At 67.6% G+C, this 57,070-nt stretch carries 55 protein-coding genes (2 of these 55 only partly in view); 22 read left to right on the top strand and 33 right to left on the bottom strand.

What is annotated here, in order from left to right; genetic code table 11:
• A protein-coding gene (locus tag ACEN8D_RS01065; RefSeq protein WP_413398173.1) for a phage/plasmid primase, P4 family crosses the window boundary here: on the top strand, positions 1–1,176 show its 3' portion. Its footprint begins 627 nt before the window's first position; 1,176 of the gene's 1,803 nt are visible here — the last part of the coding sequence; the start codon falls outside the window, past its left edge; it ends in the stop codon at positions 1,174–1,176.
• Positions 1,177–1,731: 555 nt separating this feature from the next.
• Here ACEN8D_RS01065 and ACEN8D_RS01060 read toward each other — a convergent pair.
• On the bottom strand, positions 1,732–1,917 hold the full coding sequence (locus tag ACEN8D_RS01060; RefSeq protein WP_413398175.1) for a hypothetical protein: 186 nt from the start codon (positions 1,915–1,917) through the stop codon (positions 1,732–1,734).
• A 2,148-nt stretch (positions 1,918–4,065) separates the two neighbouring features.
• Here ACEN8D_RS01060 and ACEN8D_RS01055 point away from each other — a divergent pair.
• Both ACEN8D_RS01055 and ACEN8D_RS01050 read left to right on the top strand, forming a co-directional pair.
• Positions 4,066–4,584, top strand: a complete 519-nt coding sequence (locus ACEN8D_RS01055) for a hypothetical protein (protein WP_413398176.1) — start codon at positions 4,066–4,068, stop codon at positions 4,582–4,584.
• Positions 4,585–4,871: 287 nt separating this feature from the next.
• On the top strand, positions 4,872–5,729 hold the full coding sequence (locus tag ACEN8D_RS01050; protein ID WP_413398177.1) for a YPYG domain-containing protein: 858 nt from the start codon (positions 4,872–4,874) through the stop codon (positions 5,727–5,729).
• An 89-nt stretch (positions 5,730–5,818) separates the two neighbouring features.
• Here ACEN8D_RS01050 and ACEN8D_RS01045 read toward each other — a convergent pair whose 3' ends face one another.
• The 3 genes from ACEN8D_RS01045 to ACEN8D_RS01035 all read right to left on the bottom strand — a co-directional run bounded on the left by ACEN8D_RS01045 (position 5,819) and on the right by ACEN8D_RS01035 (position 10,256).
• The gene (locus tag ACEN8D_RS01045) at positions 5,819–7,216 is read right to left on the bottom strand and encodes a hypothetical protein (protein ID WP_413398178.1); all 1,398 of its coding nucleotides are present in this window, start codon (positions 7,214–7,216) and stop codon (positions 5,819–5,821) included.
• A 31-nt stretch (positions 7,217–7,247) separates the two neighbouring features.
• The gene (locus ACEN8D_RS01040) at positions 7,248–8,567 is read right to left on the bottom strand and encodes a competence protein CoiA family protein (RefSeq protein WP_413398179.1); all 1,320 of its coding nucleotides are present in this window, start codon (positions 8,565–8,567) and stop codon (positions 7,248–7,250) included.
• A gap of 1,407 nt (positions 8,568–9,974) precedes the next feature.
• The gene (locus ACEN8D_RS01035; RefSeq protein ID WP_413398182.1) at positions 9,975–10,256 is read right to left on the bottom strand and encodes a hypothetical protein; all 282 of its coding nucleotides are present in this window, start codon (positions 10,254–10,256) and stop codon (positions 9,975–9,977) included.
• A gap of 81 nt (positions 10,257–10,337) precedes the next feature.
• Between ACEN8D_RS01035 and ACEN8D_RS01030 the strand changes: the two genes are divergently transcribed.
• On the top strand, positions 10,338–10,982 hold the full coding sequence (locus tag ACEN8D_RS01030; protein WP_413398183.1) for a uracil-DNA glycosylase: 645 nt from the start codon (positions 10,338–10,340) through the stop codon (positions 10,980–10,982).
• A 249-nt stretch (positions 10,983–11,231) separates the two neighbouring features.
• Positions 11,232–11,573, top strand: coding sequence for a hypothetical protein (locus ACEN8D_RS01025; RefSeq protein ID WP_413398184.1), 342 nt, complete (start codon positions 11,232–11,234; stop codon positions 11,571–11,573).
• A 3-nt stretch (positions 11,574–11,576) separates the two neighbouring features.
• Here ACEN8D_RS01025 and ACEN8D_RS01020 read toward each other — a convergent pair whose 3' ends face one another.
• Together ACEN8D_RS01020 and ACEN8D_RS01015 are read right to left on the bottom strand one after the other, a co-directional pair.
• A complete protein-coding gene (locus ACEN8D_RS01020) occupies positions 11,577–12,224 on the bottom strand; it encodes an HNH endonuclease (protein WP_495601118.1) in 648 nt (215 codons plus the stop codon).
• A gap of 111 nt (positions 12,225–12,335) precedes the next feature.
• Entirely contained in the window at positions 12,336–12,863 is a 528-nt protein-coding gene (locus tag ACEN8D_RS01015; RefSeq protein ID WP_413398186.1) for a hypothetical protein, read from the bottom strand.
• Positions 12,864–13,453: 590 nt separating this feature from the next.
• Here ACEN8D_RS01015 and ACEN8D_RS01010 point away from each other — a divergent pair.
• Positions 13,454–13,903, top strand: a complete 450-nt coding sequence (locus ACEN8D_RS01010; protein ID WP_413398187.1) for a DUF4279 domain-containing protein — start codon at positions 13,454–13,456, stop codon at positions 13,901–13,903.
• A 64-nt stretch (positions 13,904–13,967) separates the two neighbouring features.
• Here ACEN8D_RS01010 and ACEN8D_RS01005 read toward each other — a convergent pair whose 3' ends face one another.
• Complete coding sequence (locus ACEN8D_RS01005) at positions 13,968–15,398, bottom strand: MFS transporter (RefSeq protein ID WP_413398188.1); 1,431 nt, start codon at positions 15,396–15,398, stop codon at positions 13,968–13,970.
• Positions 15,399–15,543: 145 nt separating this feature from the next.
• Between ACEN8D_RS01005 and ACEN8D_RS01000 the strand changes: the two genes are divergently transcribed.
• Positions 15,544–16,428: an aldo/keto reductase gene (locus ACEN8D_RS01000; protein ID WP_413398189.1), complete on the top strand. Its 885-nt coding sequence runs from the start codon at positions 15,544–15,546 to the stop codon at positions 16,426–16,428.
• A 64-nt stretch (positions 16,429–16,492) separates the two neighbouring features.
• Here the strand turns inward: ACEN8D_RS01000 and ACEN8D_RS00995 are convergent, their stop codons facing one another.
• Entirely contained in the window at positions 16,493–16,882 is a 390-nt protein-coding gene (locus ACEN8D_RS00995; protein ID WP_413400406.1) for a flavodoxin, read from the bottom strand.
• Between the two features lie 344 nt (positions 16,883–17,226).
• Entirely contained in the window at positions 17,227–18,261 is a 1,035-nt protein-coding gene (locus ACEN8D_RS00990; RefSeq protein WP_413399317.1) for a zinc-binding dehydrogenase, read from the bottom strand.
• Positions 18,262–18,363: 102 nt separating this feature from the next.
• Between ACEN8D_RS00990 and ACEN8D_RS00985 the strand changes: the two genes are divergently transcribed.
• Positions 18,364–19,230, top strand: coding sequence for a helix-turn-helix domain-containing protein (locus ACEN8D_RS00985; RefSeq protein ID WP_413399318.1), 867 nt, complete (start codon positions 18,364–18,366; stop codon positions 19,228–19,230).
• Entirely contained in the window at positions 19,227–19,406 is a 180-nt protein-coding gene (locus tag ACEN8D_RS00980; RefSeq protein ID WP_413399319.1) for a hypothetical protein, read from the top strand. The genes ACEN8D_RS00985 and ACEN8D_RS00980 overlap by 4 nt, the downstream gene beginning before the upstream one ends.
• Before the next feature lie 89 nt (positions 19,407–19,495).
• Here the strand turns inward: ACEN8D_RS00980 and ACEN8D_RS00975 are convergent, their stop codons facing one another.
• The 3 genes from ACEN8D_RS00975 to ACEN8D_RS00965 are packed head-to-tail and all read right to left on the bottom strand — an operon-like array spanning position 19,496 to position 21,626.
• Positions 19,496–19,861, bottom strand: coding sequence for a nuclear transport factor 2 family protein (locus ACEN8D_RS00975; protein ID WP_413399320.1), 366 nt, complete (start codon positions 19,859–19,861; stop codon positions 19,496–19,498).
• Positions 19,858–20,613: an SDR family oxidoreductase gene (locus ACEN8D_RS00970; protein WP_413399321.1), complete on the bottom strand. Its 756-nt coding sequence runs from the start codon at positions 20,611–20,613 to the stop codon at positions 19,858–19,860. The genes ACEN8D_RS00975 and ACEN8D_RS00970 overlap by 4 nt, the downstream gene beginning before the upstream one ends.
• Positions 20,610–21,626 (bottom strand): aldo/keto reductase, encoded by a 1,017-nt coding sequence (locus ACEN8D_RS00965; RefSeq protein WP_413399322.1) that lies wholly within the window; start codon positions 21,624–21,626, stop codon positions 20,610–20,612. The genes ACEN8D_RS00970 and ACEN8D_RS00965 overlap by 4 nt, the downstream gene beginning before the upstream one ends.
• 125 nt (positions 21,627–21,751) lie before the next feature.
• Between ACEN8D_RS00965 and ACEN8D_RS00960 the strand changes: the two genes are divergently transcribed.
• The 3 genes from ACEN8D_RS00960 (at position 21,752) to ACEN8D_RS00950 (ending at position 23,236) form a co-directional block, all read left to right on the top strand.
• Complete coding sequence (locus ACEN8D_RS00960; protein WP_413399323.1) at positions 21,752–22,513, top strand: carboxymuconolactone decarboxylase family protein; 762 nt, start codon at positions 21,752–21,754, stop codon at positions 22,511–22,513.
• Positions 22,514–22,560: 47 nt separating this feature from the next.
• Complete coding sequence (locus tag ACEN8D_RS00955; protein ID WP_413399325.1) at positions 22,561–22,992, top strand: cupin domain-containing protein; 432 nt, start codon at positions 22,561–22,563, stop codon at positions 22,990–22,992.
• Positions 22,993–23,113: 121 nt separating this feature from the next.
• Entirely contained in the window at positions 23,114–23,236 is a 123-nt protein-coding gene (locus ACEN8D_RS00950) for a hypothetical protein (protein WP_413399326.1), read from the top strand.
• A 214-nt stretch (positions 23,237–23,450) separates the two neighbouring features.
• Here the strand turns inward: ACEN8D_RS00950 and ACEN8D_RS00945 are convergent, their stop codons facing one another.
• A complete protein-coding gene (locus ACEN8D_RS00945; RefSeq protein WP_413398375.1) occupies positions 23,451–24,608 on the bottom strand; it encodes a TDT family transporter in 1,158 nt (385 codons plus the stop codon).
• A 70-nt stretch (positions 24,609–24,678) separates the two neighbouring features.
• Here ACEN8D_RS00945 and ACEN8D_RS00940 point away from each other — a divergent pair, with 70 nt between their 5' ends.
• From ACEN8D_RS00940 to ACEN8D_RS00925, 4 genes are all read left to right on the top strand, one after another.
• Positions 24,679–25,584: a LysR family transcriptional regulator gene (locus ACEN8D_RS00940; RefSeq protein WP_144805427.1), complete on the top strand. Its 906-nt coding sequence runs from the start codon at positions 24,679–24,681 to the stop codon at positions 25,582–25,584.
• 371 nt (positions 25,585–25,955) lie between these two features.
• Positions 25,956–26,213 carry a hypothetical protein gene (locus tag ACEN8D_RS00935; protein WP_413398374.1) on the top strand — a complete coding sequence of 86 codons (258 nt, stop codon included), beginning with the start codon at positions 25,956–25,958 and terminating at the stop codon, positions 26,211–26,213.
• A 256-nt stretch (positions 26,214–26,469) separates the two neighbouring features.
• Positions 26,470–27,108: a hypothetical protein gene (locus ACEN8D_RS00930; protein WP_413398373.1), complete on the top strand. Its 639-nt coding sequence runs from the start codon at positions 26,470–26,472 to the stop codon at positions 27,106–27,108.
• Between the two features lie 80 nt (positions 27,109–27,188).
• A complete protein-coding gene (locus ACEN8D_RS00925) occupies positions 27,189–27,686 on the top strand; it encodes a PDDEXK family nuclease (RefSeq protein ID WP_413398372.1) in 498 nt (165 codons plus the stop codon).
• Between the two features lie 177 nt (positions 27,687–27,863).
• On the opposite strand, the gene ACEN8D_RS00920 is transcribed toward ACEN8D_RS00925, so the two are convergent.
• Both ACEN8D_RS00920 and ACEN8D_RS00915 read right to left on the bottom strand, forming a co-directional pair.
• Positions 27,864–28,475, bottom strand: coding sequence for a hypothetical protein (locus tag ACEN8D_RS00920; protein ID WP_413398371.1), 612 nt, complete (start codon positions 28,473–28,475; stop codon positions 27,864–27,866).
• Positions 28,472–28,777: a hypothetical protein gene (locus ACEN8D_RS00915; protein ID WP_413398370.1), complete on the bottom strand. Its 306-nt coding sequence runs from the start codon at positions 28,775–28,777 to the stop codon at positions 28,472–28,474. Before ACEN8D_RS00915 ends, ACEN8D_RS00920 begins: the two co-directional genes overlap by 4 nt.
• 91 nt (positions 28,778–28,868) lie before the next feature.
• Between ACEN8D_RS00915 and ACEN8D_RS00910 the strand changes: the two genes are divergently transcribed.
• Positions 28,869–29,132 (top strand): hypothetical protein, encoded by a 264-nt coding sequence (locus ACEN8D_RS00910; RefSeq protein ID WP_413398369.1) that lies wholly within the window; start codon positions 28,869–28,871, stop codon positions 29,130–29,132.
• A gap of 28 nt (positions 29,133–29,160) precedes the next feature.
• On the opposite strand, the gene ACEN8D_RS00905 is transcribed toward ACEN8D_RS00910, so the two are convergent.
• Both ACEN8D_RS00905 and ACEN8D_RS00900 read right to left on the bottom strand, forming a co-directional pair.
• Positions 29,161–29,772 (bottom strand): hypothetical protein, encoded by a 612-nt coding sequence (locus ACEN8D_RS00905; RefSeq protein WP_413398368.1) that lies wholly within the window; start codon positions 29,770–29,772, stop codon positions 29,161–29,163.
• A gap of 122 nt (positions 29,773–29,894) precedes the next feature.
• Positions 29,895–30,263: a hypothetical protein gene (locus ACEN8D_RS00900; RefSeq protein ID WP_413398367.1), complete on the bottom strand. Its 369-nt coding sequence runs from the start codon at positions 30,261–30,263 to the stop codon at positions 29,895–29,897.
• A 227-nt stretch (positions 30,264–30,490) separates the two neighbouring features.
• On the opposite strand from ACEN8D_RS00900, the gene ACEN8D_RS00895 reads away from it, so the two are divergent.
• The 3 genes from ACEN8D_RS00895 to ACEN8D_RS00885 all read left to right on the top strand — a co-directional run bounded on the left by ACEN8D_RS00895 (position 30,491) and on the right by ACEN8D_RS00885 (position 35,156).
• Complete coding sequence (locus ACEN8D_RS00895) at positions 30,491–31,024, top strand: hypothetical protein (protein ID WP_413398366.1); 534 nt, start codon at positions 30,491–30,493, stop codon at positions 31,022–31,024.
• A gap of 36 nt (positions 31,025–31,060) precedes the next feature.
• Positions 31,061–31,870 (top strand): hypothetical protein, encoded by an 810-nt coding sequence (locus ACEN8D_RS00890; protein ID WP_413398365.1) that lies wholly within the window; start codon positions 31,061–31,063, stop codon positions 31,868–31,870.
• A gap of 577 nt (positions 31,871–32,447) precedes the next feature.
• Positions 32,448–35,156: an N-6 DNA methylase gene (locus ACEN8D_RS00885; protein WP_413398364.1), complete on the top strand. Its 2,709-nt coding sequence runs from the start codon at positions 32,448–32,450 to the stop codon at positions 35,154–35,156.
• Between the two features lie 137 nt (positions 35,157–35,293).
• On the opposite strand, the gene ACEN8D_RS00880 is transcribed toward ACEN8D_RS00885, so the two are convergent.
• From ACEN8D_RS00880 to ACEN8D_RS00825, 12 genes are all read right to left on the bottom strand, one after another.
• Complete coding sequence (locus ACEN8D_RS00880) at positions 35,294–36,079, bottom strand: hypothetical protein (protein ID WP_413398363.1); 786 nt, start codon at positions 36,077–36,079, stop codon at positions 35,294–35,296.
• A 12-nt stretch (positions 36,080–36,091) separates the two neighbouring features.
• Complete coding sequence (locus tag ACEN8D_RS00875; RefSeq protein ID WP_413398362.1) at positions 36,092–36,565, bottom strand: helix-hairpin-helix domain-containing protein; 474 nt, start codon at positions 36,563–36,565, stop codon at positions 36,092–36,094.
• 401 nt (positions 36,566–36,966) lie between these two features.
• Positions 36,967–39,579 (bottom strand): leucine--tRNA ligase, encoded by a 2,613-nt coding sequence (gene leuS, locus ACEN8D_RS00870; RefSeq protein WP_413398361.1) that lies wholly within the window; start codon positions 39,577–39,579, stop codon positions 36,967–36,969.
• 67 nt (positions 39,580–39,646) lie between these two features.
• Positions 39,647–41,395, bottom strand: coding sequence for a thiol reductant ABC exporter subunit CydC (gene cydC, locus ACEN8D_RS00865; RefSeq protein ID WP_413461427.1), 1,749 nt, complete (start codon positions 41,393–41,395; stop codon positions 39,647–39,649).
• Positions 41,392–43,080 (bottom strand): thiol reductant ABC exporter subunit CydD, encoded by a 1,689-nt coding sequence (gene cydD, locus ACEN8D_RS00860; protein ID WP_495601117.1) that lies wholly within the window; start codon positions 43,078–43,080, stop codon positions 41,392–41,394. Before cydD ends, cydC begins: the two co-directional genes overlap by 4 nt.
• Positions 43,081–43,089: 9 nt before the next feature.
• Positions 43,090–44,094 carry a cytochrome d ubiquinol oxidase subunit II gene (gene cydB / locus ACEN8D_RS00855; protein WP_413398259.1) on the bottom strand — a complete coding sequence of 335 codons (1,005 nt, stop codon included), beginning with the start codon at positions 44,092–44,094 and terminating at the stop codon, positions 43,090–43,092.
• A complete protein-coding gene (locus ACEN8D_RS00850) occupies positions 44,094–45,506 on the bottom strand; it encodes a cytochrome ubiquinol oxidase subunit I (RefSeq protein WP_070418675.1) in 1,413 nt (470 codons plus the stop codon). Before ACEN8D_RS00850 ends, cydB begins: the two co-directional genes overlap by 1 nt.
• 268 nt (positions 45,507–45,774) lie before the next feature.
• Positions 45,775–46,710: an ABC transporter substrate-binding protein gene (locus ACEN8D_RS00845; RefSeq protein ID WP_309886833.1), complete on the bottom strand. Its 936-nt coding sequence runs from the start codon at positions 46,708–46,710 to the stop codon at positions 45,775–45,777.
• Positions 46,707–47,447 (bottom strand): ABC transporter permease, encoded by a 741-nt coding sequence (locus ACEN8D_RS00840; RefSeq protein ID WP_071301875.1) that lies wholly within the window; start codon positions 47,445–47,447, stop codon positions 46,707–46,709. The genes ACEN8D_RS00845 and ACEN8D_RS00840 overlap by 4 nt, the downstream gene beginning before the upstream one ends.
• A complete protein-coding gene (locus tag ACEN8D_RS00835) occupies positions 47,444–48,166 on the bottom strand; it encodes an ABC transporter permease (protein ID WP_309779290.1) in 723 nt (240 codons plus the stop codon). Before ACEN8D_RS00835 ends, ACEN8D_RS00840 begins: the two co-directional genes overlap by 4 nt.
• The gene (locus ACEN8D_RS00830) at positions 48,163–49,032 is read right to left on the bottom strand and encodes an ABC transporter ATP-binding protein (protein ID WP_070418671.1); all 870 of its coding nucleotides are present in this window, start codon (positions 49,030–49,032) and stop codon (positions 48,163–48,165) included. The genes ACEN8D_RS00835 and ACEN8D_RS00830 overlap by 4 nt, the downstream gene beginning before the upstream one ends.
• Before the next feature lie 179 nt (positions 49,033–49,211).
• Positions 49,212–49,892, bottom strand: coding sequence for a TetR/AcrR family transcriptional regulator (locus ACEN8D_RS00825; RefSeq protein ID WP_070418670.1), 681 nt, complete (start codon positions 49,890–49,892; stop codon positions 49,212–49,214).
• A gap of 112 nt (positions 49,893–50,004) precedes the next feature.
• On the opposite strand from ACEN8D_RS00825, the gene ACEN8D_RS00820 reads away from it, so the two are divergent.
• Both ACEN8D_RS00820 and ACEN8D_RS00815 read left to right on the top strand, forming a co-directional pair.
• A complete protein-coding gene (locus ACEN8D_RS00820) occupies positions 50,005–51,069 on the top strand; it encodes an App1 family protein phosphatidate phosphatase (protein ID WP_413398258.1) in 1,065 nt (354 codons plus the stop codon).
• A 55-nt stretch (positions 51,070–51,124) separates the two neighbouring features.
• A complete protein-coding gene (locus tag ACEN8D_RS00815) occupies positions 51,125–53,014 on the top strand; it encodes a glycoside hydrolase family 15 protein (protein WP_495601116.1) in 1,890 nt (629 codons plus the stop codon).
• Between the two features lie 102 nt (positions 53,015–53,116).
• Here ACEN8D_RS00815 and ACEN8D_RS00810 read toward each other — a convergent pair whose 3' ends face one another.
• The 4 genes from ACEN8D_RS00810 to ctaC form a co-directional block, all read right to left on the bottom strand.
• Positions 53,117–54,496 carry a glucose-6-phosphate dehydrogenase gene (locus tag ACEN8D_RS00810; protein WP_070418667.1) on the bottom strand — a complete coding sequence of 460 codons (1,380 nt, stop codon included), beginning with the start codon at positions 54,494–54,496 and terminating at the stop codon, positions 53,117–53,119.
• Positions 54,497–54,695: 199 nt separating this feature from the next.
• Positions 54,696–55,112 carry a cytochrome c oxidase subunit 4 gene (locus ACEN8D_RS00805; RefSeq protein ID WP_070418666.1) on the bottom strand — a complete coding sequence of 139 codons (417 nt, stop codon included), beginning with the start codon at positions 55,110–55,112 and terminating at the stop codon, positions 54,696–54,698.
• Positions 55,113–55,116: 4 nt separating this feature from the next.
• Entirely contained in the window at positions 55,117–56,856 is a 1,740-nt protein-coding gene (gene ctaD, locus ACEN8D_RS00800) for an aa3-type cytochrome oxidase subunit I (RefSeq protein WP_309886831.1), read from the bottom strand.
• A gap of 12 nt (positions 56,857–56,868) precedes the next feature.
• On the bottom strand, positions 56,869–57,070 hold the end of the coding sequence (gene ctaC / locus ACEN8D_RS00795) for an aa3-type cytochrome oxidase subunit II (RefSeq protein ID WP_071294807.1). The gene runs 701 nt beyond the window's last position; only the last 202 of its 903 coding nucleotides appear in the window; the start codon falls outside the window, past its right edge — the gene reads right to left on this strand; it ends in the stop codon at positions 56,869–56,871.

Below are 57,070 nucleotides of genomic sequence, written 5' to 3'. Positions count from 1 at the left end.
GACTTCTCGCCGGACTTGGTGACCCTCGCAAAGTTCGCCACCGCCTTGCCTGACCGTCAGCCCCCAGTCCCCCGGATTGCGAACCCGGATGGCACAATCTGGGACGCAAGCGAATGGATCGCTGAAGTCGCCGGCGACCCGGAGACGCTCGACCTGGTGTACCAAGTGATTGGGATGTGCTTCCGCCCGAACGTCGTATGGCGCGTCATGGTGTATCTGAAGGGCATCGGTCTGAACGGCAAGGGGACGCTTCTCGAACTCATCCGCGCCCTTGTTGGCGCCTCGCTGACTGTGAACATTCCCCCAAGCAAATTTGGCGAGCAGTTCGCGCTCGGCCCAGCTATCGGCAAACGCCTCAACCTGGTCGACGAGGACGACGTCGGTAAAAGGGTCGAGGAGGGCTCGAAGCTGAAGCAGGTCATCTCGCACGACCCCGTTCCGATTGAGCGGAAGTATCGCGACCCTGTGACTGCAATCCTCCGGTTGAGCATCTTGGTCAGCGTGAACGAGACCCAATCTCACAAGGACCTGACTCAGGCGATGACGGACCGGCAGGTGCTGATCGAATTTCCCGGTCGGTTCGCCGCCGGGAACCGGAACGAAGCGATCAAGCAGGACTACGTGCTGCGCGCAGACGTGCGGGAGTGGTTCGCGTATCAAGTCCTCGTCGTTCTGCCGAAGTATTACAGGTTGCGGGAGTCCGAGGCCTCGAAGGACGCAAAAAGGCGCGCAATGCTCGATTCGGACAAAGTCCTCGCGTTCCATGACGAGTATCTGCACAAGTTCGAGCGGGACTTTCTTCCCTTCCCGATGCTGTACGAGCTGTTCAAGGCAAGCGAACGGCAGAACAACCCTCGTGGGTCCGTGGAAGCCGCCCGAACGTTCACTCCACGACTGAAGCGGCTTCTCGACTCCGCTGAATGGGTGGTACCCACGGGATCTTCGAAGGATCTCGAGCTCGGGCTAGCCCAATGGGTTGTCGGCCCCGAGCCGGTCCTCGCCGAGTACGCGCACCTCCCAGACGTGAAGAACTGGGACTGGGACGAATACACGAACGGTTTGACGCGGCTGATGCGAAGCAAGCGGAAGGCGCGTGGAGTCGTTCGTCGCTCCGCGTGGGAGCGCTACCTCAGCGCGGCGCTTACTCCGAGCGGCTCCGCGCGAAGCGCCGCTTGAGCGCTGCCATGGCAACGTCCCGGTAATCATTTCGAGAATGATTGCCGGGACGTTTTCGCGCGATTAGACTCAAGGCCACAGCAGAAGACCACGCAGCGGCCAGGTGACCACCGAGTCATCGAGTCTGCTTCCGGCCCCTCACGCGGCCGCACGCATTGAAGGAATACTTCGCCCTGGCGATGCGCGGCGTCCAGAACTTGGTGCTCGTCATGATCGTGATCGGCGTCTTCGCGACGGTCATCGGCGTCGGCGTCATCACTGGCCACTTCCGCGCCACCGTCGCGCAGGACTTTGCCGCCACTGTCGGTGGCCCCGCACCCTGCTCGAATTTCGGCTGGACCGACGTCGCCCGCCTCTCCGCACTCGGGTCCCGCCGTCGACTACGGTCCTGGCGAGCCGGTCTTCGCGCACCACGACGACGCGCAAGTCCCGGTCGACCAGATCACCTCGGTCAAGGACGGTCTGCGGCGGTGGCTGACGGCCTGACGACGGCCCGGGCCACCCGTCTGAGCCCTGGCCGCGCCCGGCGGCACGCCCGCTTCGGATCACGGTCGTCTACCTGCTCGCGCGGGTCGTCACGGGTGCGACGCTCGTGGCGTTCGTGAGCGTCCAGGTCGCGAACTCCTTCACGGTGTAGCGCCCAGGGCTGCTGTCGTTCTCGTCGATCTGGGACGGCGCCTGGTACCGCGTGATCGCGGCGAGCGGGTATCCGTCGACGCTGCCGGTGGACGCGTCGGGCACGTTACGGAGAACGCCTGGGCATTCATGCCCGCGTACCCGTTCCTGGTGCGCGGACTCATGGCGTTGACCGGAGCATTGTTCGAGCAGGTCGCGCTGTTGATCCCGCCCCGGCAGGGGTGGATCCCAGCCGGTGTCCGAGGGGGAGCGAAGCGGAGGATCGACAGCGGCGCAAGGCACCCGAGAACGCCCCCGACGGGGCGTTGGAGGGCAAGGAGCGAAGCGACGCAGTAAGGGCCCCAAGGAGCGCCAGCGACGAGGGGTGAGGGAACCCGGAGACCGAGCGCAGCGAGAGGCTCAGGGGTCCCGAAGGAGTGTCGGCTGTGCCGACCACAAACCAAGATTCCGACGAGCGCAGCGAGGAAGGAAACGCCGGTTTGTGCCACTCCCCCTTATGCCCTTTCTCTTCACCCCACACGTTCCGAGCTTCAGCGAGGAACTGGGCTCGCAACTGCGGTTGTGATCGGGGGAAATGGATGTCGAGACACCATCTGTCGACAGACCGGAATCCGGAGGACGCGAAGCGCGGGCTGTCGACAGGGGCATCCATTTGGCCCGGAAAGTCGGGGTTCGGCTGTCGACACGGTTTGGAACGAAGTGGCACCGTGTCGACAGACGTCGAGCGCAGCGACGTAGGGGGTGTCGGAGCCTGCGTAGACAGCCCCTTTCCACCCCGACGCCGACGCGGGCACGCGGCGGCTGTTGCTCTCGCAACAGCGCAGGTCGCAGCTCCACCGCGACCTCTCCTGCGGGTCTGATGCAGCGGCGTAGCCGCATCGAGACGACCGAGGATCGAGCGTCGTCGCAGGCCTTCCGCGACAGCCGCGAAGCGGCGCTGGGAAGCTCTTCTTTCACCCAGTGAGGGCACGACTGTGGAGTGCCCGGTGCCCCTACGAAACCGGTAGCCGATGGGGCTACCTCACCCGTCGCGATCGTGCCTCGAGCTCGGTCGCAAGCGCTGCTGCAGAGCCAGCTGCGAGCACGGCGCGCGCAGCGCCTCAGGACCCGTTGCGCCGAGCACCATCGAGCATCCTCACCCGTCCCAGGATCCGCCCCGCCGGCGCCGTCACTTCGCACCCCGACGACCCCAACGTCATCGGTCTCGGTCCCTTCACCGCATCAGGCGTTGAGAGCCCGAAGAGCTTCGTTGGTTCGCGCAGCGTTCTGGGCGCGAGCTCTCGACGTCTGGGGCAGCCCGCCTTCACCCACTCGGCATCATCAGAGGATCCAGGAGGGGCGCCAGCCCCGAGTGGGCGTGCCTCCATGCCGACAGGGCGTAGCCCCGGGAAGGCCCTGACACCATCACGCTCCGCGGCCGCCGGCGAGCAGCCGGCCCTTCCTCGGCACTCTCCTTCGGACACCCGGTCGAGATCTCGATCGTCGCAGTGCAGTCGCATCGAAGGGGGCGGGGAGCGGCCTGTCAGCCCTGGCGATCCTGACCCAGTTGAGACACCGACTGCCCTCATGCCCTTGGCCGCAGAACGGACAGGGTGCTCTTCCAGAACGAGGCGGAGCGCTAGCGACAACGAAGTGCTGGGGAGGGCTCCGTGTCCGTTCTGCGTGGGGTCTCGTAGCGAGCCTCCATCGCTTCACGCTCCCGCCCATCGCAGCCCGTCTGCAGCGTCATCGGCCGCCTCGGCGGGCGGGAATCTGTGACCAGTTCCCGGTCACGATGCGGTCGCAGAGCGGTCATCGGTGCCCGCATCGTGACCGGATGCGGACCGCGAAGCGGTCACTGCGACGGTCAGAAGGCTCGGCACGAGCCTCCGGAGCGCACTTCGGGGGCGCATCGCGACTTCTGACCCATCTGTGACCGCTTGTCGGTCACGTCGCGGTCTATCTGTGGTCGTTTGTCGGCACTCACGCCGAAATCGAGGCTCCGGCCGCCGTTCGTGGGTGGATCGTGGCCGTCCTCGGACCAGGCAGCGACCAGAGGTGGACCAGAAGCTGGACACCGCATTCTGCTGGCTGGACCGTGCGCGCGGGGAGGCTACAGACGCGTCACTCCAGCCCCTGTCCCCAGTACGGGTGCAATCTCTCGAAACGTCCTCAGAACGTCGGAGGACCGCGTGAGGATGGATGCACGGGCATGAAGTCGCAGGGACGGCTGACCTCGGTGCCCGGTCACGGACGACAGGTAGGGGACCAGGCATGACGGACATTGCAGACGCCACCTCGCGCACGCGCGACGAGTCGCTGGCGTACTTCTTGGAGGCGGAGCCGACGCTGCTCGGCGACGCCCTGATGGTGGTCGGGCAGAGCGTGCTCACCTCGGACGGCGACGTCGTCGACGTCCTCGCACTCGACGAGCGCGGCGACGCGCAGGTCATCACGGTCGGGCACGGCATCGCGTCGGCGGAGACGATCGGCAGCGTCATCGGTCAGGGTGCGTGGGTCGACGAGCTCACCGAGCGGGAGATCCGCTCGATCTTCGCCTCGCACCACCCGGAGGACTCGTTCGAGCAGGCCTTCGAGGCCGCGCTCGGGACGCCGGTTCCCGCTGCGATCAACACCCGCCAGGTGCTCAACGTCGTGGCCGCCGGCCTCGACGACGGCGCCGAGCGCGGCGCCCGCTACCTCGCTGCCTCGACTGGACGCCTGCGTGCGTTCGCGTTCCAGGAGTTCGTCGACGAGGACAGCACCTACGTGATGACGCACCGCCTGGTCTGACCAGCCGCACGCGCTCAGCGCCGGTGCGAGATGACGAAGCCCCCGCCACAGCAGCAGCTGCGAAGGGGGCTTCGTCGTTGGGGCCTCGGGTCACTCTGCGAGCGTCGCGATGGCGTGCGCCCGTAGGAAGTACTTGTTCTTGCCGAGGTCGCTGATCGTCTTGATGCGGAACGCCATCGATGAAGCGAGGACCTCGGCGCGGGGCGGTATCTGAGCATCCCTTCACCTCCAGGTAAGCTCAGCACGCCTCGCGGCACCCGAAGCGGACGAGGCAGAAAGGTCAGTCGATGGTCGACGAGAACGCAACATCTGGCCAGTCAGCCCCGCGCTACGAAACGAAGACCGTGACTACTGTCCGCGGCCTGGAAGCCCGGTCGCGAAGCAAGTGGGAATCTGCCGGATGGGAGTTTGTCAGCCAGGACGAAGGCCGCATCCGTTCCACCCTCCACTTTCGTCGCCCAAAGAAGAGCACGCCACGTTGGGTGTGGATCGCGGGCGGCTCGGTCGCCGCTCTTGCGGTCGTCGCCATCGTGCTCGGGTCGATTTTCGGTGACGACGACACGACGGAGGCCGATGCAGCGACCGCAACTGCCACGGCCGCCTCGATCACCGTCCCAGACGTCAGCGGTTTGCCGGGTGACAAGGCGAAGAAGAACCTCACCGACGCCGGACTCGAAGTCAAGTGGGATGCCGGCGACGAGTCCGTGTGGGTGGCCTCGAACTGGACGGTCGTGACGCAGAGCCCGAAGGCCGGGACACGCGTGGCTGAAGACAGCACGGTCACCTTGAAGGTCGAACCGAAGGCGGACGAGAGAGCAACACCGACCGCGACCGCGCCAGCTGCGCGTACTGAGAGTGCAGAACCGGCAGCACCGGCTCAGGCCGCTGACACGACGCCCTCGGGGCTCGACTTCGGTTGGGCTTCAACGGCTTGCCAGCAGTACGGCGAGCAGGAGTTCCCGTACGGCTTCAAGGGCCACACGCTGATCGGCCTTCTCGCCCAGGAAGTGCAGGGGGACGAGATCTACCTGAAGTTCGAAGCCGACATCACCAACGGCTACGGTGCGGAACGCAAGGCCACGGTCGAGTGCTCCGTGGGTGGGACGAACGGGTCGCCGAACGTGACCTACTTCATCGCCTACTGACAGTCGCAAACAGCCGCCAGCAACAAAACAGAACCCCCGCAGCCGAATGGCTGCGGGGGTTCGCGTCGTCGTGGTGCAGCGTGGGCTCGTCAGTGGCCGTCGACGTCGCCGGTGAGGATCGCGCCGGTGACGCCGGCGTCGAGCTCGTCGTGGAGCACGCCCACGATGAACTCCTCGGCGCCGATGGCGAGGAGATGCTGGACCACGCCTTCGTGCTCAGGCAGCCACGGCTGCCACTCGTCGTGGAGAAACGCCTCGATCTGTCCGTTCTCGTGCACGAGGATCGCGCCGACGTTCTCCTTGATCCCGTCCTCGTCGAGGCGCACGCTGAGCACCAGTGGCTCAGCGTCCTCGCGGACCGGCTCGACGGTGATCTCGCCGGGCAGCGGCCACGCTGAACGCTGCAGCTCGAGGTTCGACATGTGCAGGTGCGGTTCACCCTCGGCGGTCGCGAGCTCGAGTGTGCCGTCGAGGAACTGGTCGATGACCTCGTGGACGCGGTCGTGGAGCGCGGGCTGGTACGTCCACCAGCGCTCGTGCACTGCGCGGAGCCACGCCTGCGTCTGGATCGAGGTGCCGACCGCGGCGCCGACGAGCTGGGGTGCGTTGCCGGGGAGCCCGACGACCTCGAACTCGCCCTCGTCGGTCTGGATGGTGAGCGCGCCGGTGTCCGGGTCGGCATCGACGTGAAGGATGCCCGCCGGTGCGCCGCCCCAGATGTGCGCCGGAAGCGCCGGCGGCAGAGCGAACGGCACCGCGAGGGCGGGCTCCTCGGCTGCGCGATCGAGGATCTCGCTGACCCAGGTGTCGCGGTGACGGGCTCCCTGCGTCGGAGCGTCCTCGGCGGTGCGCGCAGCGATCAGGTCCGCGGCGCGCTCGTGCGCCTCATGCGGGTCCGCGTTGACGCCGACGAGCACGCCGGTGTCTGCCCACGGGGCCAGCCCGATCGCCTCGAGGTCGTCGTCGGACAGCGCGACGTTCCACGGGGCGGGGTCGGCGAGCACGAATGCAGCCGTGCGACCAGCGGGGCCGTTCTGCACGGCGGTCATGATCGCCGGGACCAGGTGCGGCAGATCCTCGAAGCCGTGCCCGATCTCGATGCGGTCGATGATCAGGAGGTCGTCGCGCTCGAGAACCTCGGCGGCGCCGGCGAAGAGGCTGACGAACGGCCCGCCATCCCGATCAGCGCCCGTCACGACGGACAGGTAGGCACCCTCCGCGTCGGAGGTATGCAGCGCCTCGACGATCTCCTCGACCTCGTCGGGTGCGCGCACGGTGAACGCCGTGACCCGTGCGACGGGGGCGGCTTCAGCTTCGTCGTCGGTGAGCGGCACGCGCACCTCGATGACCCACCTGTCGACGTCGAACGACGGGTAACCGTCGCCGTCCTCATCCGCGATGGTGATGTGCACCAGGCGCAGGCGTCGGTCCCACGCGTTGTGCACGGCGCGGACGAGTGCTGAGTGGTCTGGTGCGTCGGAGCTCACGCGCCCACCGTACTGAGGTGCCGGCGTGCGGTCACCACCAGGTGCCGCTGAAGTGCGGCTTGTAGACGGGGAACCCGTCGGTGCCGCGGCCCTCGTATAGGAACTCCTCGTAAACGAGCTCGTGAAGCCAGCGACCAATGGTCTTGTACGTGCCTTGGCCGAGTCGGATGCGGTGTCGGTAGAGCGAGTCGGCGACGTCCTTGACCCCGAATAGGACATCGATCTGCCCGGCGATGTGGAAGAAGTACGCGACGCACTTCCACTGTTCGAGCTCGCCCGACCGACCGAGATCGCGCGGTCTGCGACCGTTGAGGAATTGCTCGATGAGCGGCGCCGCCGGGTGCGAGGCACCCCACGGAGCAGCGACCTGCAGCGCAGCGCGGATCGCCTCGATCTGAGCCTCGCGCCGCTTGCGTCCGCGTTCCCACTGCGCTGCCTGCTGCGCGCGTCGGGCCTCTTCTCGGAGGCGTTCGCGTTCGAGCCGCTCGGCGTACAGCCGGCGCTGCCGTTCGTTGTAGACCGGTAGCTCGCGCGCGTTGTCGAGCAGCTTTGCGATTCGGTCTGAGGTCAGCGCGGGACGACCGAGGCGGAAGTGCTCGAGCGGGTACACCTCGAGGACTGCACCGTCAGCGCTACCAAGCACAGGCACGTCCGGCGGCAGAGTCTCAGCGCCGATCTCGGCGGAGAAGGACGACGTCCAGGAGGTCGCAAGCGCGAGCTGCCGCGTCTCGGGGTTGATGAAGAGGAGCGGAACCCCCGTCGCCGCGACAGCGGCAATGGCGGGGTTCGGCTGGAGTATGCCTGCGTCATTGAGCTTGAGCTGCTTCCTGGTGTGGCCGAAGAGCCACACGTCGCGAACGCCACGGGCGCGGTAGCGCTCGTGGCGGTCGCTCCACGCGTCGGCGGTGAGCGGCGAGTACTGCACCTCGAACGCAACGCGCTCACCTGACGGATGCGTGATTAGCACGTCCGCGCGACTCTCACCCTCCGGGCTGGTGTACTCCTCGCGCTTGACGTGGCACTGCGGGTACTTGAGCCGGAGCCACTCTTCGATCAAGGCGCAGCCCTGCGAGTGGAAGAGCGACTCGGGACCATGGCCACCGGAGGATGATCTGTGTCGGAGGTGATCACGCTTGACGGTGCTGTGGACGGTCGTGAGCTGTGCGTCGCAGCCTGGCACCGGGCAGGTGACGTTCGCCACGACGTGGTCGTGCTGCTGGTGGGCCTGGTCGTCCTCGAGGTAGAAGAGGCCACCGATGCTCCGATCGAGACCCCACAGGAACCTGGGGTCGCCGTCCTTCTGGAACGCCGCGAGCAGCGCTGCGTGGTCGAAGGCGAAGGACTGCTCCACAGGAGCTGACCGTAGTCGGAAGCTGTGACATCGTCAGGTCCCCATCGTGGGGTGAGGTCACTTCTCGCCGGGAGATAGCGGCGCACTCCCTGAATTTCTCTGTTTCCGGGCGACTGCGCGGAGGATGACGCGACACATCTAGCTCCGGGACTGCGATCTCCTGACTTTGCAGCCATCCGCACGCCCGGGCACCAGGCGGTGCCCGTCCGTGCGGATCATCTTGCAAGGAGAGGTGGTGGGTTTCAGCCGACCTTTCGACGCTCCAAAGAGACGCTTCTTGACGGAAGCAGCGGTTGAAGTTTTCTCCAAGGCATGCGCCCCCCATCAACCTTTCGGATTCACCGAGGCTAGGCGTACGGGCGCCGCCTTCACGTAAGCAGCCGAGCGCGTCTGAGTTCAAACGTCCAGATCGAAGACGACGCCGCGGCGAAGATCTGGTGATTCATGCCACTCGGGCCGGACCGGAACGGGCGCACCCAACGCGAACGCAACACGGGGACGCTCTCCCCCGTTAGTGCTGTATGTCTCTTCCGTGAGATAGGCATCAAGCACTGGCCACGCCATCAGAGCCTTCTTTTGCACCACGGCGACGAGGTGATCCATCGCTTGCGCACGAGCAAGGGACAGGGCCCACGCCCGGTGCGCTACGGCTGCAAGCTCGGTCGCATCCATACCTGCCTGGTAGGACTGATTCACTGACACAAATACAACAGCCATGATGTGGCTCCTATCCGCCGCAAAAGCGAGCGAGTCGCGGCGTTCGCCTGAATGCGATCGCCTTGGTTCGGAGAGTAGCACGACAGCCTCCAATCGGACGAGCAACCGTCCTGCTGAACAAAACGAGGGATGGGCGAGGTTTCAGACCTCCCCCGCTCCCACGCTGATCGGCGCTCCCGACCGGCGACGGTCACTGCCCCGGCCCAGACCCACACCCGGTACGACGAACCGTCGCGCCGGGTGACCTCGACCTGACGAGCGCGATCGGTGTAGGCGGCGACCACAGCACGCTCTCGCACGGACTGTTCCGGGAAGCGCAATGAGACGTCAACGGGCTCACCATTCGTGACCTCGCTGACGGGATCGTCCGCGAGCTCGTCCTTAGTCAGCGTGACCGGCCGAGGGCGCGTCAGGAACTCGTTGATCGCCGACCTGCTGACGTCTGTTCCGTGCCTGACGTTCTTACCCATGAGACCAGTCGAACGTTTGTTCGACTACTTGGCGCACTGGCGGCATGGCTGATGCGTTCCTCGAGCGTGGTCAGCTCAGCAGCGAGCGTGGTCGTTGTCCGAGCACCCAGGCGTCAGGCTGTACCCGCCCGCGTTCCTCGCTCCTTGTCGTTCGCGAGACGGATCGTAAGCCGGGGTGACCAGGCATCAACTGCGCCGGGGCTGGCAGGCCCGAGCGTACTCAGCGTCGATCGGTGTCGATTCGCAACTGGATTAGGTTCATGTCCACGGCATCTCTGAACCTCTCCTGATCGCGTCGGCTGGCTGATCGACCCACCCGGCTACCGATGATTGTCGGAGGTGGGCCGTCCTCGTCCACGGAAAACCACCAGTGCGCGCATGACTCAGCCGCGTCCTGGAACGAAGCTGCGCCAGCGTCGACGAGCGCGTTGCCGTCGTCGTCGAGCGCGATCCATCGATACCCGTCCTTCGAAGACCTCACGGCAATCTCCACGAAGGCCATTGCATCACGGTGCGTGCCACAGGGGTGGTCAAGGCACTGAGCGATGCGCTTCCAGCCTCGCTGAATCGCTACGCTCAGGCCATGTTCCTCGACGTGCCTCGCGGCTTCCGCGACCCGGAACGTGTGACCGAGCGGCGGCAGCTGCTCACCACCGCCGAGCACACCCTCCCGCTCGAGGCGTGGGCCCGCGACGTCGAGGACCGCCGGCGCGCGCGTCAGCCGGAGATCGTCGTGCCGCACTTCGATCCCGCCGAGACCGGCGTCCGATCGCAGGTCCTACTGCTCCTCGAAGCACCGGGCCCGAAGACCGTCCCGGAGTGGGGCGGCTCCGGCTTCATCTCGGTCGACAACGACGACCCGACGGCACAAAACCTCTGGCGCACGCGCGACGAGGTCGGCCTCCACCGCGGTGTCCTCGCATGGAACATCGTGCCCTGGGTCCTGGGGCGCGCGTCCGTGAAGCCGACGCCGGTGGACCTCGCTCAGGGCGCTGTTGAACTGCGGGGGCTCCTGGCGCTCCTGCCTGACCTCCGCGCGATCGTCCTGTCCGGCCAGAAGGCTCAGACGGGATGGGACGCCTACCTCGACCTCGCGATCGGCGATCGCTACCGAGTGCTGCGCACGGTGCACCCGGCCGGCCAGTCGTTCGCGCAGGCCGGCGCGAAGGAGCACTTCGTCGCGACGCTAACTAAGGCCGCGACGTTCGTCGACCAGGTCGACAGCTGACATCAGCCGAGCGGTCGCGGATCCTGTGTAGCGTCGCGGCATGAACTGGTGGGAAGCTCCGTGGTGGGCCGGAGTGCAGGGCGTCACCTCCATTCTGGGTGCCTTCGCCATCTCGATCGCCGTCGCGGACTTCATGATCCGCGCGAACCGCGAACCTCCGCGCGCCATGTCGTTCTCGGTCTCGCGCGACCGAGGCTGGATCCGAGACCGGTCAACGACTGGCTCGACGTCACGGTCACGGCCCGGCCGATGGGTGAGCACGTCTTGTACGAGCCGCGCTGGCGCGTGTGGGGTATCGAGCGCATGGAGATCCCCGACCTGCCACCGGTGCTCGACGTCCGCTCGGGCCCCGAGACCCTCGAGCTTCGGGTGCCTCGCGATCTCCTTCCGTCGGTGTGGGTCGGCGTCGAATGGGTCGTCCCCCGTCGCTACGGCTCCTTCGCTGCAGCCGCCCGCGTCGAGGTGAAGGAAGACGGTGCCTACGAGCGCTGGGAGATTTTCCGCTGGTGGCGATGGCCCCGGAAGGAAGCCGGTCGCTGGATCCGAGGACGCGACATCAGCCGGCGAAGTCCGCTGCGCGGTCCTCGCTGATCTTCATGCAAAGCGCACCCGCGCCGCTTCCGCAACGAGGTCGTCCTCGCCAAAGAGGAAGTGCTCGCGTCTGAGGTTGCACCACCGGTGCACAGCGCGGAGGTTGGCGAGCTCGTCACCTCCACCGTCGGTCACTCGAACGATGTGGTCGACAGCCGGCGCGCGATCGTCGAACGGTAGCGCTTCGCGGTTGATTGGGATGTAGCAGATCTGGCACACCCAGCCATCGCGCTCAAGGACGATCGCCCGGTTCCTCGCGAACTCCGATGACACCTCGCGCGCTCGCGGCCGAGGAGCCGGGCGACGCCTCGAGACAGCGTCGCCTCGAGCTCGCTGGCACGCCGAACATCCACAGCCGACCGGCCTTCCGGACTCGTCGATGATCTTCCGTCGGCAGCCCTCGTGCAGGGCCGCGAACGCGGTCGAGACCGCTTCCCACTCGCCCCTGACGCGCGCGACGAACTGCTCATCGAAGCTCAACGCGATCTCCTTGTGGCATCCGTAGCAGTGGCCGGAGCGAGCCGCCAGGTACACCAGCCGACACTCGTTGACGCAGTACTTCCGGTTCCGCAAATGCGTCGGGTACTCGACGCCACAGCCGCCGCATCGGAACGCGGTGAGTGGTCGGTCGGCCGCGAGAGGGCGAGGCATCGGGCTCCGATCGTCGAACTGACTCCTCATGAACGTAGCGGTGCCGCGTCACACCGTGAAGTCGCTCAACGCAACTGCTGAGTTCTCGCGCCCGTGACCAGCGTCCGGGGCTCACAAGTCCCGGAAGTACCCGAGGTAGACCCACGCACCAACGTCGCAGCTGCTGCCGACGTCCAGTCGTTGACTGCCATCGGCTGGAGTGACCAGCCGCACCTCTTGCGACACCGGCCCCTTGCCCGACCAGTCGTGTCGCTCCGGGTAGTCGGACACCGCCGACTCCACGAAGCCAGCACGCTCCGCGTCCTGCAGCTGCGCGCTCACGTCCGGAACGCAGGCCACCACCCACGCCTCGGACGCCTTGATCAACGACCTGGCCCCCGATGCCTCGAGCTGCGCGTCCGTCGGCAGTCTGACGCTGAACCTCTTCTCGATCGACGTCCGCCCGAGGTGACTGCACTCGCCCTTCAGCGGCTCGCAGATGCTGCCGTCGTCGGTCTCTTGCGGCCCCAACGCCCGGTGCACCGAGGCGCCGACGCTGAACACGACTGCGGCGACTACGCCGCCGAGTAGCAGCACGAGCGCAACGAGCATGCCCACCAACCGGAGCGCGCTCGGCGCCTGTTCGTCCCGCTCCCCCATCCGACCACGGTAACCGGATGCGCAGCCGACGAGGCGATTGCTAGGCGGATCTGTTGGTGCGCGTCTTGTGCGCCAAGAGCGCAGGCAGCGCCGCGAGTACTGCGCCAGTCACCCACAAGAGCGGCGATGCCGAGAGGCCGCCATCGGGCGCTGTGCTTGGGCCAGCGCGCACATACAGGACGGCGTCGACGGCGAGAACCGCGGGGACCACAAGGAGTGTCGTGGTTCCCAGCCAAGCGGACCGGCGCCGGCCTGTTCCGAGGACCGCACAGAGCGCAAGAGCTGCACCAGTCAGGGCCGTGATCACCACGAGCACCATCACGCCCGGAAGCCCCGTCAGGAGAACGGCGACCGCACCTCCATGCGTGAGGTGCGCCGCGACGGCGCCGACTCCGGCTGCCAGCAGCACGTGCAGCCAGGGTCTTGTCCCAGCGCGTCCGCTGCTCACTGTGTCCCCTCGAGTCACGGCCCGATCCTCGCACGCCGTGCGGTGTCCGACCGTGCACAGGGTCTCAAAAGCCGATCGCGTAGCGGACATCGTCGTGACGGAAGTCGCGCTGGCCAGAGCGCGGGCGTGGAACACTGCCGGAGTGATCAAGAGCATCCAGGTGGAGTTGAACATCCACGGACAGCGTGGCTCCTCAGCGAACGTGACAGAGCTCTTGGCCGTCACCCCCGATGAGCAGTACGAGATCGGTGACCCGAAGGGTGACGGTCCCCGAGTGTTCGACGTCTCCATCTGGAACTTGTTCAGCAACCACCACATCGACGAGATCCGGGCAGCGCACGGGCAGGACCCGTGGGGGCGGGTGCATTGGATCTTGCAGTTGCTGCCACAGAACGCAGCAGGTCTGTTCGCGACTCTTCGCGGCGATGGCTACTCCGTCACCCTGTCCGTGGTTCTGATCACCGACCACAAGGAGAACACCTTCACCGTGCCGGCGGAGACGTTGAGGCAAGTGGCCGCCGCGGGCCTGGATCTCGAGCTGACGCCCGTGTCGACCAAGCATGTGAACATCTCGTACGACGAAGTCTGGTGAGCTGTGGCGACGTCAGTAGTAGCCCGGGCAACCGTCCGCTTGTCGATCGGCAACCGGACGCTTCCTACGGGAAAGTGCGGCGCTGTCGCGCGACGGTGGGCACGATGACGACGGCGCAGAGGATGAGCGCTGCGGCGATGAAGATGCTGGCGAGGGTGAGTGCGCTGTGGGTACGTCCGACGACTCCCACGACGCCGGTGCCGGTGGTCAGGGCAGTGGAGGCGGCGACGAGGACTGCGAGGCCGAGGGAGCTGCCGAGCTGGTGGGCTGTGTTGACCAGGCCTGAGGCGGCGCCGGCGTCGGCGCTGGTTGCGCCGGCGATGCCGAAGCTGGTGAGGGGTGCGAACGCGAGGCCTTGACCGGCACCGATGACGACCATCGGGGCGGCGACGGCGAGCAGGAACGACGAGTCAGCGGTGGCTTGCGCGAGCCAGAGCAGCCCGATGCCGGTGAGGGCGATGCCGGCGATGAGGACGATGCCGCCGTGAATCTGGTGCAGGAGCCGTGGGACGGCCATCGCGACGGCGAAGTTGACGATGCTCATCGGCAGGAATCCGAGGCCTGCCTGCAAGGGGCTCCAGCCGAAGGCTTCCTGCAGGAACTGGGTGGTGAAGAAGAAGAACCCCATCATCGCGCCCATGTACAGGAACCGGACGGCGTAGGCGCCGGAACGGGTGGCGCCACGGAACAGTCGCAGCGGCATGATCGGCTGCGCGGCACGCCACTCGTTGACCACCAGGAGGACGAGGACGATCACGCCGACAGCGACCGCGGTGATCGTCACGGGTGATCCCCACCCGCGGGTGGAGGATTCGATGACGCCGAAAATCAGGGATCCGACGCCGACGGTGGAAGTCAGCGCGCCGAAGACGTCGAAGCGGCCCGGGGTGCGGGGCGTTTCGATCAGGAACCGGACCGCGAGGATGAACATCACGACACCGATGGGGAGGTTGATGTAGAAGCCGGCTCGCCAGGAGATGAGGTCGGCGAAGACGCCGCCGACGACCATGCCGAGGCTCGCGCCGATTCCCGCGACCGCCGAGTACAGGGCGACGGCGCGGCCGCGCTCGTGGCCCTCCTCGAAGGTGGCGGTGATGAGCGACAGCGACGCCGGTGCGAGAATCGCGGATCCGATGCCCTGCAGGGCACGGGCGGCGATCATCCACGCTTCGGACTGTGAGGCACCGACCAGGCCGGATGCGACGGTGAAGATCACCAGGCCGATGAGGAACATGCGGCGGCGGCCGACGATGTCGCCGGCGCGGGCGCCGAGCAGCAGCAGACCACCGAACGTCAACGTGTACGCGTCCTGCACCCACGTCAGCCCCGTCTGGGTGAACCCCATGCTGCGTTGGATGGTGGGCAGCCCGGTGAAGATGATCGAGTTGTCGAGGATCAGCATGAAGTAGCTGATGAGGATGATCGCAAGGATCGCGGTCTTGTGGACGGCGACGGCGTTCGTCCCGGTTCGCGGCTGCAGGGTTCCAGTGGTCACGGCATCGATGCTCCCGCCGTCCACGCCCGGCTGACAGGTGCTGCTATCCCCTGTTCCGCGGGTATCCCCTGCACTCGCAAATGCGGCCGAAACAGGTAACAGCAGCCCCCGTCACCGCCGCAATATGCGACCTACCGTCGGAGGCATGGACAACCTCACACTCAACAACGGCGTCCAGCTGCCGCCCATCGGGTTCGGCGTCTTCCAGAGCTCTCCCGAGGACACCGTCGACGCGGTCCGCACCGCGATCGAGGTCGGCTACCGCCACATCGACACCGCCGCCGCGTACGGCAACGAACGGCAGGTCGGCGAGGGGATCCGCGCCGCCGGCATCGCCCGCGACGAGATCATCATCGAGACCAAGGTGTTCCCGTCGGACTACGGCTACGACGAAACCCTGCACGCGTTCGAGAAGTCCACTCGGAAGCTGGGCGTGGACACCCTCGACGTGTTCATCCTGCACCAGCCGACCCCGGATCAGTTCGACAAGACCGTCCAGTCCTACAAGGCGCTCGAGCAGCTCTACGCCGACGGGAAGGTCCGCGCGATCGGTGTCAGCAACTTCATGCCGCACCACCTGCGGTCCCTGCTCGAACAGACCGACGTGATCCCGGCGCTGAACCAGATCGAACTGCACCCGTACTTCACCCAGGCCGACGTGCAGCGCGCCGACGCGGAGCACGGCATCCTCGACCAGGCATGGTCCCCGATCGGCGGGATCACGTTCTACCCGGGCTGGGGTGACCAGCGGGTCAGCGTGATGGACGACGACACGATCAAGGCGATCGCTGCGGAACACGGGAAGACCCCGGCGCAGGTGATGCTCCGCTGGCATGTGCAGCAGGGCCGCAGCGCCATCCCGAAGTCCACGAACCCGTCCCGGATCGCGGAGAACTTCGACGTGTTCGACTTCGACCTCACCGCCGAGCAGCTCACCGCCCTCGACGGGCTGGATCGCGGCGTGCGCAACGGCCCCGATCCGGACGGTGACTCCTCCCGCTTCGTCGGCCGCACCATCCCCGAAGACTGACACCACCCCCACTGCAGAAGGGCCCGACGCGTTACTCGCGTCGGGCCCTTCTGCAGTGGGGCGTTCAGATCCGGTTGTCCCGGATCCACCGCTCGACGTCGGCTGCGGCGTCGGCGACGTCCTCGCCGCGAACGGCGAGCGGCTCACCGAGGGTCGCAGCGTTCGGGGTCAGCGGCCGGTACGTGCTGGTGGTGTTCCCGGCGCCGCTGACGGCGTAGGTGACGAACGGCAGCACCCGCTTCCCGGTCACATCGACTGCCTCGAGGAACGTGGACATGATCATCGGTGGTCGCACGTTCCAGATCGGGCTGCCGATGAGGACGGTGTCGTAGTCGGCGAGGTCCGGGATCGTGCCGGTGATGCCGGGGCGGGCGTTCTGCTGCTGCTCCTCGACGTTGCGTTGCACGGTCGGGTCGTACCGGTCGGAGTATGGCTCCGTCTCGCGGATGCGCACGTGGTGCAGTCGACCCGGGCGGTGATCAGGTCGGCGAGGCGTTCGGTGTTGCCGGTGCGCAGCATCCGGCGGCCGCCGTGCCAGTAGTTCTCGCCGGCTCGCGAGAAGTACACCAGCAGGGTCCGGCTCGTATCGCTGGTCGCTGTCACGGGTGCTCCATCCGGGTTGGGTCGACTGCATGCAGTCAGTGCTGCAGTCGCGGCGGCGCCGCCGCCGATGAGGGCGGCAGTTCGGATGAAGCCGCGACGGGTGACCGGGGCGGGCATGCTGTCCTTTCATGCGGCGCGGCCCGGCAGCGAGGGGGGGGAAGCTGCCGGGCCGCGCCTGTCTTGCAGGTCTGCCGGTTACGGGCGGACCAGGACCTTCAGCGCTTCCCGGTCAGCCATCGCCTGGTAGCCGGCGGGCACACCGTCGAGGTCGACGGTGCGATCGAAGACCTTGCCGGGCTCGATGGAGCCGTCGAGGACCTGCGGCAGCAGCTCCGGGATGTAGGCCCGCGCCGGGGCGACGCCGCCGGTGAGGGTGACGTTGCGCATGAACTCGCCGAACCCAAACGGGACGTCTTCGAACTGGGGCGCGCCGACGCGGCTGATCACGCCACCGTCGCGGACGACCTGGAACGCGGTCTCGAGCGCCGGCTTCAGCCCGACCGCCTCGAGGACGACGTGGGTGCCGTCACCGTTGGTGAGCTCCTTGACCTTCGCGACGCCGTCCTCGCCACGCTCGGCGACGACGTCGGTCGCGCCGAACTCACGGCCGAGGTCCGTGCGGGCCTGGTGACGGCCCATCAGGATGATCCGGTCGGCGCCGAGGATTTCCGCCGACAGCACGGCGGACAGGCCCACCGCGCCGTCACCGATCACGGTGACGGTCTTCCCTGGTGCCACACCGCCGGTCTTGGCTGCGTGGTAGCCGGTCGACATCACATCGGACAGGCTCAGCAGCGACGGGATCAGGGCCTCGTCGAACCCGGCGGGCACGACGACGAGGGTGCCGTCTGCCTGCGGCACGCGGACCTGCTCGCCCTGGCCGCCGTCGACGCCGTCGGAACCCCAGTGGGCGCCGTGGCGGCAGGAGGTCTGCAGGCCTTCCTGGCAGAAGTCGCACGTGCCGTCGGAGGCGACGAACGGTGCGATGACGAAGTCGCCGACCTGCACGTCGGTGACGTCCGCGCCGATCTCGTCGACGATGCCGACGAACTCGTGACCCATCCGGGCCCCGTCATCGGACTTCGGCATCGACCCGTAGGGCCACAGGTCGGATCCGCAGATGCAGCCGGCGACGACCTTCACGATCGCGTCGGTCGGCTCGAAGATGGTCGGATTCGGAACGTTCTCAACGCGGACGTCGCCCGCGCCGTACATCAGTGTGGCTCGCATGGAGCTCCTTTCTCACTCCTGCAAGCCTTGCCCGCCGGACGTCGGGTTGACAGGTAACAGCATCCCCTCCTCCGCGCAGATGCCTCGACGTAGCCTCGGGGCATGGACACGACAGCAGAGGTCCGCGACTTCCTCCGAACGCGTCGCGAACGCGTCACACCCGCCGACGTGGGACTGCCCGACTTCGGTGGCGCCCGACGGGTGAAGGGGCTGCGCCGGGAAGAGCTCGCGCTGATCGCCGGGATGAGCGTGGACTACTACATCCGCCTCGAGCGCGGGAACCTCACCGGGGTATCCGAAGCGGTCCTGGAATCGCTGTCCCGGGCGCTCCGACTCGACGAGTTCGAACACGCGCACCTGTTCGACCTGGCGCGGCTGCAGAACACCTCCGGGACCGCGCGGAAGAAGACCCCGACGTCGCGGGTGCGTCCCACCGTGCAGCAGATGCTGGACAACATGACCGCCCCGGCCTGGGTCCGCAACGGCCGGTCGGACTTCCTCGCCGGCAACGACGCCGCCCGGGCCCTGTACTCGCCGATGTTCATCAGCCCAGCGGGCACCCCGAACACGGCACGGTTCGCGTTCCTCGACCCGCGAGCACGCACCTACTACCGCGACTACGACCTCGTCGTCAGCGACCTCGTCGCGGTGCTCCGCGCCGAAGCAGCCCGATCCCCGTACGACAAGGGCCTCACCGCCCTCATCGGTGAGCTCTCCACCCGCAGCGACCAGTTCCGGGAGCTGTGGGCAGCGCACGGCGTGCTCCGGCACCTCAACGGCGCCAAGCGGGTGCACCACCCCGACGTCGGCGATCTCGACCTCACCTACGAGGCGATGGAACTCTCCTCCGACACCGGCCTGACCTTCATCGTCTACGGCGCTGAACCGGGCTCACCGTCCGCGGAACGACTCCAGCTGCTGTCGAACCTCGCCGCAACCACCACCAGCTCGGCACGAGCGGACGCGTGAGCGCCGACACCGAGTCAGTCGCAGTCATCGCAGCCGTTGCACCAGCCGGGTTCTGGAGTCGACTGCGGTTCCGGCTGGAAGCCGAACGCGGCATCGACGACCTCACCCGCGACCAGGTCGAGGACGACCGCATCCGAGCCGAAGCCGCGGTCCGCCTGGCCCCCGGCCCGTGGTGATCGCGGACCTGTTCCGACGGCGCTGAGCCGAGACACACGAGAAGGCCCGGTGCTCTGAGAGCACCGGGCCTTCTGCGTCTGCGAGGTGGTCACCACGTCGACGCGCGAATCTCCGTCACTTGCGTGGGTGCCGCGCCCGCGGTGGGACGCAGCCGGAGGCGCAGTTGCAGCCGCCAGTCGGCACGGCCGCCCCAGATCGTCGCGTCGGTCATGGTCCGCACGATCAGCGCATCGTCTTCCGGCAACGCCCGGACCTCGACGTCGCGGATGCGGTGATACTGCATCTGCTCATCATCGATCGCTGCCAGCCAGTCCGCTTTCGGCTGCACAAACCCGGTCATGTGGGTCAGCGTGAACCCATCAGTCAGGAGGGTGTCGAGCGCTGCCGTATCGGCGTGCACCATCGCGTCCCGGACCGCGCCCCAGGAGGCAGTCGCCGTCGACTCGAACGTCACGCCGACCCGAGCCGGTCGAGGTCCTGCCGAACGGCAGCCGGTTCCTGGGCGACGGGCTGGTTGTCCTGGTCCCGGACCCCGTCGATGCCGGTGTCGGCGTCGAGGGCTGCGAACACGGGCGCCAGGTCCGTCTGCTCGTGGCCGCGTTCAGCGACGAGCTCGAGCGTCTTGTGGTCGGCGGTGTCGGTGGTGAGCGCGTCGACGAGGACTCGGGCGATCTGGTGCCGGGCGATGACACCGTCGGCGGGACTGCCGGCGTGCCGGGTGTCGCCCTGCAGGAACGTGACCTCGAGCTGGTCGGCGTCGTTGTAGTCGAACCAACCCGGACGCACGATCGTGTACCGGTTGCCGCTGGCGCGGACGAGCCGTTCGCTGCGACGCTTCCAGTCATGCGTGACCGCGCGGCGGGTGACACCGATGCTGGTCATCAACGCAACCCGTACCGGCCGACCGTCGAGGGCCTGCAGGACGTTCCGGACGGCGCCGTAGTCGACGTGTTCGGCGTCGTTGCTGCCGTACGCGGCGCCGTGGGTGAACACGACCGCGTCGATGTCACGGACCGCGTCGGTCAGGGTGTCGGCGTCGGTGAGGTCGCCGACGACGATCTCCGCGGCCGGGTCGAGCCGGCCGGCGCGGGCCTGGCTGCGGACCAGTGCCCGCACCGTGTGGCCCTGCCGGACGGCTTCCGCGACGACGTGCCTGCCCACGGAACCGGTCGAACCGACGACCAGGACCGTCAACTGCTCGCTCATCGGCGCCGCGCCGCGGCGGTCAGGGTGTGCTGGCCGTAGCTGTTGTCGTCGAGGTTGATCGTGACGCCCGGCGCGACGATCTCATCGATCCGGTCGAGGATCTCCGTCGACAGGGTCACGTCGGCGGCGGTGATCTGCGACTCGAGCTGCTCCATCGTGCGGGGGCCGATGATCGCGCTGGTGACGCCCGGGTGGTTGATCGCCCACGCGATCGACATCTCGATCAGGGTCAGATCGTTCGCCTCAGCGAGCTGGGCGAGGTCCTCGACGATGTCGAGCTTGCGCTGGTTCGCCGGCGTGGACATGTCGAACCGGGCCGACGGGCGCGCGGCCGACGTCGGCTTACCCGGCTGGTCCTTCCGCCACCGTCCGGTCAGCCAGCCGCCCGACAGCGGGCTGTACACCAGGGTGCCCATCCCGTACCGCTGCACGGTCGGGAGGACGTCTTCCTCGATCCCGCGGACGAGGATCGAGTACGGCGGCTGCTCGGTGCGGAACCGCTCGTAGCCGCGGCGTTCGGACACCCACTGCGCCTCGACGATCTCCGCACCGGAGTACGACGACGACCCGATCGTGCGGACCTTGCCCTGCCGGACCAGGTCGGTCAGCGCGGACAGGGTCTCCTCGACATCGGTCGTCGGCGACGGACGGTGCACCTGGTACAGGTCGATGTAGTCCGTGCCGAGGCGGCGGAGGGAGTTCTCGACCTCCTGCATGATCCACTTCCGGGAGCCACCGGAGTGGTTCGGGGCGTCGTCCATCGGCATGAAGAATTTCGTCGCGAGGACGATGTCGTCGCGGCGGCCCTTGAGGGCCTTGCCGACGATCTCCTCCGACTGACCCGACGAGTACACGTCGGCGGTGTCGACGAAGTTGATGCCGGCGTCGAGCGCGCGGTGGATGATCCGGATCGAGTCGTCGACGTCCTCGTTGCCCCACGGGCCGAACATCATCGTGCCGAGCGCGAGCGGGCTCACCTGGACGCCGGTGCGTCCCAGCTGGCGGTAGTCCATGTTTTCCTCTCCGTGACCACGACTAGACGGCCGGTCACGATCCTCACGGTACGGACGGCCGGCTCCTCGGAGGAGGTAAGAACATCCCCTCCCAGCACGCATCCCCCGGTCGTACCGTCAAGGGCATGCCAGCGAACCCTGCAGCCCAGCGTGAGCACGACCAACTCTTCCCCCACCACGCGTCGACGTTCGCCCAGACCGACCCCGAGTTCGTCGCGTACTTCGACGACTTCGTCTTCGACGAGACGCTCCGCGACGTCTCGATCAGCCGGCAGGACCGGCTCCTGGTGCAGCTCGGCGCAACGATCGCCGTCGGCGCGCTGACCGAGTTCCGAGTCCTCCTCGGTGCAGCCCTCGACAACGACGTCACCCCGGTCGAAGTCAAGGAAGTCGTCTACCAGGCAGTCGCCTACGTCGGCGTCGCCCGCACCATCGACTTCCTCACCGCCACCAACGACACGCTCACCGCTCGCGGCGTTGATCTCCCGCTCCCGGACCAGAGCACCACCAACCCCGACACCCGCATGGCGCACGGCCGCGACGTGCAGGGCCAGATCGTCGGTGCCGACCGCGTCGACAGCATGTACGACGCCGCGTCCGCCGACACCGTCCACTTCCAACAGTTCCTGTCCGGCAACTGCTTCGGCGACACCGTCGCCCGCGGCGGCCTCGACCTGCGCACTCGGGAACTGCTGACCTTCGCGATGCTCGTCGCGCTCGGCGGCGTCGACCAGCAGGCCCGAGGCCACGTCGCCGGGAACCTCAACGTCGGCAACACCCGCCAGGACCTCATCGACGTCCTCACCGTCCTGGTCCCCTTCATCGGCTACCCGCGGACCCTCAACGGCCTTGCCGCCGTCAACGACGCCGCACCCCTCACCGACTGACAGCCCCCGCCACCACACCGCACGCCCCTACGAACCAGGAGCCCCGCATGACCGACAACACGTTCGAGCAGCCGTTCCCACTCGGCGAGAAGAACGACGCCTTCGCCCAGTACTTCACCGGGCAGAGCTACCTCGCCCCACTCACCGACGGCCCCGTCACCGTCAGCAACGTCTCCTTCGAGCCCGGCTGCCGCAACAACTGGCACATCCACCACGGCACCGACGGCGGCGGCGACCAGATCCTCCTCTGCACCGCCGGCTCCGGCTGGTACCAAGCCGAAGGCTCCGAGCCCGTCAGCATGACCCCCGGCACCACCATCCGCGTCCCCGCCGGCACCAAGCACTGGCACGGCGCCAAGGCAGACTCCTGGTTCTCCCACATCGCCTTCATCACCCCCGGCACCGACGTCAGCAACGAGTGGCTCGAGCCCGTCGACGATGAGAAGTACGAGCAGCTGCTGGGCAGCTCGGCCCACTGAACGCTACATGTAGTGGTCATGCGCGTGTCGCACCACTACATGTCGTTGGTTCATGTCAGCCTGGGTGTGGCCGATGGCGCAGAACTGGCTGCGCTTGGGAGTCGGGAAGGAGCGCGGAGTCTTGGCTAAGGGAAGCAAGGGCGGCGGTTCGTCGCGGAGCTCGATCACGGGGAAGTTCGTGACGAAGAGCTACGCGAAGTCGCACCCGAAGACGACGCAGACCTCACACAAGAAGAGCAAGTAGCAAGCGCCGCGATGCGGTAGCTCACTGGCGGGGATCGCGCTGCGATCCCCGCCAGTGCTTTACCCGGCGCCTGATACGAGAAGACGAGATCGGGGACCGCGAAGCGGAACGCGTCAGCGCCACGAGTCTCGATAGCCGATCGGCTACCGAGACGCGGTCATGGATCTTGGTAGCGCCGTGTGGCTGCTCGCAAAACTGATCTGCGTCAGGGCCGTCACGCTGACCTTGGTGGTGCGAGGAGTGTTCCGCGGATGACGGAGCCGTGCAAGGTGCGGACGGCGACGGTGATCCATGCGGCGACGAGGCCGGCGTAGTAGACGACTGCGAGGACGGCGACGACGGTGAGTCCGGAGTGCAGGGCGAGCCCATTCAGCCCGGTGACGCAGGTGCCGACGGGGAACGTGAACGACCACCAGGTCAGGCTGAACGGTAGGTGCTCTCGGGCGGTCCGGAGGGTGATGGTGAGGGCGATGACGGTCCACAGCAGTGCGAAGCCGAGCATCGCGAACCCGTACACCAGCGCCACGACCAGCAGTGCGTGGGCGGTTGCGGCATCGACGACGGTGGGGGCGTTCGAGGCGAGGAGGTTCACTGCAGTGATCGACTGCCCGACCGGTCCGAGGACGATCCACAGTGTCGGCACCATACCGGCTGCGCCGACCTTGTGCTGCGCCAGTCGGTTCCAGATCAGCGTGATCACGACCAGGGACGTGATGAGGCTGAGGCCGAAGAAGCCGTAGCAGGACCACAGCAGCGTCTCCCGCGCCTGCCCGGCGGGCGCGTACGGCAGCAGGAGCGCGCCGGTGGAGGCGGATACCATCGGCGGGACGATCGGCATCAGCCACCCGCCGAACGCGGAGTCGGGTTTGTTCTCGTGGCGGGTGAACGCCAGGTACGGCACCAGGACCGCTGTGAGGAGCCCGCCGATGGTGCCGATGGTCCAGAGGACCCAGTCGACGGTGACCGCGGCGGGGAGGCCGATCCAGTCCTTGCCGAGGAGGATCGCGCCGGCGCCGACGGTGAGGAACGCCATCGGCGGTGCGCCGTAGAAGTGCGAGATCACCGGGTGCAGGTGGTGCTTCGCTGCGGTGCTGCGGTACCGGACCCAGTGCAAGACCGTCGCGATGGTGAGGGCGACGAGCAGGACCGCGGCGATCGCCCAGACGATCGTCGCCGCCGTGCGCAGGCCGGGGAATTGCAGCGGGAGCGACGCGGCCGCGACGGCGACGATCCCGGTGCCCATGATCGACGCGAACCAGTTCGGGGTCAGGTTCGACACGATCAGACCAGGCCGCTCCAACTCCCGGAACAGCCGCCGGTCGCGCACACCATGCTCGGAAGCTGCGGGCGCGTGGGCGAGGTGAGCGGACATGCACCCATCGTGCGCGTGTTCGCCATGGTTCGGGAACGGCGGACTCGTTGGCAGGGCACAATGGCTGCTTGTGGCACTGCGGCGGCTGACGGACCGGACTCTGGACCTCGACACCCTCGAAGTGCTCGTCCGCGTGGCGGAGACCGGTTCGTTGACCCGCGCGGCCGATGTGTTGCGGGTGACGCAGCAGGCGGTGTCTGCGCGCTTGCGTGCCGCGGAGCAGGCGACCGGTCAGCCGCTGGCGCACCGGACAGCATCCGGGACCGCGCTGACCGACGCGGGCCGAGTGGTGCTCGGCCTGGCCGTCCCGGTGTTGGAGGCCTCCCGGCGGCTCGAAGCAGGAGTCGCCGCGCTCCGGGAACCGGCGGGATCCCTCGTGGTCGCAGCGTCGCAGACGATCGCCGAACTCCTGCTGCCCGGATGGTTGCTCGCGCACCGGGCTGCCGCGCCGGATGCGTCGGTGCGTTTGATTGCGGGGAACTCCGCCGCGGTGACCGACCTCGTTCGCTCCGGCGCTGCCGACGTCGGGTTCACGGAGACCCCTGCTGCGCCAGCTGACCTGTCCTCGCTGGTGGTCGACGAGGACGAACTCGTGGTCGTCGTCGCTCCGCACCATCCGTGGGCAAGGGCTTCGGGCATCACCGCGGATGACCTCGCGGAGACGCCGCTGCTGCTCCGTGAGGAGGGGTCCGGTACCCGCTCCACGGTCGAGGCGTGGCTCGACGATGCTGGGCTCAGCCTGGCCGCGCCGGCGGCGGTACTGGAGACGACGGGCATCATCCGCGCCAACGCTCGGGCGGGCATCGCGCCGGCCGTGATGAGTCTCCGCACCGTCGACAGCGACCTCGCCGACGGTGCCCTCGTCCAGGTACCACTGCTCGGCCCGCCACTGATCCGGCCGCTGCGCGCGATCTGGACCGGCCACCCGGGGCCCGCCGTCACGGCATTCCTCGACAGCGCTCGGCAGTCCCGATAGCCGGTCGGCGATCGGCCAGCCAGCGTAGGTCAGCCCTCCCGCGCGCCGCCGTGTCGCAGATACCCCGTCCGATTTGATTCTCACTCGGCTGCGCCATGCGGACGCTCTGCCACAGGCGAGATCACCCACCGGCCGACCGTAGATGCCGACCGGCACTGGTCCGAGCAGTCGCACGACGGCCGACCTCCGCAGCGGCCGACTGCTCGCCAACTGCTCAGCCCCATGTCACTTCAAGGGGCACGATTCACGCCGGTGATAGTGCCTGTTATCCGAATCTTCCGGAGCACCCCCTCGGGTGCTCGAAGACCGCGAAATCCCTCCAGAACGCCGGGCCCCGCCGGTAAACTGGACCCGTACGAAACGGAGCCCCCATGCGCCACGTCACCCACCTCCAGGCCGTCACCGGGCCCGGCACCGCGAAGCCGCGCGAGACCGCGCCGGCACGCACCGACGCCGACATCCAGCGCGCCATCACCCGTGCTGACGCAGCCCTCGGTGCCGCTGGCCACCAGGTCACCGACGAGGAAACCCGTGAGCTCGGCCGCCAGATCACCGCCGGCACCGTGTCCGGCGACGAGGCAGCGGCTCGCATCATCGAGAAGCTGCGCGCCACCTCCCCTGAAGGTTGACGGGGCCAATCGCCACGCTTGCGCCGCTTGAAGATGGGTCGGACTCGGTTCCTAGGAGCTTTGGCTCTCCCGACGACACGGCCACCGCGTCCTGACACGGCCACGGGCAGTGAGGACGCAAGATATTCTGAGAGTTTACCGTGAGCAAGATTCGACTCGTTTACGAGGAAAATCACTCAGTCGGATGTAACGAGATCGTCCTCCTGACAGGTCCCGTACGAGTCCGGTCATCTGATTCCGGGGCTAGCGTGCTCCCATGCCAACAGCTTCGGATGACGCATCAGAACCACGTACCGATCCTGACACTGCGCATGCGATCGCTGACGCCATTGCAGATCTTGGCGCGGAAGGGGATTTCCTCGCGCGAGGCCTGTTGAAGCTCCTCCGGTCGCTGCCGGCAATTCGGCACGCTGCCTTGAGCGACGACCAACGCGCATTCTTCATCAAGTCTCACTCGATGACGGAAGAGCAGTTGCACCACGCAGAGCAGAACGTTGCGCGCGGCGCCCTTCTGCTCAAACAGATTGAGACCTGGGCGAATGAGTCGTGGCGAACCATCGGAGTGCGCGAAGCCGCTGCGCTCCTCCAGAGCTCCGAGGATGAGCTGCGCGCCGCCGTCGCCAGGGGGTCGCTGATGTCCGTCACAATTGGTGACGAGGAACGAATCCCGCATTGGCAATTGAACAGTCGAGCAATCGGCGAACTCCTTCCCCACCTCGACGCGGTCCTGCCGGCCCTACTACCTAATTGGAGCCCGACAAGCATCAGCGCCTTCTTCCACACCCGTCAGGAAGATCTTCGAGAATTCGGCACAAAGACTCCAGCTGCCTGGCTCGAGGATGGCGGCGACCCAGAAGCCATCTTGCAGATCATCGAGACAGCTGAGCGCCGATGAATACCCCATGTAACACCTGGCTTATTCAAGAGGATTCCGTCACACGTTTCACAGAATGGTCATTCGGCTCTGAGGATGAAATGCGATCATTTCTGGAGCGTCATCCAGAGGTTCTCGACGACTTGCTGATCGTGGGTAGTGAGCTGAAAAGTGATTCTCATGGCTGGCCCGATCTACTCGCCCTCGACGCCGCAGGCCAGGTTTGGGTCATCGAACTGAAACTCAACTACGCTCCGCGCAAGATACTGGACCAGGTCATCGGCCACGCCACATGGGTTGCCGCGCTGACCCTCGAAGACCTGGTGGAGACATATGCCCGCTACGGTGATGGTGCCCGACTCACCGAAGACTACGAGGCGAGATTTGGTAAACGTCTTCCTGGACGGGCGGAGATGGGTTCGGTTGTGGCAATCGTTGCATCGAAAATTCTCGAACACACGCATTGCCAACTTGCTTGGCTCGAGCAGTGCGGAGTGCCGATGCGCGCGTATGAGTACCGATATTTGTGCGCCGATGGGGTCGAGGCGGTGCGGCTAGAGCGCGTAAGGCTTCAGCGGCACGCCAGGCGTCCCCTCTAGTGGTCGGAGAGGCTCGTTGAAACGAAGCCGCGTCGTCGTTGGGGACAACACCCCGCCGTACACGCACCCGGGCGCCGGTGTTCTACTGCGCGAAGCGCTGCCTCCTCGGCGGCGTCGCGGACGACCTCCCCCGGATTATCGCACCAACGTCGCCGGCAGAGTGACTGGGACCGTCCATCACCGCTTCGTGGACTTCGTCGCCTTCTTGCGCGTCCGCTTCTCCGGTTCGATGCGGATCGCCTCGCGGACGCGAGCCCGGAGGTCCTCCACGAGAACGTCCACGTGCGTGAGCTTGCGGTGGAGCCAGATCGGCTGGCCGAGGAACTCGTCCGCATCAGGATCATCGGTCGGACCCATGAGACCCGCCTGCCAGATCTCGGCGATCGCCATCTGCACGTCCTTCGCCGCATCGATGACCGGCTCGCGAGCGATCAGCTCGAGCAGGCGCACCTGCTCGCGGATCGTGCGCATGGCCTCCTCAGTCGGCTCCATGACGGCAGCCAGGCGCTCTTCGGACGTGCCGGCCCGAACGCGGGCGATCTCGAGGTGGCACCGGCTGACCGCTGCTGAGATCGCTACGTAGGACGCCTTCAGCTCTGCGTCCCATTGCCGCTGGTCCTCGCGCCTGAGCTTCCTACGGTCGCTGAACCACGTGGACAAGAAGGCGATCGCGGCACCGGCGACCAGGAAGCCGCCCGAGATCAGCGCCGTCTGCCAGCCGGGCGCGGAGGTCGCCGGCGCAGCTGCGGGCGCGGCGGCCAGCAGCGATAGAGCCGTCGCCGCGCTCACGCGACCGTGTACTGCAGACGGTCGTTGTAGGCGAACCGCAGCTCGTCCGGAGCATCGAAGTCGACCTCGCCCGACACCTCCACAGCATCGGCCTCCCCCGTCTTGTCGAAGGCGTCCGGAACCTCGGTGCGCATCCGCGCGACGCCGCTGAGGAACTGCAGGAACTCCTGCTTGTCGGCTGCATGCGCGAACCCGAGCACGACGATGCGTCCGGTGTCCTTCTCGCGAAGCCGTGCTCCGATGCGCCCCGGCGACACCTCGTACTCGTCGATGTAGCAGCGGACGGTCTTCGTCTCAGGCATGTCGCCCCTCCATGTCGATCCCCGTGATCCTGCCAGATGCGTCCGACGCCGACCGCCCGCAGTACCGTGTCACCGACCTGGGAGGACCCCCGTGACGATCACCGATCAGCTGACGCCGACCGAGTTCGGCTTCCGGATCCGAGCCACCGACGAGTACGTCATCGACGTGCGGAAGATGCTCTTCAACTGGCGGCTCATCGTCAGCCTCGCGCCCGAGTACGGCATCACCAGCCAGCACGGGTTCTGCTGCTTCGGCCGGAGCGAGGAATCACTCCATCGCGCGGTCGCGGCCGGCCTGGCGTGGGAGGACCCGCTGCACACCGAGCCCGAGGGCTACGACAAGCAAGCGGTCTGAGCAGGTCGTACTTCACCCGTGGCCAGCGTCAGAGCCGAAGTTCCGCGCGCAACTCCCGAGTCAAGGAATCGAGGTGCGACTCCACCCTCTTTGTTTCGTCTCGCACCCAATCGTAATCCGCTTCGTCCTCAAACGGTCCCATCACTCGAAGCAATGACGGCACATCGAGAAGGTTTAGGGCTGACCATTGCATATCGTGTAGAGCCCTATGTGACTTTGGGACCCGGAACAGTTCGAGCTGCGCCCGGGCTGCAGCAAGAGCGCGGTTGTACCTGCCGACCGCTATACGAAGTCTCACTGCTGTGACCGGCGAGAAACGAGTGCCGTGGCTGCGTTTGTAGGCCAGGGAATGACTTGCGGACTCCATATGCGCAAGGAGCCGCCTCGTCTCCGCGGCAACCATGCTGTACACCTCTCGAACCTCGCGGTCCCATTGACGCTTATCCTCTCGGGCAAGCTTCCTTTTGTCGCTCGCGCGCAGCGAGAGGAATGCGATTCCCGCCGTGATGATGGCTGCCGCGAGGACGAAAGCCCCTGTCAACAGCGGCTGCAGCCAGACCGGTGATGTCCCGTCCATGACGATGTGGAGCGGGGATGGGCTCGAGGTGGGGCCAACCACTGTGACGGTGCCGTGCGTCATGACTTGCCTCGCTCTCGGGTAAGCGAATCCTCTCCGACAAGCAGAAGCCCCCGCAACCAGCAGGTTGCGGGGGCTTCTTTTCCTCCTGGGCGACGATTGGGGCTAACCGGCGCCCGGTGGTCCTACCGGCCGCTCCAGCGCATGCGCCGCCGGACGACCCACGCGGCGACGACTTCGGCCAGGAGCAGCAGCGCGGCACTCCCGAGCAGCGACGAGCGGTCCTGCTGCGTCGCGACCGGCGTCCCCGTCACGGCACCGGCCTTCGGCGGAGACACGACCACCGGCTTGGCGAGCTTCGCGTGCCACGGATCCGACGCGGTGACCTTCTGCCCGGAGTACGCGGCGATCGCCTTCACCGTCGCCAGATCCCCGTGGCTCGAGCCCGCCTTGACGCCGGTGAGGGTGCCGACGAGCAGTGCCTGCTCATCCGGCTTCAACCCCTTCAGCTCGGCGGCGGGCTTCGTCACGTACTGCTTCCCGTTCACCGTCACGGTGTCCCTCGCCCCCCGCCGGCGCGGCGACGAGCAGCTGCAGTGCTCCGATCTTGCCGGTGGACTCCCCCGTCGCCTCCGCGGCACCTGGACACCGGTCAGCGCCTCGTTGCCGTTGTTCTTGACCGCGACGGCGACCTTCACCCCGGACTTGCCTTGCGCCGGGCTCAGCTCGAGCGCCTGGGTCGGGAGGTTCCGGTCGCCCTGCTCGGCGCCCTCATCAAGGGGTGGCCAGCTTCATCCGCACGCTCAGCGGCGCCTTCCGCCGCGCGCCGAGGAAGCGCTACATCAAGAACGCCTCACCGGGCGCGGCGGTCTACGCCCGTCACGACATCGTCAGCCATCTCGTGACCGTGCCTGGAGGCACCCGCGGGGTGCCGCTCACCAACATCTTCCGAGACCGCAACACGCGGATCGTCGTCCGCTGGGACAGCTACGGCAACGGTGACGCGATCGCCGCGGATCTCTCTCCGCACTTCGAGGTCGGATCAGCGCAGGCCGCAGAGCCGCCGCGTCCACCGGCCGCGCCCCGAAACCGAGCGGCCGAAGACCTGCGCGCAGCTGCTCGCGATGCGACTACGGGGCCGCGAGGATCCGCGCAGGCGACCCGAGCGACGACGCCGACGCCCGGTCGAACGCGCACGGTGACGCAAATCGTCCGCGAGGAGCCGTACGACCCGTCTCAGCCACAGCGGCCGGAGCGCCCGCTCCGGCCGGGCGAGACCCGACGCGTCGAGATCATCAGCGAAGAGCCGCTGTAGGTGCCCGAGTAACGTTCGTCATGCGAGGATCGCGGCATGGGCTTCCTCGAGCGGATCCTCGGCCGTAAGTCAGCGCCAGTCGACGACGGCGTCGCAGGGCTGACCACCCTGTCGGGCACGACCACCATCTGCCGCGACGCGATCCTCGCGCTGGCTGCACGTCACGGCCAGGGAGACCAGGGCTACCTCGAGCTGCCCGGCTCGCTCCAACGTGAGCCGGGGAACCCAGTCGACCCCGAGGCCGTCGCCGTGATGGTCGAGGGCGAGCGCATCGGCTACCTGCCCGGCTACCTCACCGCGGCCGCCGACGTCTCCACGATCGGCTCGAGGGCCGTCCGCGTGCAGATCTTCACCGAGATGGTGCCGAAGGGCCTCCGCGCAGAAGCCTGGGCTTGGCTCGGTTCCCGGTCTCCGCAGTGGGAGTGGACCCGCACCAACCGGCCGCCGATGTCGTCCAAGGCGAAGGCGATGGCGCAGCACCAGAGCAGCCGCAAGATGGTCCAGGACGCCCTGGCCGGCGGCGGTGAACGCGCGGCCGACTTCAAGCGCGGCATGGTGAACGGCGTGCACTACATCGAGCTCGCCGAGCCGATCAAGGAGCTGAAGCGCGAGGGGCGCCTCGAAGAAGCGCTCGAGCTCTGCTACGCGGCCATCAAGGGTGCTGAAGGGGATCGTCAGGGCCGTGCGCCTGCGCCGGGCTACACCGAGCAGGCAGCGATCGTGCTCCGGAAGCTCGGCCGCCGCGACGAAGAGATCGCTGTGCTGCAGCGCTGGTTGAAGCTCTGCCCTCCGGAGCACCGCGACGGCAGCCGCATCGGCGAGCGTCTCGCGAAGCTCACCGGTTGACCGTCAGCCCCGGCGCCGGAACTCGTCGATGATGCCGGGCAGCTGGCTCGAAGTCGAGCGCACGCGGTGCGCCTAGAGGCGAAGCCATCCTGCTGCCCGGTGGCAGGACTCATCGAGTTTCCAACGTTGCTGGCGCGCCGTCGACTTGTTCGACGTGCTGGCCGGACCGTCCCGCTCGCGCGCCGCCAGGACCTGAGGGCTTTCGCGCATACTGACGGATCAGAGCCCACGCACACCGGCGGATGCGGACGTCAGGTCAACAGCGGAGGGTCCGTACAACTGCAAGACCGTCCCCTACTCCGACGAGCCTCCGGTCTTCAACGCTTCAGCTTCCCGCTGATCGTTGGGTAACCGAGAGCCCAGACTTGGTGGCGTGGCTCGGCGGTCGAAGCTCATCGACGCTGCCGATCCAAGAACTAGAGGCAAGAAGGGGTGTGAGGATCCTATCGGTAGCCCGACATCGCATAGTCTGGCTCAGGCGCCGGAACGCGCGCAAGAGCTAGCTACCGGAGAATCAAATGGTACTGGGCGGCGAGACGTACGGGCTCGAGGGCATCCTAAGAAGGAGAGAAGCGTCATGGCGACGTCGATAGAACCAACAATTGCGTCCTGGGCAGAACATCAAATACGCTCGCTTGGTTGGGAGCATGGACCCGAGCAGAACGGCCGGGACCTCGACGCCCGAGTGGACGAATCTCTTCGCAAAGCGCCTACAAAATCGGGTGGTGACGGCGTCAATAAACCCGACCACGTGATTATCCTCGACAATGGCGCAGTACGAATCCCGGTTCTCTGCGAATGGAAGGGCGCGAAAGGTGCGTTTCGGGATAAGAAAAAGGTTGCACTGAGAGACAAAGACGGCTATATGCGCTACGGCGCGAAAGGTATAGACCGATACGCGACCCTAGGAGCCGCCTACTATGCGAGCAGGGTTGTCGGCCCAGCCGGACACTCGCGAGCCCTGGCGCTTGCGGTCAATGGCTATTTCGCAGCAGAGTCAGACTCTGAGCCTACCTACGAGGTGGCTCTTTATGTAGTGAGCAAGGACGACAACGAATCTGTCTTCTGGGTTGGCGACTATAAGGATCTCACATTCCTGAAAAAGGCCAATATCAACGCGTTGCTTGAGAAGATCGAAGATGCGCTCGACCCCGAAGCGGCAAAAACCCGCGAGGCGACAAAGGCAGAGTCGCTAGACGAGGTGCTAAAGCGACTCAATCAGTTCCTTCACGCAGAGCACAGCATAGTTCCCTCGCACCGCGTCAACGTGGTATCGGCTCTTATGATTGCTTCACTAGGAGTGCAGGACGCCACTGGCAACCTCCTTGTAAAGCCCCTTATTGATGACGACCTGTACGGCGGCTCGGGAAATGGTTCGGACGGAGCGATTATCCTCAGCAGAGTCGAGGACTATCTCAAGCAAAGAACTCCCCGCCTTCCAATAGACAAGCAACAGTCAGTGCTAAACGCACTACGTCCAACGCTGCTCGATGTGTCATTGAGCACCAAGAAAACAGGTGGGATGTCAGCGCTGAAGGGCGCGTTCCATATCGTCTCCAATGGCCTACTACCGCGCTATCGGGACGACCGGGCCATCGACTTTGCAGGCAAGCTTTTCAACGCAATGTACGCTTGGATCGATGTCCCAGATTCGGGTGCCAATGATGTCGTTCTCACTCCGAAACGCACCACCGATCTAATGATAGAACTCACGCAGGTCAATGCTGATTCGTATGTGTGGGACTGGACTCTCGGCACCGGAGCATTTCTTGTCTCAGCAATGAACGCCATGATGGGGGACGCAAGAGAACGCCTTGAAGGCGAGGATCTGGCGGCCAAGGAAGACCAGATCAAATCTGAGCAGCTGCTCGGGATTGAGAAGCTCGCTTCGATCTATGTCTTGGCCGTTCTCAACATGATTTTGATGGGCGATGGTGCGTCCAATATCATTCACGGCGATTCCCACCTCTACGACGGCATGTATCAGGAGAGAGAGGGTTTCCCGCGCGAGCACTTCCCTGCAACTACCTTGGTACTAAACCCTCCGTACTCAGCACCGGGCAACGGCCTCATATTTGTCAAGGAAGCCTTTGCAATGATGAACGCTCGCCGCACCGGGCAATATGGCGCCGTACTCATTCAGGATTCCGCGGGATCGGGCCGCGCCATCGACTATTGCAAAGAAATTCTGAAAGGATCAACCCTTCTCGCCTCCGTGAAGATGCCGGGCGACCTTTTCCTTGGGAAATCTGGAGTCCAGACGTCGATTTATCTATTCAAAGTGGGATCCCCGCATCCCAAGGACCATCTCGTGAAGTTTATTGACTTCCGCAACGACGGTTACAAACGCTTCAATCGCAAAAAGGTGAAAGATCCCAGCGTAAATCTCAGGGCAATCGACGACCCGGATGGACGATACGCTGAAGTGGCAGCAATCATCAACGGGCGCAAGTATGACACCTGCTACTATCCTCTTGGTGAATTGTATTTCCAAGACACAGTTGACCCAGACAAGGGCAACGATTGGAACTTCGATCAGCACATTCAGATCGAAACCAAGCCGGAACTCGAGGACTTCTTGGAGACGGTTGCGCATTATCTCAATTGGGAAATTGAGAGCCGTTTCAAGAGTGACGCGGTCATCGAGTTCACGAATGAAACTTTGAGTACAGATATAGATGCGGTCTCGGTCCTCAGCGAGACGGAGGAGGCCGTTCTACGCGATTTTGATACAAAACGCTTCATCGATTTGCCAGTCGGGGGTGACGATGGCTTATTCACACTAATGAATAACCCCCAGCTTGACCAGCGCAATTTCACATTCAACCCCGAAGGTGAATATCCCTATTTCACGCGCACAGTCAATAATAATGGGATTCTTGGCTTGGTCGATTTTCTGAACGACAAGAACCTGATTCCTGGCAACAGCCTGGCTGTCGGCATGATCGCTATGCGGTTCTTTTACATGGAGCACTCGTTTTACGCTGGGCAGTTCACAAAAACGGCGCTACCCAACAAGGCAGTTTTGAACAAACTTACCGCACAGTACTTTATTACTTGTTTGAACCGTTTCCAGCGCCTGCACCAAGGCATGCTCGTGCGAGACTTCGGTCCTTCTTTCAACAGCTCGACTATCCCTATCCCAGTCAAAGCCGACGGCGCGCCGGATTATGAATGGATGGAGATATTCATAACCGCTCTACAGAAGGTGGTCAACCGACGGTGGGCCGCAGAGTTCGCCTCACGTGTCGGGACCACGCGACGGATCCTGGGCCAAATGTCCTAGCCTTCGGCCCCACGACACGTTCAGCACGCCCGCGGTTGGACGCGAATCGCACCATCGAGTGTGTTGTGGGGCCAGCTCTTGGTCAACCACGCTGGGCGCGACGCTCAACGCTATGGCGAAGCCCGAGATCGACGTAGTCAAGGTCGGACTCGGTTGACGACAGGCGACGCATCCCCCTGTGATGCGCTCTCCCCGGACACAGCGGTCAGGTGGGTGAGCGCCGAGGTCTCCATCGCGGCCTCGGTCGCGGGGTCGAGTCCGCTCCGGTCGCCGATCGCCAGACCGCGCAACAACGAGGCTCCGGGTTCCGGCAGGGTCGAGCTCGCGGACACGAACGCCCGGCGCGCCCGATCGGTGGCCGCGAGGAGTCCCGTCGGCGGCTCGGTCCGGACCCCGCCGCGCAGGAACGCCACGAACGACGTCGTGCTCCCCGGTTCGTCCGCTTCGAGCGTGGCCACCCCGTGCACCCGACTCCCCGCAGCGACGGCCTCGGGCGCGCCCTGCGCTGCGGGGACGACCCGCACCGGCACGCGCAGTCCGTCGACGTCCTCCGCAACCACCAGGGTCCCGACGACCGACCGGTCACCCGGCGCGAGGTCCCGGTCGAGCACGATCTCCACGGCGGCCGTCCGGACACCGTCGAGGACGGCAGGGCTCCGCCGGTCGTCGCCGACCACCACGGCGACCGCCACCGTGGTGCAGAACGCGGCCGACGCCACCACGAGTCCCACGACGCCCAGAGCCCGCCGCGGGCACCCCACCAGCAGCCACGCGATGCCGCCACACGCGACGGCCGCGCACGCGAGGACGAACCACCCCGCGCTGCCCGGCACCCCGACCAGCACCGCCGCGCACACCCACGCGGCCGACGCCGGACCGGCCACTCGCAGGTCCCGTACGCCGGGAGCGAGGTCGACCGCCACCGCCGGCCCCGATCAGACCCGCACGCGGTCGCGGAGCTCCGCGAACCGGACGTCACCGATGCCGCTGACGTCGAGCAGGTCCTCGACGGCGGCGAACCGTCCGTGCTCGTCGCGCCACGCGAGGATCCGGCCCGCGAGCGACGGCCCGATTCCGGGCAGGGTCTCGAGCAGGGTCTGGTCGGCCGTGTTGAGGTCGACGACGGCATCGACGGCAGACCCGGCACCACCACCGGCACCATCCGACCCGGCAACGCCCCCACCACCACCGACCGAGCTGCTCGAACCGTCGAGCGCTGCCGGGATGTCCGTCTCCCCCACCTTCGGCACGTACAACCGCTCGCCGTCCACCAGCACCCGCGCGAGGTTCAGCCGAGCCAGGTCCGCGTCGTCACGAGGGCTCCCGGCCCGCTCGACCGCGTCGGACACACGGCTGCCCCCGGGCAGCGTCACGATGCCCGGACGTGCCACCGCCCCGACGACGTGCACGACCACGAGCGGGGCTGCCGACGAGGACGGAGAACCCCCACCCGGAGAACGGGACGGTACCGCTGACGGAGCACCCGCCACCGAGAGTGGACCGTCACCCCCACCGCCCGTGGACGATGACGAACCCGACCACGACCCGACCGCCACCACGACCCCGGCGACCAGGACGACGAGCCCCGCCAGCAGGACCGCCGACCGCGGCGACAACGCCAGCCCAGCGGCCCACGACCGCGCAGACCCACCCGCCGACGCCGACCCAGCCCCGCCGGACGGCCCCGTGGCTCCACCATCACCAGACGACATGCCCGCACGCTACGGAGCCCGACCACCCGGCCGGACCCCGCAACGACGTTCGGTGGACGACCGTCCTCCAGCCCCACCTGTGGAGGACGAACGGCGCGCTACCCCTTGATCGCGATGTTCACGAGTTTCGGCGCCCGCACGATCACCTTCACGATCTCGCGGTCCCCGATGTATCGCTGGACGTTCACCGACGCCCGTGCGAGCGCCTCGAGCTCCGACGGCTCGACCGACTTCGACACCTCGAACGAGTCCCGCACCTTGCCGTTGACCTGCACGACCGCGGTCAGCGACTCCTGCACGAGCAGCGTCGGGTCGGCCTTCCGCCAGCCGTACGTGGCGACGGTGGCCTCGTAGCCCAGCTTCTCCCACATCTCCTCGCCGGTGTACGGCGCGAAGACGCTCAGGCCGAGCGCGATGGTCTCGACGGCCTCGCGGACGGCGGGGTCAGCCGCGCCCGGACCGTTGTCGATCGCCTTGCGGGTGACGTTCACCAGGTCCATGAGCCGCGCGATCACGACGTTGAACTTGAAGGACTCCATCATCCCCGGCGCATCGGCCAGGAACCGGTGCGTGACCTGCCGCAGGGCGCGGTCGCCGTCCGCCCACACGACGTCCGGCGACGACGTGACGTCGAGCGCCAGCCGGTAGGCACGGGCGAGGAAGCGAGCCGAGGCGGACGGGGAGACGTCCTCCCAGTTGATGTCGTCCTCTGGCGGCCCGGCGAAGCCCATCACCAAGCGGATCGCGTCGACACCGTTCGCGTCGAGCTCGTCACCGAGCGAGACGCCACCCTTCGACTTCGACATCTTCGAGCCGCCGGACAGCACCATGCCCTGGTTGAGCAGCGCCGAGAACGGCTCGGTGAAGTCGAGGTAGCCGAGGTCGAACAGCACCTTGGTCACGAAGCGCGCGTACAGCAGGTGCAGGATCGCGTGCTCGATGCCGCCGATGTACTGGTCGACCGGGGCCCACTTGCGTGCGACGGCGGGGTCGAACGCCTGCGTGTCGTCGTTCGCCGCCAGGAAGCGCAGGAAGTACCACGACGAGTCGACGAAGGTGTCCATCGTGTCGGTGTCGCGGAGCGCGGGGGTGCCGTCCACCGGGTTCGGCACGTTCACCCAGTCGGTCGCGCCACCGAGCGGCGAGGTGCCCTTCGGCTTGAGGTCGAGCCCCTCGGTGTCGGGCAATCGGACGGGCAGCTGGTCCATCGGCACGGGGTGCTCGGTGCCGTCGGCGCCGTGGATGATCGGGATCGGGGTTCCCCAGAAGCGCTGGCGCGAGATGAGCCAGTCGCGCAGGCGGTAGGTCTTGGCTGCACGGCCGGTGCCGCGCTCCTCGAGCAGGGAGATCGCCGCGGTGATCGCGTGCTGCTTGGACATGCCGTCGAGCGGGCCGGAGTTGATCATCCGACCGGTGCCGGTCAGGGCCTCACCCGTGGACACCGGGTCGAGCGCGGGCAGGTCCTCGAGCGAGGCGCCCTCGGGGATCACCGGGATCGCCCCGGTCACCGCGGCGTTCGTGTCGACGACGACCTTCACCGGCAGGTCGAACGCCCGCGCGAAGTCGAGATCGCGCTGGTCGTGCGCCGGGACGGCCATGACCGCGCCGTGACCGTAGTCGGCCAGCACGTAGTCGGCGGCCCAGATCGGCAGGCGCTCCCCCGTCAGCGGGTGGATCGCGGAACGACCGAGCGGCACACCGGTCTTCGGGCGGTCCGCGTTCTGCCGGTCGATCTCCGACGTCTTCTGCGTGGCGACGAGGTATGCGTCGAACGCAGCCCGGACGTCGTCCGACACGGATGCGTCAGCCACCAGCGCAGCAGCCAGGTCCGAATCCGGCGCCACCACGAGGAACGTCACCCCGTGGATCGTGTCCGGCCGCGTGGTGAACACCGTGACGGGCTCGTCGCGGCCCTCGATCACGAAGTCGACGTCCGCGCCGACCGAGCGGCCGATCCAGTTCCGCTGCTGCGCGATGACCTTCGCCGGCCACCGGCCCTCGAGCTGGTTGAGGTCGTCGAGCAGCCGGTCCGCGTACTCGGTGATCTTGAAGTACCACTGCGTCAGCTTCTTCTTGACGACGACGGCACCGGAGCGGTCCGAGGTGCCGTCCGGCAGAACCTGCTCGTTCGCGAGGACGGTCTGGTCCACCGGGTCCCAGTTGACCCAGCTGTCCTTGCGGTAGGCCAGCCCCTTCTCGTACATCTTCAGGAACAGCCACTGGTTCCACTTGTAGTACTCGGGGTCCGAGGTGTGGATCTCGGTGGTCCAGTCGAACGACGGCGCGTAGCGCTTGAACGACGCCTTCTGCTGCTCGATGTTCGCGTAGGTCCAGTCCTTCGGGTCGACCCCGCGCTTGATCGCCGCGTTCTCGGCCGGCAGCCCGAACGAGTCCCAGCCGATCGGGTGCAGCACGTTGAAGCCCTGCTGCCGCCAGTACCGCGCCACGAAGTCGCCGAGCGCCCAGTTCTCGGCGTGCCCCATGTGCAGGTCGCCGGACGGGTACGGGAACATCTCGAGGATGTACTTCCGCGGACGCGTGTCGTCGAGGTCGGTCGTGAAGAGCCCGAGCTCCTCCCAGCGCGGCTGCCACTTCTCCTGCAGACGACGGAAGTCGTAGGCGTTCGGGTCCTCGGGGTACGGCTCGGTGGTCACGGAACTCTCATTCAGTCTGGAGGCACGGATCACGTCCGTCGGACGCGCTCCGGTCATCAAGGATATAAGCCTGGAGGAACGGATCACCGCACCGGAGCCGACCCACCGCCGGCAGGTGCTCGGCTCACACCGCCGCGAGCCGCCCGTCGCGCATCCGCAGCGTCCGGTCGACGAGGTCCGCCGCCACCGGCACGTGCGACACGACGACGACCGTCCTGCCGTCCTGCCGCGCGGCCCCGACGAGGTCGCGCAGCACGGTGTCGCCGAGGTCGGGGTCGATGTCGGCCGTCGGCTCGTCGAGCACGAGCACCGGGAACGCGTGCAGGAGCGCCCGGGCGAGCGCGAGCCGGTGCGCCTGCCCGCCGGACACCAGGGCACCGCGCTCCCCCACGCCCGCGTCGAGTCCACCGCGTCGTTGCACCCACGCCCCGAGCCCGACCCGGTCGAGCACGGCGAGCAGGTCCTCGTCGGTCGCGGTGTCGCGGGCGAACAGCAAGTTCTGCCGCACGGACTGGTCGAACACGAACGGGTCCTGCTCGATCAGCCCGACGCGGGCGCGGACGGCGTCGGGGTGCATGTCCTTCGCCTCGACCCCGTCGAGCGTGTACGAGCCCTCGTGGTCGACGAACCGGACGAGCGCGTCCACGAGCGTCGACTTGCCCGCGCCGCTCGGTCCCTCGAGCACGACGACTTCGCCGGGTCGGAGGTCCAACGACACCCGGTCGACGGCGGCCGCCGCGGCACCGGGCCAGCGCACCGTCACATCGCGCAGCGAGACGGCGACGGGCCCGTCGACCACGAGCGAGGCGGGATCGGCGTCCGCGTCCGGCTCCGGGACGATGCCGGCCGGCACCTCCGCCGGGACGACCCGCTCCACCCGGTCGGCCGCGGCTCGGACCCGGCGCAGCGTCAGCACCGCGAGCGGGACCCCGCCGACGACCTCGAACAGGGCGAGCGGCACGAACACGGCGAGGGCCCAGAGCGGTCCGTCGAGCGCGCCGGTGACGACCGCGGGGGCGCCGACGGCCAGGATCCCGATGACCGCGCCACCGCCGACGAGGCCGACCAGGGCCCCGACGAGCGACTCGACCGTCCCCCGGCGCCGCACGGCTGCGGTCACCCGGGCGTCGAGCCGGGCGATGTGGTCGAGCCGTTCGTCGAGCGTGCCGTAGGCGGCGAAGACGTCGAGCGTCCGCACGGTGTCGAGCACGAGGTCGGCGACGTGCCCGCGTTCCGCGGCCGTCTGCTCGTCGGAGCGCCGTGCGATCGAGAGGGTGACGACCGACCCGAGCAGCGCGGCCACGGCGAGGGCGACGAGCAGCACGAGCGCCGCCGGCACCGACACGAACGCGACCGCGACGACGGAGAGCAGCGCGGCCACGCCGGCGGACACGAGCGGGCCGACGACGCGGATGGGCAGGTCCTGCAGCCGGTCGGTGTCCGTGACGAGCCGCGTGAGGAGGTCTCCGCGACCGGTGGAGCCGAGTCCCGCCGGAGCGATCGACGACAGTCGGCGGTACATCTCGGTGCGCACGACCGCGAGCTGCCGGAACGAGGCGTCGTGTCCGGCGAGGCGGTCCACGTACCGGAGCGCCGCACGGCCGAGCGCGAACGCGCGCACGCCCACCATCACGAGCGTCAGGTAGAGGATCGGCGGGTGCTCGGCCGCACGCGTGATGAGGTACCCGCTCGCGGCGAGGAGCGCCACGGCGCAGACGGCACTGAGCGCACCGGCCGTGACCGCCTTCGCCCAACCGGCTCCGTGCGGCATCGCGAGCCGCAGGACGGAGGCGTCCCCGCCGGCACGGCCGCCCCGCCGCTGGCGCGTCGGACCGGAACCGGCGTCGTGGGCCCCTCGCGCCTCCCGAGTCATGCCCGCACCCCGTCCGTGCTGGTGACCCCGACCGCGCCACCAGGTCGCCCGTCGACACGGGTGACCGCGACCGCGCCGTCCGGCCGCACGTCGACGCGGACGTCCGCCGCCGCGACGACCGCGGGCCGGTGGCTCGCGACCACGACGACGGCCCCGTCGTCGGCGAGGCGACGGAGCGTGCGGACGACGTGTGCCTCGGCGTCGGCGTCCAGCGCGGAGGTCGGCTCGTCGAGCAGCACGAGCTGCGTCCCCGTCCGCCGCGCGCGGTACAGGGCGCGCGCCACCGCGACGCGCTGCGCCTGGCCGCCGGACAGGCCGCTGCCGCCGGAACCGACCTGGAGGCGCGGGTCGAGTCCCAGCCCCGCCTCGCCCAGGGCGGTGCGGACCGCTGGCTCGTCGGGGGTCGCGCTGAGCGCGACGTTCTCGGCGATCGTGCCGCGGACGAGTCGTGGGCGCTGGTCGGCCCAGGTCGTGCGCTCGGCGACCGTGCTGCCGTCGGGACCCGGCACGGTCACCGTGCCGTCGTGGGGCAGGGCACCGCGGACCGCGGCGATGAGACTGGACTTGCCGGAGCCGCTCGGGCCGGCCAGGACGACGATCGTGCCCGGTCGGGCGCGGAGGTCGAGCGGACCGATCACGACGTCGGGACGGCGCACGGTGAGTCGGTCCAGCGCCAGGTGGTCTGCGGCGGGGACGGCTCCGGGACGTGCGGCGGGCGCCGTGGTGTCGTCGAGGACGTCGAGCACGGCGGTCGAGGCCTCGACGCCGTCCTGTGCCGCGTGGAAGTCGGCGCCGACCTGGCGGATCGGGGCGAAGGCCTCCGGAGCGAGGACGAGCACGAACATCGCGGCGCCGAGCCCGAGCGAGCCGTCGACGAGTCGGATGCCGATCGACACCGCGACGAGCGCGACGGACAGGCTCGCGGCGAGCTCGAGCGCGAACCCGCTCACGAACGACAGCCGCAGGACCCCGACGGTGCCACGGCGGTACTCGTCGGTGACGGTGCCGATGCGTCCGACCTGGCGCCGGGCACGGCCGAAGACCTTGAGCGTCGCCAGCCCCTCGACCGCCTCGGTGAAGGCACCGCCGAGCTTCGCGAGCGCGTCCGACTGCTTCCGCTGGAGCGCCTGCGTCGCGAGACCGATGAGGATCATGAACACCGGGATCACCGGCAGGGCGCAGAGCACGATCAGGCCGCTGGTCAGGTCGCCGAGCCCGATCGCGACGACGAGCATCGGCGTGGCGATCGCGGTGAGGGCCAGCTGCGGCAGGTACCGGCCGAAGTAGGCGTCGAGGGCGTCGAGCCCAGGCCCGAGCGTGGTCGCGAAGGCCGCACTCGAACGCTCGGCGAGCCACGACGGTCCGCGCTCGGCCGCCCGGGCGAGGACGGTCGCGCGCAGCTCGCTCTTCACCTTCGCCGCCGCACGTGCGGCGAGGTCGTCGTTGGCCCAGGCGGCCACGGCCCGGACGACGAACGCCGCACCGAGGAGCGCGAGCGCCGGGGTGAACGCGTCCGGGACGCTGCCGTCACGGACGGCGTCCACACCGAGGGTCACCGCCGCGGCGATCCCCCACGCGATCGCGATGGTCGCGAGCGTGCGGAGGACACCGGTGCCGGCGGCCGCGACGATGAAGCCACGGGCCGTCCGCGACAGCCGCAGCAGGCGCGGGTCGAGCGGCTTCACCGTCGCCGCCTAGTGCGCGGCCTGGGTCACGTGGGCCCGGGACACGCGCTTGCGGAAGATCCAGTACGTCCACGCCTGGTAGGCGAACACGAGGGGCACGAAGATCAGCGCCACCCAGCTCATCACCGTGAGCGTGTACGAGCCGCTCGACGCGTTGTAGACGTTCAGACTGTTCGCAGGGTCGTTCGTCGCGGGCATGACGTCCGGGAAGATCGCGGTCAACATCGCCAGGACGATCGCCGCGATGGTGACCGCCATGAGCGTGAACGCCCGGCCCTCCTTGCCCCAGGCGTTGCAGAGCACCGCGAGGACCAGGGCGAGCGCGGCGACGACCGACAGGACGATCGACGTCGGGGTGGACCGCACGAAGGCCATCCAGACCAGGAACGCTGCGCCGACGACGATCGTCAGCACGCCCGCCCGGGTCGCGAGGCGCTTCGCACGCGCACGGATCGCACCCTCGGTCTTCAGCGCGACGAAGACGACGCCGTGCGTGAAGAACACCAGCAGCGTCGCCACGCCGGTGAGCAGCGCGAAGGGGTTGAGCAGGTCGAACACCGTACCGGTGTAGTTGTGGCCGGCGTCCATCGGGATGCCCCGGACCACGTTGCCGAACGCGACGCCCCAGAGGAACGACGGCACCGCGCTGCCGACGATGATCATCAGGTCGAACCGGCGCTTCCACTCGAGGTGCTTGTTCTGGTGCCGGTACTCGAACGAGACGCCGCGGGCGATGAGCGCCGCGAGGATGAGCAGGAGCGCCAGGTAGAACCCGGAGAACATCGTGGCGTACCACTCGGGGAACGCCGCGAACAGGCAGGCACCCGCGACGATGACCCAGGTCTCGTTGAGGTCCCACACCGGGCCGATCGTGTTGATCAGGACCCGACGGTCGGTGTCGTCCTTGCCGAGGAACGGCAGGGACATGCCGACACCGAAGTCGAAGCCGTCGAGGACGAAGTAGCCGACGAAGAAGACGCCGACGATCGCGAACCATAGAACGGGGAGATCCATCAGTAGACCGTCACTTCGTGCTTGACCTCACCGGTCTCCTCGTCGACCTCCGCCGGGGCGGCGGGGCCCTCTTGCGCGACCTTCTTGATGAGCCGGAACTCGACCACCGCCAGGGAGCCGTAGATGAGCGTGAAGACGATGAGCGAGATGAGGACCTCGACCCCGGTGACGTTGGGCGAGACGCCGTCGCTCGTCTTGAGCAACCCGAACACGAGCCACGGCTGGCGGCCCATCTCGGTGAAGATCCAGCCGACGATCATCGCGGCCATCGGCAGCGGGACGGTCCAGGTGGCGATGCGCCAGACCCACCGCTGGGTCGGGAACCGGCCCTTGCGGGTCAGCCAGAGCCCGACGAGCGAGACCAGCACCGCGCCGACACCGAGCGCGATCATCCAGCGGAACGACCAGTAGGTCACCCAGATGATCGGCTTGTAGTCGCCGGGGCCGTAGACCTGCGAGTACTGCGCCTGCAGGTCGTTGATGCCCTCGACCGTGCCGTTGAAGGTGTGCGTCGACAGGAACGAGAGCAGGTACGGCACACGGATCGAGAACAGCTCGTGCACGCCGTCCGGGGTGCCGAGCGTGAAGATCGAGAACGAGGCGTCCTTGCCGGTGGCGGTGTTGTACAGCGCCTCGGCAGCGGCCATCTTCATCGGCTGGGTGTCGACCATCGTGAGGCCGAGCTGGTCGCCGGTGAGCACCGTGAGCGCCCCGGCGGCCAGCATCGTCCACATGCCGAACTTCAGCGCCGGCATCATCGTCTCGAGGTTCTGGTTGCGCGCCAGGTGGTACGCGGCGACCGAGATGATCACCGCGGCGGCGACCATGAAGCACGCGAACAGGGTGTGTGGGAAGGCGGCCAGCGCGACCTTGTTGCCGAGCACGGCCCAGATGTCCGTGAGCTCCGCACGTCCCTTGGCCTCGTTCATGGAGAAGCCGACCGGGTGCTGCATGAACGCGTTCGCGGCGATGATGAAGTACGCCGACATGATCGTGCCGGCGCTGACACACCAGATGCTCGCGAGGTGCAGCCCCTTCGGCAGGCGGTCCCACCCGAAGATCCAGATGCCGATGAACGCCGCCTCGAAGAAGAACGCGAGGATGCCCTCGAGCGCGAGCGGGGCGCCGAACACGTCACCGACGAACCGGGAGTAGTTCGACCAGTTCATGCCGAACTGGAACTCCTGCACGATCCCCGTCACGACGCCCATCGCGAAGTTGATGAGGAAGATGCGCCCGAAGAACCGGGTCAGCTGGAGGTAGTGCGCGCGCCCCGTCCGGTACCAGGCCGTCTGGAACACGGCCACGACGACGGCCATGCCGATCGTCAACGGGACGAAGAGGAAGTGGTAGATCGTCGTCAGACCGAACTGCCACCGCGACAGTAGGAGCGGATCGAGGATGTCGTTCATGCGGCGTTTCCGAGCCGGTTCGCCGCGCGCTGTTGGTGCACGTCAGTTGCTTCCTGTGGAGGGGAACTTCTGCTGTCACAACCGTTGGGACACGAACACGTTACCTCGCGGACACATGGTTCGACAAGTTGTAGAACCCTCAGTGCACGGATGTGCAGCGAGGTTGCACGGCACAACCGTGCGGAACAACGGTGCGGGTACCCGATCCCGGAACGACGACAGGTGCCGGGCAGTTGCCCGACACCTGTCGTTTTGTGCTGACTGAGTGCTACAGCAGGTCGTTGTCCTGCAGGAACGCCTTGGCGACCGAGGCCGCCGACTTCTGGTCGACCGAGTTCTGACGGTTGAGCTCGATGAGCGCGTCGGTCGTGAGGAGCTTGTTCACCTTCTCGATGGCGTCCGCGGCCTTCGAGTCGAGGTCCTTCGACACGATCGGGGTCACGTTGTTCGCCGGCACGAGGTGCTCCGGGTCCTCGAGCGTGACGAGCTTGTCGGTCTTGATCGAGGCGCTGGCGGAGTAGATGTCCGCGACCTGCGAGTCACCGTCCTGGATCGCCTTGATCGTGAGCGGGCCGCCGGAGTCGTTCTGCTGGTTGACCTCGCCGGTGATGCCGTACTTCTCCTTGAGGCCCTTCGGACCGTAGGCGGCGGTGGCGAACTCCGGGTTGGCGGCGATCGAGATCGTCCCGCCGATCTTCGAGAGGTCGGCGATCGACTTCAAGCCGTACTTGTCCGCCGTCGCCTGGGTCACCGTGTAGGTGTCGGCGTCCGAGGCGTCGGCCGACGGCAGCGCCTTGACGTCCGACGGCAGTGCCGACTTCAGTGCGGTGTTGATGCCGTCCGTCGTCGTCTCGGTCGTGGTGGACTTGCCGTCCTCCTGCAGGAGGTAGTTGAGCAGGTTGCCGTTGTACTCCGGGAAGACGTTGATGCTCCCCTTCGCGACCTCGGGCCAGTACGCCTTGCGCTGACCGATGTTGAGCTTCTTGGTGACGGTGAAGCCCTCGTGCTCGAGCTCCTGCGCGTAGAGCTCGGCGATGATCTCGTTCGACGGGTACGCCTGCGAGCCGACGACGATGGTCTTGGAGTCCCCGCCGCCGGAGCCGGAGGAGAGCGGGTCGCTCGACGAGCAGCCCGCGAGGGCGATGGCGGCCGCGGACGCGACGGCGATCGTCGCGGCGAGACGCCGGGTCGTTGCTGTGATCACGGGTGGGTTCCTTCCACAGGGGTTGATGCTCGTGGTGCTGAGCTGCGGGTGCTCCGACGCGACAGACGCGCCGACCCGGCGGAGACACCCGCGGGGACGGCGAGCCGCTGCAGCGCGGCGAAGACGATCTCGAACGCGATGGCGAGGGCGATCACCAGGAGGGAACCGCCGAGCACCTCCGCGTAGTCCGAGTTGGCGATGCCGGAGAAGGCGTAGCCGCCGAGTCCGCCGGCGTTGATGTAGCCGACGAGGGTCGCGGTGGCGACGACCTGCAGCACGGCGGCACGGATGCCGCCGACGATGAGCGGCAGGGCGAGCGGGATCTCGACCTTGCCGAGGATCTGCCACCCGGTCATGCCCTGCGCCTTGGCGGCGTCGATCACGACGCGGTCGATCGCCTCGACGCCGGAGTACGCGCCGGCGAGCACCGACGGGATCGCGAGGATGACGAGTGCGATGAGCGGCGCCCCGAGTCCGAGGCCGATCGAGAGTGCGAGCAGCGTCAGGACGCCGAGCGTCGGCAGCGCACGGATGCCACCCGAGACGCCCACCGCGATCGAGCGTCCCTTGCCGGTGTGCCCGATCAGCAGGCCGACCGGCACGGCGATCGCGACGGCGATGGCGACCGTGAGCAACGTGATCCACACGTGCTCCCAGAGTCGGATTCCGACGGCGTCGGACCCGACGTTGTTCGCCGGGTCGAAGATCCAGGCGATGCCCTGGGCGAAGAGGTTCATGCGGAGACCTCGTTCGCTCGGACGTCGTCAGCGGCGCGGCGTCGGACGTCACGGGCGTTGCGGCCGCTCCCCCGTGTCCACGGCATCGCGAGCCGACCCACGGCCACGAGCAGCGCGTCGAACACGAGCGCAAGCACGATGGTGAGGACGATGCCGGTGAGGATCTCGGCGCTGATGCCGCGCTTGAGGCCGTCGGTGAGCAGGAACCCGAGGTTCGGCACACCGATGAGCGCGCCGACCGTGATGAGGCTGATCGTGGACACCGACACCACCCGGATGCCGGCGAGGAGGACCGGACCGGCGAGCGGCAGCTCCACCTTGAAGAACCGCTGTGCGGGCGAGTACCCGAGCGCCTCGGACGCCCCCACGACGTCCTGGTCGACCGCGTCGATGGCGTCGGCGGCGGACCGGGCCATCAGGGCCACGCCGAAGATGGTCATCGCGATCACGACGTTCACCGGGTCGAGGGTGCTCGTGCCGATGATCGCGGGCAGCACCAGGAAGAGGGGCAGCGCCGGGATCGTGTAGAAGAGGCTCGCGACGACGACGATCGTCGAGGCCGTCCCCCGGGCCACGCCGTTGCGCTTCCGCAGGCGCGACACGAGCAGGCCGATCGGGACGGACAGCAGGAAGCTGATGACGATCGGCGGGATCGCCAGCCAGACGTGCGCGATCAGGTTGTCGCTGATCGTGTCCGTGTTGCCGAGGACCCAGTTCACGCGTCGCCCCGCTGCTCCTGGGGAACTGCCTCGGCCGCGTCCACGACCTGCACCGGACCGGTGAGCACACCGGCGGCGCGCCCCTCGCCGTCGACGACGATCGGCCCGGTCGGCGTCTGCTCGACGCGGAGCGCGCGCCGGCCGCGACCGGCGCCGATGAAGTTCGCGACGAAGTCGTCCGCGGGCTCGGCGAGGATCTCGGCGGGGGTGCCGAGCTGGGCGATCTCGCCGCCCTTCTTGAGGATGACGACCTGGTCGCCGAGCTTGAAGGCCTCGTCGATGTCGTGCGTGACGAAGACCACGGTCTTGCCGAGCTCGCGCTGCAGCCGGATGAGCTCGTCCTGCAGGTCGTTCCGCACGAGCGGGTCGACGGCACCGAAGGGCTCGTCCATGAGCAGGATGTTCGGGTCGACCGCGAGTCCGCGGGCGACGCCGACGCGCTGCTGCTGTCCGCCGGAGAGCTGCGAGGGGTACCGGTTCGCGAAGGCACGGTCGAGCCCGACCGTGTCCATGAGTTCGAGGGCACGCTGGCGCGCATCGGCCTTCGGGACCCCCGTCAGCAGCGGCACCGTGGCGATGTTGTCGACGACCTTGCGGTGCGGCAGCAGCCCGGCGTTCTGCATCACGTAGCCGATGCTGCGGCGGAGCTTGACCGGGTCGACGCCCGCGACGTCCTCCCCGTCGATCTCGACGGCACCTGCGCTGGGGTCGACCATGCGGTTGATCATCCGGAGCAGCGTGGTCTTGCCGCAGCCGCTCGACCCGACGAAGACCGTCGTGGTCCTCGAGGGGATGACGAGGCTGAAGTCGTCGACCGCGTTGGTGCCGTCCGGGTAGGTCTTGCGCACCGAGCGGAACTCGATCATGGGTGCCCTTCTGTTCGGAGGTAGCCCGACTCCGAGTGAGAGTACCCGTCGGGTGTGACACCCGTTCAGCCGTGACGACGTGTGTCGTGTCCCGGACAGCGCGTGCGCAGCGTCCGGACGCGACGACGCCCGTCTCTCCTGTTCGGAGGACGGGCGTCGTCGGATTGCCGCTCGGCGTGTCAGGAGGCCGCGATCACCGCTTCGAGGTGCCCGCGGCTCATCGCCCGGTACTCCTCGATCAGCGCGGTCTCGGGGTTCGCCGGGTCACGGTGCGCCCGCGCGAGGACGGCGTGCGACGACTCGGCGAGGACCACCCAGGTCCGCTCGATGCGCTCCCCCGTCGGCACGCCGAACCGCTCGTGCATGATGTGGGCGACGGCGCTCCCCAGCGCCGCCATCCGGTCCTCGGCGTCGCCCGTGCCGGTGTCCGCCGCGTCGCCGAAGCGGATCGCCCGGAAGCCCGGCTCGGTGCGGTACATCTCGGCGGTGACGTCGATCAGCGCGTCGCACGCGGCCTGCCAGGTCGTCGCCTCGCTGGTGTCGAGGGCGGTGATGAACCGCTCGGCCAGGCGCTGGGTGCTCCGGATCGCGAGTGCCTCGACCACGGCGATGCGGTCCGGGAAGTAGCGGTAGACGGTGCCGATGGACGCCCCCGCCCGCTCGGCCACCATCGCGGTGGTCAGGCGCTCGAACCCGATCTCGTCGATCACCGCGGCCGCGGCGTCGAGGAGGCCGGCGAGGCGCGCCGAACTGCGGGCTTGGACCGGCTCGTTCCTGAGCAGTGATGATCCCCCCGGCAGTGCGTTCGATACCTCGGTGACGAGCACGTGTTCTCCTCTTGCGCCGACAGCGCGACTCATGTGGGTGTGACCGTCACAACTGTCGCAGAGACCGGCTGGAATATCGCTGCGACTCTCCCAGTACACGTGTGAGGTCGTACGTGTGCCAGGTCGGACGTGGAATGATGGGGCGATGCCCGACCCGACGCCCCACGAGCCGTCGTTGGCCGAGCCGATCCTCCACCGGGCGGCCCGCATCGAGGACGCCGTCCAGGAGTTCCGCGAGCACCGGGCTCGCCGCCGGGGGCTGGTGCCGACCGTCATCCCGTACACCGGCTACGGCGCACCCGGGTGGGTCCGCGTCCTCTGCCGGGTCCTCCTCACGCGTCGGGGCCTCGCATCAGACGCCTCCTTCTACGGTGTGCGCGGCTGGCGGAGCTTCACGAGCGTCGCGGTCGACGACGCCGAGGTCACGATCACCGCCGGCGGGACCTCGCACGTGGTGCAGTCCGACCGCGGCGGCGTGGTCGACACCATCGTGCCGATCGACCTCGAGCCGGGCTGGCGCACCATCAAGCTGTCCGCCGGGGGCATGCGCGACGTCGAGGCCGACGTCTTCATCGTCCACCCGGACACGCGGTTCGGGCTGCTGTCGGACATCGACGACACCGTCATGGTGACCTCGCTCCCGCGCCCGATGCTCGCGGCCTGGAACTCCTTCGTGCTCACGGAGCACGGGCGCCGGCCCGTCCCGGGCATGTCGGTGCTGTACGAACGCGTCCTCGCGCAGCACCCCGGCGCCCCGACGGTCTACCTCTCCACCGGCGCCTGGAACGTCGCGCCGACGCTGCAGCGCTTCCTCAGCCGGAACCTCTACCCCTCCGGCACCCTGCTGCTCACCGACTGGGGTCCCACGCACGACCGGTTCTTCCGCAGCGGCCAGCTCCACAAGCAGCAGAACCTCGAACGACTCGCCCAGGACTTCCCGCACGTGCAGTGGCTCCTCGTCGGCGACGACGGGCAGCACGACGAGTCGCTCTACGGCGAGTTCGCCCGGGCCCACCCCGAGAACGTCGCGGGCGTCGCCATCCGCCAGCTATCCACGAGCGAGGCCGTCCTCGCCGGTGGGCGGTCCCGCGCCCAGGAACGTTCGCGCGAGTCCTCGGCGCCCTGGGTCTACGCCCCGGACGGTGCCGGCATGTGGTCCGAGCTGGCACGGGTCGGCATCACCCGTGCCGACCCGGACGACCCGTCCTGAGCCATCCCTCAGCAACCACCCCGGCCTCCCGAGGCGGTGGTGGTTGGATCGGCCCATGAGCCCGGCTGACACACCGACCAACCGCATCGAGGACCACGCGCTGATCGGCGACACCTACACCGCCGCGCTCGTCGGGCGCGACGGCACCGTCGACTGGGCGTGCCTGCCCCGCTTCGACAGCCCGTCGACCTTCGCCTCGATCCTGGGCACCGAGGACCACGGGCACTGGACCCTCCGCCCCACGGACCCGGACGCGACCGCGACCCGCCGGTACGACCACGACACGCTCGTGCTCGCGACCGTGTGGACGGCGAGCACCGGCGTGGTCGAGGTCACCGAGTTCATGCCGATCGGTGCGCACCGGGCGACGATCGTCCGGCGGGTGCGGGGCCTCCGCGGCAGCGTGGAGCTCCGACAGACGCTGCGCATCCGGTTCGACTACGCCCTCGCACTCCCCTGGGTCCGGCAGATCGGCGGCGACGAGGACCCCGCACTGCTGGCCACGGCGGGACCCGGGTCCGTGATCGTCCGCGGCGTCCGTTTCCGCGCCGACGACCACCGGCACACCGCCACCACCACCGTGCACGACGGCGACGTGCTCGACACCGTCCTCACCTGGTACCCGTCGCACCGCGAGCCGCCGGAGCCCCTCGACGTCGACGAGGCCCTGCACCGCACCGTGCGCTGGTGGCGGGACTGGATGGCCACCGCCCGGACCGAGGGCCGGTACGCCGAGGCGGCCCGCCGGTCGCTCCTCCTGCTCCGTGCGATGACCCACGCCGAGACCGGCGGCGTCGTGGCGGCCGCGACGACCAGCCTGCCCGAGGACCCCGGCGGCGAACGCAACTGGGACTACCGCTACGTCTGGCTCCGCGACGCCTCGCTCGCCCTCGCGTCCCTCATCGCGCACGGGTACCGCGACGAGGCGATGCACTGGCGCGGCTGGCTCCTCCGCGCGATCGCCGGCGACCCCGCCGACGTGCAGATCATGTACGGCATCGCCGGGGAGCGCGAACTCCCCGAACGCGAACTGCCGAACCTGCCCGGGTACGCGGGCTCCACGCCGGTCCGGATCGGCAACGGCGCCTACACGCAGTACCAGGGGGACGTCTTCGGCGAGGTCCTCGCCGCGCTCCACGACGCCCGCGAGCTCGGCGTCGAGGAGAACGCCGACTCGTGGGCACTCCAGCGCGCCCTGCTCGGGTACGTCGAGGAGCACTGGCAGGAGCCCGACAACGGCATCTGGGAGATGCGCGGGCCCCGTCGGCACTTCACGCACTCGCGCGCGATGATCTGGGCCGCATTCGACCGCGGCGTCGCAGCCGTCGAGGAGTTCGGCCTCGAGGGCCCCGTCGACCGCTGGCGGACCCTCCGCGCCGAAGTGCGCGCCGAGATCGAGGAGCACGGGTGGAACGCCGAGCGCGGCAGCTACCGCCAGCACTACGACACCGACGAGGTCGACGCGAGCCTGCTCGTCCTGCCGCAGATCGGCTACGTGAAGCCCGGTGACCCGCGGATGGTCGGGACCGTCGCCGCGATCGAGCAGGACCTCCGGACCGGCGACGACGGCCTCGTGCTCCGGTACCGCACCTCGTCCGGCTTCGACGGGCTCTCCGGCAGCGAGCACCCGTTCCTCGCGTGCTCCTTCTGGCTCGTCGAGCAGTACGCCGCGTCCGGGCGCGTCGAGGACGCCGAGCGGCTGATGGACGTGCTCGTCGGCTACGCGAACGACGTCGGCATGCTCTCCGAGGAGATCGACGTCGCGACCGGCCACCACATCGGGAACACCCCGCAGGCGTTGTCGCACCTCACGCTCGTGTCCGCCGCGGACGCGATCGCGCGGGCGCGCGGCACGGCGGCCGGCCACCGGACGCGACTCGCCGTGCACGACGGCGGCACCCGCTCGTGGACCGGAGAGGGCGAGCGGGCCGGCACACCCGCCTGACGCGGTGGTCGTGACCGCAGACGGACGGGAGGCACGGTGCCAGCTGGCACCGTGCCTCCCGTCCGTCGTCACCGCCCGATCAGGGCGTCACCGTCACGTCCGTCAGGACGAGGACTCCCAGTCCGCCGGGCCGCGCGACCCCGCGCGGTACTCCTCGAGCGGGACCTCGTCCGCCTTCCAGGCGTCGACGACCGGCTCGACGATCTCCCAGCAGCGCTCGGCCACGTCACCGCGGATCGAGAGCAGCGGGTCGTCGTGGAAGATCCCGTTGAGGACCTCGCCGTAGGGGGTGAGCTCGCCGTCCGCGAAGGAGGACGACAGGGTGACCTGGCCCATCTCGAACGGGTTGCCGCCGCCGTTGGCCGACACCGTCAGCTCGATCTCGTCGGGGTTGAGCACGATGCGGAGCGTGTCCGTCTTCGGCCGACCGGACAGGCCGGAGGGCAGGCGCGTCACGGGCTTGAAGGTGATCAGCACCTCCTTCCGGCTGTTGCCGAGTGCCTTGCCGGAACGGAGCGTGAACGGCACGCCCTTCCAGCGGGCGGTGTCCACCTCGACCGAGATCTCGGCGAGCGTCTCGGTGCCGCGCGACTTGTCGACGCCGTCCTCGTCCTGGTACGACGGCAGTTCCTTGCCGTCGATGGTGCCGGCCGTGTAGACCGCACGACGCGACGCGATCTTCGGGTCGCCGCCCTTGAGCTCGGTCGAACGGAGCACCCGGGCCAGGGACGAGCGGAACTCGACGGCGTCGATGTCCGCCGGGGCGTCCATCGTCACGATGCCGAGGATCTGCAGCAGGTGCGACTGGATCATGTCGACCATCGCACCGGCCTCGTCGTAGTACTGGGCGCGGTTCTCGAGACCGAGGGTCTCGTCGTAGAAGATGTCGACCTTCTCGATGTTGTCGGCGTTCCAGATCGGCTCGAACAGGCGGTTCGCGAAGCGCAGACCGATGATGTTCAGGACCGTGGTGCGACCGAGGAAGTGGTCAGTGCGGTGCACGCGCTCCTCGGGGACGAGCTTGAGGACCGTCTCGTTGAGGGCCTTCGCGCTGGCGACGTCCGTGCCGAAGGGCTTCTCGAACGCGAGGGTCGTGCCCTCGGGCAGCTCGACCTGCTGGAGCGCCTCGCAGATGTCGGAGGCGATCTGCGGCGGGAGCGCGAAGTAGAGGATCGGCTCGGCGTCGGCGTCGGCCGCGGCGAACAGCGCCTTGAGGTGCTCGGGGTCGGTCGGGTCACCCTGGATGAACTGCGTCGACGCGAGGGTGGCATCGACCTCCGGGCCCTTCACGTCCTGCGACGCGAAGGACTTCGTGACGACGTCCTTCCACTGCTCCTCGCTGCGGGCGCTGCGGCCCGTGCCGATGAGCTGGACGGGCACCGCTCGACCGCTCTGCAGGAACGTGCCGAGGCCCGGCAGCAGCAGGCGGGAGGCGAGGTCGCCCGTCGCGCCGAAGATGATGAGAGTGCGCTTGTCGGTCACCGGAGGTGACTCCTTTCGCTGTGGTGGGGGTGGTCCGCTTGAGGCCAAGCCGTGGGCGGACCGGTTGATTCCCGGACGAGCAGGTTCGTTGGTGTGCCTGCGTTCCGGAGGTCGTGCTGCGGTTCCGGTGTGGTGCTGGACGCACTTCGGGCGGCACGGGTGTGGGGCCGCCCGAAGTCAGGTGCGCTGGAGGTCCAGGTCAGTGACCGAAGTTGCCGCGGTAGTACTCGTAGACCCATCCGACGAGGGTGATCGCCACGCAGGCGAGCCCGATCGGGACGATCCACAGCCCGGCTGCGACACCGAGGAAGCAGAGCGCCGTGGCACCCGCGAGCAGGATGGGCCACCACGACCACGGGCTGAAGTGCCCGAGCTCGGCGTCGCCGTCCTCGATGTTGGCGTCGGGGCGGTCCTCGGGGAGGACGCCGCCCTGCGAGGACATCACCTTGCCGAGGTAGAACGCGATGAACGCGGACATGATCCCGGTGAGGCCGATGGCCACCGTGCCGACCCACTCCGGGTGACCGTAGTAGAGCAGCGACCAGATGGTGTACGCGGCGTCCGCGAGGATGAAGAACCCGAAGAGGATCCAGAACAGGTTGGTGTTGGCGCGCATCGCCTTACTTCACCTCGCCCTTCGCGGCGTCGTAGGTCGGAGCGTCGGGGGCGTCCTTGGCCGGACCCACACCGATCGGCACACCCGCTTCGGGGTGGTTGAGGTCGAACGCCGGCGACTCCGAACGGATGCGCGGGATCGACGTGAAGTTGTGCCGCGGCGGCGGGCAGCTGGTCGCCCACTCGAGCGAGCGGCCGTAGCCCCACGGGTCGTTCACGGCGACCTTCGGCGCGTTCCGGGCGGTCACGTAGACGTTGAAGATGAACGGCAGGAACGAGATCGCGAGGATCATCGAGCCGATCGTCGACAGCTGGTTCATCCAGGTGAACCCGTCGTTCGGCAGGTAGGTCGCGTAGCGACGCGGCATGCCGATGACGCCGAGCCAGTGCTGGATGAGGAACGTCGTGTGGAAGCCGATGAACAGGAGCCAGAAGTGGATCTTGCCGAGGCGCTCGTTGAGCATCTTGCCCGTCCACTTCGGCCACCAGAAGTAGAAGCCGGAGAACATCGCGAACACGACGGTGCCGAAGACGACGTAGTGGAAGTGCGCGACGACGAAGTACGAGTCGGACACGTGGAAGTCGAGCGGCGGCGACGCCAGGATCACTCCGGTGAGGCCACCGAACGTGAAGGTGATGAGGAAGCCGACCGCCCACAGGAGCGGCGTCTCGAACGTGACCGAACCGCGCCACATCGTGCCGACCCAGTTGAAGATCTTCACGCCGGTCGGGACCGCGATGAGCATCGTCATGAGCGAGAACCACGGGAGCAGGACGCCACCGGTGACGTACATGTGGTGCGCCCAGACCGTGACCGACAGCGCGGCGATCGAGATGGTCGCGTAGACGAGGGTCTTGTAGCCGAAGATCGGCTTGCGGCTGAAGACCGGGAAGACCTCGGAGACGATGCCGAAGAACGGCAGCGCGATGATGTAGACCTCGGGGTGGCCGAAGAACCAGAACAGGTGCTGCCAGAGCAGTGCACCGCCGTTGGCCGGGTTGAAGATCTGGGCGTTGAACACGCGGTCGAGCCCGAGGCCGAACAGCGCGGCGGCGAGCACCGGGAAGGCCATGAGCACGAGCAGGGCCGTCACGAGGGTGTTCCACGTGAAGATCGACATGCGGAACATGGTCAGACCCGGGGCACGCATCGTGATGATCGTGGTGATGAAGTTCACCGCACCGAGGATCGTCGAGAAGCCGGTCATACCGAGGCCGAAGACCCAGAGGGTGCCGCCGAGCCCTGGTGTGAACGTCGTGTCACTCAGTGGTGCGTAGGCGAACCAGCCGAACGACGCGGCGCCCTGCGGGGTGAGGAAGCCACCGACGGCGATGAGCGAGCCGAACAGGTAGAGCCAGAAGGCGAACCCGTTCAGACGCGGGAAGGCGACGTCCGGCGCACCGATCTGCAGCGGCATGATCGCGTTCGCGAAGCCCGAGAAGAGCGGGGTCGCGAACATCAGCAGCATGATCGTGCCGTGCATCGTGAAGAGCTGGTTGTACTGCTCCTTCGTCGCGACCACGTGCAGGCCGGGCTCGAAGAGCTGGGCACGGATGACGAGCGCCATCACCCCCGCGAGCAGGAAGAAGATGAACGAGGCGATCAGGTACATGTACCCGATGGTCTTGTGGTCCGTGGAGGTGATCCACCGGACGATGATGTTGCCCTTCCGGCCGACCTTCGACGCCTGGAAGTCCAGTGTCGTGGTCCCTGCAGCCGGCTGGCCGACGAGTGACGTGGTCATCTGACGGAGCCCCTACTTGTTGTCGCTCGACGCCGTGACGGGCGTCTTGTCGTTGGGTTCGTTCGTGTTGGTGTTGTACTCGTTGCCGAGCAGACCGACCTTGCCCTGCTCCTCGAGCGAGTCGAGGTACTTCTGGTACTCAGCCGGGGTGACGACCTTCACCTGGAAGAGCATGAGCGAGTGGTACTCACCGCACAGCTCCGCGCACTTGCCC

Source organism: Curtobacterium sp. Curtsp22 (genome assembly GCF_059492135.1).
This window is presented reverse-complemented; position numbering and strand designations above follow the sequence as displayed.

Bases quoted from the DNA above. Each gene is read 5' to 3' on its own strand.
- ACEN8D_RS00960 (WP_413399323.1), top strand. From the start codon at position 21,752: ATGCCAGCGAACCCTGCAGCCCAGCGTGAGCACGACCAACTCTTCCCC.
- ACEN8D_RS00935 (WP_413398374.1), top strand. From the start codon at position 25,956: ATGCGCCACGTCACCCACCTCCAGGCCGTCACCGGGCCCGGCACCGCG.
- ACEN8D_RS00850 (WP_070418675.1), bottom strand. From the start codon at position 45,506: ATGAACGACATCCTCGATCCGCTCCTACTGTCGCGGTGGCAGTTCGGT.
- ACEN8D_RS00825 (WP_070418670.1), bottom strand. From the start codon at position 49,892: ATGAGTCGCGCTGTCGGCGCAAGAGGAGAACACGTGCTCGTCACCGAG.
- ACEN8D_RS00830 (WP_070418671.1), bottom strand. From the start codon at position 49,032: ATGATCGAGTTCCGCTCGGTGCGCAAGACCTACCCGGACGGCACCAAC.
- ACEN8D_RS00955 (WP_413399325.1), top strand. From the start codon at position 22,561: ATGACCGACAACACGTTCGAGCAGCCGTTCCCACTCGGCGAGAAGAAC.
- ACEN8D_RS00885 (WP_413398364.1), top strand. From the start codon at position 32,448: ATGGCGACGTCGATAGAACCAACAATTGCGTCCTGGGCAGAACATCAA.
- ACEN8D_RS00965 (WP_413399322.1), bottom strand. From the start codon at position 21,626: ATGGACTACCGCCAGCTGGGACGCACCGGCGTCCAGGTGAGCCCGCTC.
- ACEN8D_RS01025 (WP_413398184.1), top strand. From the start codon at position 11,232: ATGGGTGAGCACGTCTTGTACGAGCCGCGCTGGCGCGTGTGGGGTATC.
- leuS (WP_413398361.1), bottom strand. From the start codon at position 39,579: ATGACCGGAGCGCGTCCGACGGACGTGATCCGTGCCTCCAGACTGAAT.
- ACEN8D_RS01050 (WP_413398177.1), top strand. From the start codon at position 4,872: ATGGTCGACGAGAACGCAACATCTGGCCAGTCAGCCCCGCGCTACGAA.
- ACEN8D_RS01000 (WP_413398189.1), top strand. From the start codon at position 15,544: ATGGACAACCTCACACTCAACAACGGCGTCCAGCTGCCGCCCATCGGG.
- ACEN8D_RS01020 (WP_495601118.1), bottom strand. From the start codon at position 12,224: ATGCCTCGCCCTCTCGCGGCCGACCGACCACTCACCGCGTTCCGATGC.
- ctaD (WP_309886831.1), bottom strand. From the start codon at position 56,856: ATGACCACGTCACTCGTCGGCCAGCCGGCTGCAGGGACCACGACACTG.
- ACEN8D_RS00915 (WP_413398370.1), bottom strand. From the start codon at position 28,777: ATGCCTGAGACGAAGACCGTCCGCTGCTACATCGACGAGTACGAGGTG.
- ACEN8D_RS00805 (WP_070418666.1), bottom strand. From the start codon at position 55,112: ATGCGCGCCAACACCAACCTGTTCTGGATCCTCTTCGGGTTCTTCATC.
- ACEN8D_RS01055 (WP_413398176.1), top strand. From the start codon at position 4,066: ATGACGGACATTGCAGACGCCACCTCGCGCACGCGCGACGAGTCGCTG.
- ACEN8D_RS00945 (WP_413398375.1), bottom strand. From the start codon at position 24,608: ATGTCCGCTCACCTCGCCCACGCGCCCGCAGCTTCCGAGCATGGTGTG.
- cydC (WP_413461427.1), bottom strand. From the start codon at position 41,395: ATGACTCGGGAGGCGCGAGGGGCCCACGACGCCGGTTCCGGTCCGACG.
- ACEN8D_RS00930 (WP_413398373.1), top strand. From the start codon at position 26,470: ATGCCAACAGCTTCGGATGACGCATCAGAACCACGTACCGATCCTGAC.
- ACEN8D_RS00925 (WP_413398372.1), top strand. From the start codon at position 27,189: ATGCGATCATTTCTGGAGCGTCATCCAGAGGTTCTCGACGACTTGCTG.
- ACEN8D_RS00840 (WP_071301875.1), bottom strand. From the start codon at position 47,447: ATGAACCTCTTCGCCCAGGGCATCGCCTGGATCTTCGACCCGGCGAAC.
- ACEN8D_RS01030 (WP_413398183.1), top strand. From the start codon at position 10,338: ATGTTCCTCGACGTGCCTCGCGGCTTCCGCGACCCGGAACGTGTGACC.
- ACEN8D_RS00985 (WP_413399318.1), top strand. From the start codon at position 18,364: ATGGACACGACAGCAGAGGTCCGCGACTTCCTCCGAACGCGTCGCGAA.
- ACEN8D_RS00905 (WP_413398368.1), bottom strand. From the start codon at position 29,772: ATGACGCACGGCACCGTCACAGTGGTTGGCCCCACCTCGAGCCCATCC.
- cydB (WP_413398259.1), bottom strand. From the start codon at position 44,094: ATGGATCTCCCCGTTCTATGGTTCGCGATCGTCGGCGTCTTCTTCGTC.
- ACEN8D_RS00990 (WP_413399317.1), bottom strand. From the start codon at position 18,261: ATGCGAGCCACACTGATGTACGGCGCGGGCGACGTCCGCGTTGAGAAC.
- ACEN8D_RS00820 (WP_413398258.1), top strand. From the start codon at position 50,005: ATGCCCGACCCGACGCCCCACGAGCCGTCGTTGGCCGAGCCGATCCTC.
- ACEN8D_RS01015 (WP_413398186.1), bottom strand. From the start codon at position 12,863: ATGGGGGAGCGGGACGAACAGGCGCCGAGCGCGCTCCGGTTGGTGGGC.
- ACEN8D_RS01035 (WP_413398182.1), bottom strand. From the start codon at position 10,256: ATGGCCTTCGTGGAGATTGCCGTGAGGTCTTCGAAGGACGGGTATCGA.
- ACEN8D_RS00890 (WP_413398365.1), top strand. From the start codon at position 31,061: ATGGGCTTCCTCGAGCGGATCCTCGGCCGTAAGTCAGCGCCAGTCGAC.
- ACEN8D_RS00815 (WP_495601116.1), top strand. From the start codon at position 51,125: ATGAGCCCGGCTGACACACCGACCAACCGCATCGAGGACCACGCGCTG.
- ACEN8D_RS00970 (WP_413399321.1), bottom strand. From the start codon at position 20,613: ATGAGCGAGCAGTTGACGGTCCTGGTCGTCGGTTCGACCGGTTCCGTG.